This is a genomic window from Saccharopolyspora sp. NPDC049357 (assembly GCF_040677225.1).
Classification (GTDB): domain Bacteria; phylum Actinomycetota; class Actinomycetes; order Mycobacteriales; family Pseudonocardiaceae; genus Saccharopolyspora.
Genome location: NZ_JBFAQJ010000027.1, coordinates 1 through 55,896 on the forward strand (window position 1 = coordinate 1; position 55,896 = coordinate 55,896).

56 protein-coding genes and 1 pseudogene (1 of these 57 only partly in view) are annotated in these 55,896 nt (G+C 68.8%); 42 read left to right on the top strand and 15 right to left on the bottom strand.

All coding sequences use genetic code 11. The features are described from left to right. A pseudogene (locus tag AB0J91_RS21510) lies at positions 1–104 on the bottom strand (1,4-dihydroxy-2-naphthoyl-CoA synthase); the annotation flags it as partial. Between the two features lie 133 nt (positions 105–237). Here AB0J91_RS21510 and menD point away from each other — a divergent pair. Both menD and AB0J91_RS21520 read left to right on the top strand, forming a co-directional pair. Beyond that, positions 238–1,917, top strand: coding sequence for a 2-succinyl-5-enolpyruvyl-6-hydroxy-3-cyclohexene-1-carboxylic-acid synthase (gene menD / locus AB0J91_RS21515; RefSeq protein ID WP_363871633.1), 1,680 nt, complete (start codon positions 238–240; stop codon positions 1,915–1,917). Positions 1,918–2,164: 247 nt separating this feature from the next. Next, a complete protein-coding gene (locus AB0J91_RS21520; protein ID WP_363871636.1) occupies positions 2,165–3,664 on the top strand; it encodes a M1 family metallopeptidase in 1,500 nt (499 codons plus the stop codon). A 4-nt stretch (positions 3,665–3,668) separates the two neighbouring features. On the opposite strand, the gene AB0J91_RS21525 is transcribed toward AB0J91_RS21520, so the two are convergent. Then, entirely contained in the window at positions 3,669–4,958 is a 1,290-nt protein-coding gene (locus AB0J91_RS21525; RefSeq protein ID WP_363871639.1) for an isochorismate synthase, read from the bottom strand. A gap of 208 nt (positions 4,959–5,166) precedes the next feature. Here AB0J91_RS21525 and AB0J91_RS21530 point away from each other — a divergent pair, with 208 nt between their 5' ends. The 3 genes from AB0J91_RS21530 (at position 5,167) to AB0J91_RS21540 (ending at position 7,225) form a co-directional block, all read left to right on the top strand. Next, positions 5,167–5,544: a DUF3592 domain-containing protein gene (locus AB0J91_RS21530; protein WP_363871642.1), complete on the top strand. Its 378-nt coding sequence runs from the start codon at positions 5,167–5,169 to the stop codon at positions 5,542–5,544. A 106-nt stretch (positions 5,545–5,650) separates the two neighbouring features. Then, positions 5,651–6,583: a 1,2-phenylacetyl-CoA epoxidase subunit PaaC gene (gene paaC, locus AB0J91_RS21535; RefSeq protein WP_363871645.1), complete on the top strand. Its 933-nt coding sequence runs from the start codon at positions 5,651–5,653 to the stop codon at positions 6,581–6,583. 126 nt (positions 6,584–6,709) lie between these two features. Next, positions 6,710–7,225 (top strand): hypothetical protein, encoded by a 516-nt coding sequence (locus tag AB0J91_RS21540; RefSeq protein ID WP_363871648.1) that lies wholly within the window; start codon positions 6,710–6,712, stop codon positions 7,223–7,225. On the opposite strand, the gene AB0J91_RS21545 is transcribed toward AB0J91_RS21540, so the two are convergent. Beyond that, on the bottom strand, positions 7,218–8,069 hold the full coding sequence (locus AB0J91_RS21545; protein WP_363871651.1) for an inositol monophosphatase: 852 nt from the start codon (positions 8,067–8,069) through the stop codon (positions 7,218–7,220). The genes AB0J91_RS21540 and AB0J91_RS21545 overlap by 8 nt on opposite strands. 177 nt (positions 8,070–8,246) lie before the next feature. On the opposite strand from AB0J91_RS21545, the gene AB0J91_RS21550 reads away from it, so the two are divergent. Next, positions 8,247–9,371 carry a glycosyltransferase family 1 protein gene (locus AB0J91_RS21550; RefSeq protein ID WP_363871654.1) on the top strand — a complete coding sequence of 375 codons (1,125 nt, stop codon included), beginning with the start codon at positions 8,247–8,249 and terminating at the stop codon, positions 9,369–9,371. 34 nt (positions 9,372–9,405) lie between these two features. Further along, the gene (locus AB0J91_RS21555; protein WP_363871657.1) at positions 9,406–10,095 is read left to right on the top strand and encodes a demethylmenaquinone methyltransferase; all 690 of its coding nucleotides are present in this window, start codon (positions 9,406–9,408) and stop codon (positions 10,093–10,095) included. Positions 10,096–10,116: 21 nt separating this feature from the next. Here AB0J91_RS21555 and AB0J91_RS21560 read toward each other — a convergent pair whose 3' ends face one another. Further along, positions 10,117–11,034, bottom strand: coding sequence for a LysR family transcriptional regulator (locus AB0J91_RS21560; RefSeq protein ID WP_363871660.1), 918 nt, complete (start codon positions 11,032–11,034; stop codon positions 10,117–10,119). 97 nt (positions 11,035–11,131) lie between these two features. Between AB0J91_RS21560 and AB0J91_RS21565 the strand changes: the two genes are divergently transcribed. From AB0J91_RS21565 to AB0J91_RS21660, 20 genes are all read left to right on the top strand, one after another. Beyond that, entirely contained in the window at positions 11,132–12,403 is a 1,272-nt protein-coding gene (locus AB0J91_RS21565) for a citrate:proton symporter (RefSeq protein ID WP_363871663.1), read from the top strand. Next, a complete protein-coding gene (locus AB0J91_RS21570; protein WP_363871665.1) occupies positions 12,404–13,693 on the top strand; it encodes an acyclic terpene utilization AtuA family protein in 1,290 nt (429 codons plus the stop codon). Further along, positions 13,680–13,979 (top strand): hypothetical protein, encoded by a 300-nt coding sequence (locus AB0J91_RS21575; RefSeq protein ID WP_210968335.1) that lies wholly within the window; start codon positions 13,680–13,682, stop codon positions 13,977–13,979. Before AB0J91_RS21570 ends, AB0J91_RS21575 begins: the two co-directional genes overlap by 14 nt. Positions 13,980–14,233: 254 nt before the next feature. After that, on the top strand, positions 14,234–15,532 hold the full coding sequence (locus AB0J91_RS21580) for a geranylgeranyl reductase family protein (RefSeq protein ID WP_363871669.1): 1,299 nt from the start codon (positions 14,234–14,236) through the stop codon (positions 15,530–15,532). Positions 15,533–15,725: 193 nt separating this feature from the next. After that, the gene (locus tag AB0J91_RS21585) at positions 15,726–16,091 is read left to right on the top strand and encodes an NADH-quinone oxidoreductase subunit A (RefSeq protein WP_132621507.1); all 366 of its coding nucleotides are present in this window, start codon (positions 15,726–15,728) and stop codon (positions 16,089–16,091) included. 83 nt (positions 16,092–16,174) lie between these two features. Beyond that, positions 16,175–16,846 carry an NADH-quinone oxidoreductase subunit B family protein gene (locus AB0J91_RS21590; protein ID WP_363786089.1) on the top strand — a complete coding sequence of 224 codons (672 nt, stop codon included), beginning with the start codon at positions 16,175–16,177 and terminating at the stop codon, positions 16,844–16,846. Positions 16,847–16,851: 5 nt separating this feature from the next. Beyond that, positions 16,852–17,613, top strand: a complete 762-nt coding sequence (locus AB0J91_RS21595) for an NADH-quinone oxidoreductase subunit C (protein ID WP_363871672.1) — start codon at positions 16,852–16,854, stop codon at positions 17,611–17,613. Between the two features lie 19 nt (positions 17,614–17,632). Beyond that, positions 17,633–18,961 (top strand): NADH-quinone oxidoreductase subunit D, encoded by a 1,329-nt coding sequence (locus AB0J91_RS21600; protein ID WP_363871675.1) that lies wholly within the window; start codon positions 17,633–17,635, stop codon positions 18,959–18,961. Then, entirely contained in the window at positions 18,958–19,713 is a 756-nt protein-coding gene (nuoE, locus tag AB0J91_RS21605; protein WP_363871678.1) for an NADH-quinone oxidoreductase subunit NuoE, read from the top strand. The genes AB0J91_RS21600 and nuoE overlap by 4 nt, the downstream gene beginning before the upstream one ends. Positions 19,714–19,721: 8 nt before the next feature. Beyond that, on the top strand, positions 19,722–21,020 hold the full coding sequence (nuoF, locus tag AB0J91_RS21610) for an NADH-quinone oxidoreductase subunit NuoF (protein WP_363871681.1): 1,299 nt from the start codon (positions 19,722–19,724) through the stop codon (positions 21,018–21,020). Then, positions 21,017–23,545 (top strand): NADH-quinone oxidoreductase subunit G, encoded by a 2,529-nt coding sequence (locus tag AB0J91_RS21615; protein ID WP_363871684.1) that lies wholly within the window; start codon positions 21,017–21,019, stop codon positions 23,543–23,545. The genes nuoF and AB0J91_RS21615 overlap by 4 nt, the downstream gene beginning before the upstream one ends. Next, positions 23,542–24,849 (top strand): NADH-quinone oxidoreductase subunit NuoH, encoded by a 1,308-nt coding sequence (gene nuoH / locus AB0J91_RS21620; RefSeq protein WP_363871687.1) that lies wholly within the window; start codon positions 23,542–23,544, stop codon positions 24,847–24,849. The genes AB0J91_RS21615 and nuoH overlap by 4 nt, the downstream gene beginning before the upstream one ends. After that, positions 24,836–25,402 carry an NADH-quinone oxidoreductase subunit NuoI gene (gene nuoI / locus AB0J91_RS21625; RefSeq protein ID WP_363871690.1) on the top strand — a complete coding sequence of 189 codons (567 nt, stop codon included), beginning with the start codon at positions 24,836–24,838 and terminating at the stop codon, positions 25,400–25,402. The genes nuoH and nuoI overlap by 14 nt, the downstream gene beginning before the upstream one ends. Then, a complete protein-coding gene (locus tag AB0J91_RS21630; RefSeq protein WP_363871693.1) occupies positions 25,399–26,349 on the top strand; it encodes an NADH-quinone oxidoreductase subunit J in 951 nt (316 codons plus the stop codon). Before nuoI ends, AB0J91_RS21630 begins: the two co-directional genes overlap by 4 nt. Then, a complete protein-coding gene (nuoK, locus tag AB0J91_RS21635; protein ID WP_093414272.1) occupies positions 26,346–26,645 on the top strand; it encodes an NADH-quinone oxidoreductase subunit NuoK in 300 nt (99 codons plus the stop codon). The genes AB0J91_RS21630 and nuoK overlap by 4 nt, the downstream gene beginning before the upstream one ends. Before the next feature lie 23 nt (positions 26,646–26,668). After that, a complete protein-coding gene (gene nuoL, locus AB0J91_RS21640) occupies positions 26,669–28,651 on the top strand; it encodes an NADH-quinone oxidoreductase subunit L (RefSeq protein WP_363871696.1) in 1,983 nt (660 codons plus the stop codon). Positions 28,652–28,715: 64 nt separating this feature from the next. Then, entirely contained in the window at positions 28,716–30,293 is a 1,578-nt protein-coding gene (locus tag AB0J91_RS21645; RefSeq protein WP_363871698.1) for an NADH-quinone oxidoreductase subunit M, read from the top strand. Between the two features lie 26 nt (positions 30,294–30,319). Next, complete coding sequence (gene nuoN / locus AB0J91_RS21650) at positions 30,320–31,861, top strand: NADH-quinone oxidoreductase subunit NuoN (protein ID WP_363871836.1); 1,542 nt, start codon at positions 30,320–30,322, stop codon at positions 31,859–31,861. A 47-nt stretch (positions 31,862–31,908) separates the two neighbouring features. After that, positions 31,909–32,937: a polyprenyl synthetase family protein gene (locus tag AB0J91_RS21655; protein ID WP_363871700.1), complete on the top strand. Its 1,029-nt coding sequence runs from the start codon at positions 31,909–31,911 to the stop codon at positions 32,935–32,937. A gap of 146 nt (positions 32,938–33,083) precedes the next feature. Continuing rightward, complete coding sequence (locus tag AB0J91_RS21660; protein ID WP_363871703.1) at positions 33,084–34,367, top strand: hypothetical protein; 1,284 nt, start codon at positions 33,084–33,086, stop codon at positions 34,365–34,367. A 13-nt stretch (positions 34,368–34,380) separates the two neighbouring features. Here the strand turns inward: AB0J91_RS21660 and AB0J91_RS21665 are convergent, their stop codons facing one another. After that, positions 34,381–34,824: an Lrp/AsnC family transcriptional regulator gene (locus AB0J91_RS21665; RefSeq protein ID WP_363786113.1), complete on the bottom strand. Its 444-nt coding sequence runs from the start codon at positions 34,822–34,824 to the stop codon at positions 34,381–34,383. Between the two features lie 74 nt (positions 34,825–34,898). Here AB0J91_RS21665 and ddaH point away from each other — a divergent pair, with 74 nt between their 5' ends. Further along, on the top strand, positions 34,899–35,753 hold the full coding sequence (ddaH, locus tag AB0J91_RS21670; RefSeq protein WP_363871706.1) for a dimethylargininase: 855 nt from the start codon (positions 34,899–34,901) through the stop codon (positions 35,751–35,753). Positions 35,754–35,802: 49 nt separating this feature from the next. On the opposite strand, the gene AB0J91_RS21675 is transcribed toward ddaH, so the two are convergent. Then, entirely contained in the window at positions 35,803–36,711 is a 909-nt protein-coding gene (locus AB0J91_RS21675; protein WP_363871709.1) for a YceI family protein, read from the bottom strand. A 196-nt stretch (positions 36,712–36,907) separates the two neighbouring features. Here AB0J91_RS21675 and htpX point away from each other — a divergent pair, with 196 nt between their 5' ends. Beyond that, positions 36,908–37,783 (top strand): zinc metalloprotease HtpX, encoded by an 876-nt coding sequence (htpX, locus tag AB0J91_RS21680; protein ID WP_363871712.1) that lies wholly within the window; start codon positions 36,908–36,910, stop codon positions 37,781–37,783. Here htpX and rfbA read toward each other — a convergent pair. From rfbA to AB0J91_RS21695, 3 genes are all read right to left on the bottom strand, one after another. After that, positions 37,780–38,655: a glucose-1-phosphate thymidylyltransferase RfbA gene (gene rfbA / locus AB0J91_RS21685; protein WP_363871715.1), complete on the bottom strand. Its 876-nt coding sequence runs from the start codon at positions 38,653–38,655 to the stop codon at positions 37,780–37,782. The two genes, htpX and rfbA, sit on opposite strands and share 4 nt — an antisense overlap. Before the next feature lie 206 nt (positions 38,656–38,861). Beyond that, positions 38,862–39,353 (bottom strand): YajQ family cyclic di-GMP-binding protein, encoded by a 492-nt coding sequence (locus tag AB0J91_RS21690; protein ID WP_210968354.1) that lies wholly within the window; start codon positions 39,351–39,353, stop codon positions 38,862–38,864. A 47-nt stretch (positions 39,354–39,400) separates the two neighbouring features. Further along, complete coding sequence (locus AB0J91_RS21695) at positions 39,401–39,793, bottom strand: VOC family protein (protein ID WP_363871718.1); 393 nt, start codon at positions 39,791–39,793, stop codon at positions 39,401–39,403. A gap of 402 nt (positions 39,794–40,195) precedes the next feature. Between AB0J91_RS21695 and AB0J91_RS21700 the strand changes: the two genes are divergently transcribed. Continuing rightward, complete coding sequence (locus tag AB0J91_RS21700) at positions 40,196–41,422, top strand: PAS domain S-box protein (protein WP_363871721.1); 1,227 nt, start codon at positions 40,196–40,198, stop codon at positions 41,420–41,422. 85 nt (positions 41,423–41,507) lie between these two features. Here the strand turns inward: AB0J91_RS21700 and AB0J91_RS21705 are convergent, their stop codons facing one another. Next, positions 41,508–41,867, bottom strand: a complete 360-nt coding sequence (locus AB0J91_RS21705; protein WP_363871725.1) for a hypothetical protein — start codon at positions 41,865–41,867, stop codon at positions 41,508–41,510. 681 nt (positions 41,868–42,548) lie between these two features. Between AB0J91_RS21705 and AB0J91_RS21710 the strand changes: the two genes are divergently transcribed. Next, the gene (locus AB0J91_RS21710) at positions 42,549–43,028 is read left to right on the top strand and encodes a hypothetical protein (protein ID WP_363871728.1); all 480 of its coding nucleotides are present in this window, start codon (positions 42,549–42,551) and stop codon (positions 43,026–43,028) included. A gap of 81 nt (positions 43,029–43,109) precedes the next feature. On the opposite strand, the gene AB0J91_RS21715 is transcribed toward AB0J91_RS21710, so the two are convergent. Beyond that, positions 43,110–43,445 (bottom strand): hypothetical protein, encoded by a 336-nt coding sequence (locus AB0J91_RS21715; protein WP_363871731.1) that lies wholly within the window; start codon positions 43,443–43,445, stop codon positions 43,110–43,112. A 285-nt stretch (positions 43,446–43,730) separates the two neighbouring features. Here AB0J91_RS21715 and AB0J91_RS21720 point away from each other — a divergent pair, with 285 nt between their 5' ends. Then, a complete protein-coding gene (locus tag AB0J91_RS21720; RefSeq protein WP_363871734.1) occupies positions 43,731–44,531 on the top strand; it encodes a Ku protein in 801 nt (266 codons plus the stop codon). A gap of 457 nt (positions 44,532–44,988) precedes the next feature. Here AB0J91_RS21720 and AB0J91_RS21725 read toward each other — a convergent pair whose 3' ends face one another. Beyond that, on the bottom strand, positions 44,989–45,219 hold the full coding sequence (locus tag AB0J91_RS21725; protein ID WP_363871736.1) for a MerR family DNA-binding transcriptional regulator: 231 nt from the start codon (positions 45,217–45,219) through the stop codon (positions 44,989–44,991). A gap of 494 nt (positions 45,220–45,713) precedes the next feature. Between AB0J91_RS21725 and AB0J91_RS21730 the strand changes: the two genes are divergently transcribed. After that, a complete protein-coding gene (locus AB0J91_RS21730) occupies positions 45,714–46,607 on the top strand; it encodes an aminoglycoside phosphotransferase family protein (RefSeq protein WP_363871738.1) in 894 nt (297 codons plus the stop codon). Here the strand turns inward: AB0J91_RS21730 and AB0J91_RS21735 are convergent. Both AB0J91_RS21735 and AB0J91_RS21740 read right to left on the bottom strand, forming a co-directional pair. Further along, positions 46,604–48,028, bottom strand: coding sequence for a pentapeptide repeat-containing protein (locus AB0J91_RS21735; protein WP_363871741.1), 1,425 nt, complete (start codon positions 48,026–48,028; stop codon positions 46,604–46,606). The genes AB0J91_RS21730 and AB0J91_RS21735 overlap by 4 nt on opposite strands. Before the next feature lie 87 nt (positions 48,029–48,115). Next, a complete protein-coding gene (locus AB0J91_RS21740) occupies positions 48,116–49,483 on the bottom strand; it encodes a hypothetical protein (RefSeq protein WP_363871744.1) in 1,368 nt (455 codons plus the stop codon). Between the two features lie 210 nt (positions 49,484–49,693). On the opposite strand from AB0J91_RS21740, the gene AB0J91_RS21745 reads away from it, so the two are divergent. After that, positions 49,694–49,894: a hypothetical protein gene (locus AB0J91_RS21745; protein ID WP_363871747.1), complete on the top strand. Its 201-nt coding sequence runs from the start codon at positions 49,694–49,696 to the stop codon at positions 49,892–49,894. Positions 49,895–49,920: 26 nt separating this feature from the next. Here the strand turns inward: AB0J91_RS21745 and AB0J91_RS21750 are convergent, their stop codons facing one another. After that, positions 49,921–50,307, bottom strand: a complete 387-nt coding sequence (locus AB0J91_RS21750; protein ID WP_363871750.1) for a winged helix-turn-helix domain-containing protein — start codon at positions 50,305–50,307, stop codon at positions 49,921–49,923. Between the two features lie 103 nt (positions 50,308–50,410). Here AB0J91_RS21750 and AB0J91_RS21755 point away from each other — a divergent pair, with 103 nt between their 5' ends. The 8 genes from AB0J91_RS21755 to AB0J91_RS21790 all read left to right on the top strand — a co-directional run. Continuing rightward, a complete protein-coding gene (locus AB0J91_RS21755) occupies positions 50,411–50,683 on the top strand; it encodes a hypothetical protein (RefSeq protein ID WP_363871753.1) in 273 nt (90 codons plus the stop codon). Beyond that, a complete protein-coding gene (locus AB0J91_RS21760; RefSeq protein ID WP_363871756.1) occupies positions 50,680–51,222 on the top strand; it encodes a hypothetical protein in 543 nt (180 codons plus the stop codon). Before AB0J91_RS21755 ends, AB0J91_RS21760 begins: the two co-directional genes overlap by 4 nt. 122 nt (positions 51,223–51,344) lie before the next feature. Continuing rightward, positions 51,345–51,629 (top strand): hypothetical protein, encoded by a 285-nt coding sequence (locus AB0J91_RS21765; RefSeq protein ID WP_363871759.1) that lies wholly within the window; start codon positions 51,345–51,347, stop codon positions 51,627–51,629. Beyond that, positions 51,626–52,477 (top strand): ABC transporter permease, encoded by an 852-nt coding sequence (locus AB0J91_RS21770; RefSeq protein ID WP_363871762.1) that lies wholly within the window; start codon positions 51,626–51,628, stop codon positions 52,475–52,477. The genes AB0J91_RS21765 and AB0J91_RS21770 overlap by 4 nt, the downstream gene beginning before the upstream one ends. Next, positions 52,474–54,675 carry a cell division protein FtsK gene (locus AB0J91_RS21775; RefSeq protein WP_363871765.1) on the top strand — a complete coding sequence of 734 codons (2,202 nt, stop codon included), beginning with the start codon at positions 52,474–52,476 and terminating at the stop codon, positions 54,673–54,675. The genes AB0J91_RS21770 and AB0J91_RS21775 overlap by 4 nt, the downstream gene beginning before the upstream one ends. Before the next feature lie 141 nt (positions 54,676–54,816). Next, positions 54,817–55,074, top strand: a complete 258-nt coding sequence (locus tag AB0J91_RS21780; RefSeq protein WP_363871768.1) for a hypothetical protein — start codon at positions 54,817–54,819, stop codon at positions 55,072–55,074. Positions 55,075–55,115: 41 nt separating this feature from the next. After that, positions 55,116–55,658 carry a hypothetical protein gene (locus tag AB0J91_RS21785; protein WP_363871771.1) on the top strand — a complete coding sequence of 181 codons (543 nt, stop codon included), beginning with the start codon at positions 55,116–55,118 and terminating at the stop codon, positions 55,656–55,658. Further along, on the top strand, positions 55,655–55,896 hold the start of the coding sequence (locus AB0J91_RS21790; RefSeq protein WP_363871774.1) for a hypothetical protein. The gene runs 1,135 nt beyond the window's last position; 242 of the gene's 1,377 nt are visible here — the first part of the coding sequence; the start codon lies at positions 55,655–55,657; its stop codon lies off the right edge, out of view. The genes AB0J91_RS21785 and AB0J91_RS21790 overlap by 4 nt, the downstream gene beginning before the upstream one ends.

Here is a 55,896-nt window from a genome sequence, read left to right on the forward strand (position 1 = left end):
CCGTCCTCGACGCAGCGGTGATAGGTGATGTCGGTGAAGTCGAAGCCCTCGATGGGCTCCCACAACTTCGGATCGAACAGCTCAGAGACAACGGGATTCTGCACACCTGGGACAATAGGGGGCGCAAGTGCTCGGCGCGGGGTCCTCCCCGCGACCGCCCGGTGCTTGCGTGGACGTCGACGGAGGGAGCCGCGGACCCTCCGCCGTTGTCCGCCAGGCGATTTCAGAGGTGATCGGTTGAACCCGTCCACAGCCCAGGCTGAGGTCATCGTCGACGAGCTCGTCCGAAACGGGGTGCGCCACGCGGTGCTCGCCCCGGGGTCGCGCAACGCACCTCTCGCCTACGCTCTGCACCGGGCCGCGCACGCTGCGCGTTTGAGGCTGCACGTGCGGATCGACGAGCGCAGCGCCGGCTTCCTGGCCCTGGGCCTGGCCGCGCGCACCCGTCAGCCGGTTCCGGTGTTCTGCACCTCCGGCACCGCCGCGAGCAACCTGCACCCTGCGGTCAGCGAGGCTTACCACGCCGGGGTGCCGCTGTTGGTGATCACGGCCGACCGGCCGCCGGAGCTGCGCGCGGCGGGAGCGAACCAGACCATCGACCAGCACCGGCTGTACGGCAGCGAGGTGCGGTTGTTCGACGAGCTCGGCGTCGCCGAGGCTCGTTCCGGGCAGAACGCCTACTGGCGGAGTCAGGTGTGCCGCGCCTGGGCTGCTGCGGCGTGCGGCATGCGCGGCGGGCCGGTGCACCTCAACCTGCCGTTCCGGGAGCCCCTGGTGCCCGACGGCGACGCCGACTGGTTCGAGCCGCTGGAGGGACGACCGGGCGGTGAGCGGTGGACCGAGGTCGCCGACCGCGGATCGTCGCCGAGCTCGCTGGGGCGGTTGAGCTCCGGTCGCGGTCTGGTGCTGGTGGGCGACTGGGGTGCCGAGGAGGCGAGCGCCTGGGGCGAGCGCGTCGGCTGGCCCGTGCTGTCGGAGGTCGGCGGCGTCGGGGTGTCCGGCCCGGCTGCGATCAGCACCGGGATGTGGCTCCTCAGCCTGCCCGAGTTCATTCGCGAGCACCGGCCCGAGCAGGTGCTGTGCGTGGGACGCCCGACGGTGTTCCGCCAGGTCCAGCAGCTGCTCGCCGATTCCGGGGTGGAGGTGCTGCTCGCGCACGGCGGGATCGGCTGGCCCGCGCCCGCGCACGACGTGCGGGAGGTCGCCGAGACCTTCGGGACCGACTCCGAAGGTCCCGGACCCGTTGACCCCCAGTGGCTGACGGCCTGGCAGCAGGCCGACCAGAAGGCTTCCGCTGCGCTGCACGCCGCCCTCGACCTTGAGCGGTGGCCGAACGGCCCGGCGGTGGCTCGCGAGGTGGTCGACGCGCTGCCGGAGAACTCGTTGCTGGTGCTCGGGTCGTCGAACCCGAGCCGGGACGTCGCGCTCGCCGCGCGGCAACGGCCCGACGTGCTGGTGCACCGCAACCGGGGTGCGGCCGGCATCGACGGGACGGTGTCCACGGCGCTCGGCGCGGCCACCGGCCACGGCGGCCCGGCGTACGCGCTGCTGGGCGACCTGACGTTCCTGCACGACAGCAACGGTCTGATGCTCGGCCCGTACGAGCAGCGGCCGGACCTGACGATCGTGGTGTTCAACGACGACGGCGGAGGCATCTTCAGCCTGCTGGAGCAGGGCGGTCCGGAGCACAGCGACTCCTTCGACCGCGTCTTCGGCACGCCGCACGGCACCGACCTGGCGCAGCTGTGCGCGGCGCACCGGGTCGAGCACGTCCAGGTGCCGGGCCACGCCGAACTCCGCGAGGCGCTGCGGCCCAAACCCGGCCTGCGCGTCGTCGAGGTGCGTGCCAACCGGGACGAGCTGCGCGCGGTGCACCAACGGCTGCACGCGGCCGTCCGCTCCGCGCTGCTCGGCTGAGGACGCCCGCGCGAAAGTCGTTGCGGCGGAACCCGATGTGCGTCGCAGAAGCGTGAACACCCTGTTTCAGTCGCAGGTGGGTCGGGGTGCGTCCGGCCACTGTGGTCGGACGGGCGCGTTAGCCCGTTGGTGTGTATTCGCGTTTTTCCGCGTGGTGATGGGAAAAACTCGATGCGAAAAGCGCAGCCGGTGTGAACGTGTTTGCCTAGTCTCCTGATCGGACCAAGAAGTTCGAGGAGGTGGCAGGGTGATTCGACGACAGGGCCTGCGCGCGGTGATCGCGGCCTGCTGCGCGAGCGAGGTGCTCGCCGCGCCGGCGTTGGCGGGAAGCGAAGGGCCAGGCGCGCCGGGAGCGGGCGACGCTTATTTCCCCGGTTACGGCAACGGCGGCTACGACGTCTCCCACTACGACCTGCAGCTGCGCTACCAACCCGCCGACGACCACCTGCAGGGCACCGCGACGATCGTCGCGACCGCCACGCAGGACCTGACGGCGTTCAACCTGGACTTCGCCCTCACCGCGAAGTCGGTGCGGGTCAACGGCATGCCGGCGCAGTTCGCCCAGAACGGCCTGGAGCTCACCGTGACCCCGCCGGCGACCCTGCCGCAGGGTGAGATGGCGACCTTCGTCGTGGAGTACGAGGGCACGCCGTCGACCGCGGAGTTCAACGGCCTCAACCCGTGGGTGCGCACCTCCGACGGGGCGTTGGCGATCGGCCAGCCGGAGATCTCCTCCTGGTGGTTCCCCGGCAACGACCACCCGAGGGACAAGGCCACCTACGACGTGGCGGTGACCGTGCCCGACGGCACCGAGGCCATCTCCAACGGGGTGAACACCCGCAACAACAGCCTGGGCGGGTGGACCACCTGGAACTGGCGCAACACCGAGCCGACCGCCACCTACCTGGCGTTCATGACCATCGGCCAGTACGAGATCAGCAGCAAGACCGGTGCGTTCGGCCAGCCGTTCGTCACCGCCTACTCCGACAAGCTCGGCCCGCTGGCCGGACCGGCCAAGGCCAGCATCGAGCGCACCCCGGAGGTCGTGGACTTCCTGACCCAGCTGTTCGGTGAGTACCCGTTCTCCGCGCAGGGCGGCGTCGTCCCGTCCGAGGGCCTGAACTTCGCCCTGGAGAACCAGACCCGCCCGACCTACAGCCACAAGTTCTTCCAAAGCGCGGCGAACACGTCGGTGGTCGTGCACGAGAACGCCCACCAGTGGTTCGGCGACTCGGTGTCGGTGGACACCTGGCGCGACATCTGGATCAACGAGGGATTCGCGTCCTACGCGGAGTGGTTGTGGTCGGAGGCGCAGGGCACCGGCACCGCGCAGGAGCTGTTCGACCACTACTACAACTCCTACCCGGCGGATGACCCGTTCTGGCAGGTCCTTCCGGGAGACCCGGGTGCCGAGAACGTCTTCCACGACGCCGTCTACGACCGGGGCGCGATGACGCTGCACGCGCTGCGCAGCGTCGTCGGCGACGAGGCCATGCTGGACATCACCCGCACCTGGGCGGCGGAGCACCGCTTCTCGACCGGCACCATCGAGCAGTTCATCGAGTTGGCGGAGCAGAAGTCCGGCAAGCAGCTCGACGAGGTCTTCAACACCTGGCTGTTCACCAAGGGCAAGCCCGCGGTGAACCCGGCGGCAGGCGTCGCGGCCAGCGCGGCCCGGGAGAGCGTGCCCACGCCGCCGGCGGTCGCCGAGATCGACCGCGCGCACGAACACCTCCACGACCACTAGCCGGTCAGCGAACTCCTTCCAGGGCTTCGCGCACCGGGAGGAGCTTCGCCTCGACCTCGGCCACCTCCAGGTCCGGGTCGGAGTCGGGCACGATCCCGCCTCCGGCGAACAGCCGGACCCGGCCGCCACGAGCACCGCCGGAGCCCGCTTCGGCGGTGCTCTGCTGTTCGATCTGCCCGCAGCGCAGCGCGATGCCGAGTTCGCCGTTGCCCGCGCCGTCGACCCAGCCGACCGGGCCCGCGTAGCGGCCGCGGTCCATGCCTTCGAGCTCGGAGATCAGCGGCACGGCGTCCTCGGTCGGGGTGCCACCGACCGCCGCCGTGGGGTGCACCGCTTCGACGAGGTGCAGCAGCCCCGACCCGTCGGGCGTGTCGGCCAGCTTGCCTTCGACGTCGGTGGCCAGGTGCAGCACGTTGCGCAGCCGCAGCACCGACGGCGACGTCGGCACCGACAGCTCGCTGCAGAACGGGCGCAGCTTCTCGGCCAGCGACTCGGCGGCGTAGGCGTGCTCGCTGCGGTTCTTGGCGGAGTCGAGCAGTTCTGCGGCGATCTCGTCGTCGGTGCGGCCGGTGTGCGGCCAGGCCGTGCCCGCCAGCACCCGGGAGCGGACCTCGTACCCGCGCCGCTCCAGCAGCAGCTCCGGGGTGGCGCCGACCAGGCCGTCGACCGCGAAGGTCCAGCAGTTCGCGTAGCGCGCGGCCAGGTTGTGCAGCAGGAAGCGCTCGTCGAGCGGCTCGGAGGTGTTGGCGACGAGGTCGTGCGCGAGCACGACCTTGCGGAGCCCACCACGGGATTCGCGCATCAGCCGGACCGCCTCGGTCACCGCCTGCCGGTATGCCGTGGACGACAGTCGGCCATCGCTGTAGGAGACGGTTCCGGGCTGGCGCACCGGCTCGGGTTCCGGTTCGGGCGCGTCGCCGATGGTGGTGATCCAGCGGACGCCGTCCCGCTCCCCGATGATCACCTCGGGCAGCACCAGGACCGAGTCGCCGGGGCGGCCTGCGAAGGCCAGGCTGGTGAAGGCCACCGGTCCGCAGCCGGGCAGCCCCACCGCGTCATCGACGTCGATGTGCCCGCACAGCTGCCGCCACCACGCGTCGGAGTCGGTGAAGCGATCCGTGCCGGAGGTGTTCAGCCGCGCCGCGCAGCCCCATCCGACCAGGCCCTGGCCCTCGCGGACCCAGCTCAGCGACTCGCCGCCGGGGAGCAGGTCCAGCAGCGGGCGGTCGTGCCGTGGGTCGGCAGGATCGAGTCTGCGGGTGCGCGCCGTCAGCCGCCTGGATGTAGTCGCCACGCTTGGAGCGTATTCGGAGTGCGGATCCGGGTGGGCTGACCGGCCGCGTGGCCCTGGCCACGACCCCCGGCCCCTACAATCGGTCACCGTGGCAGGCGACGCGGTGACCCAGGACGCGGCCGACTCGGTGACCGGCTCAGACACGGACGGTGACCAGTCGGTGGTACAGCCCTCGCCTGGGCGGGTTCGCCGCCGAGTGGCACGAGGTGTGCTGATCACTGGCTTGTTGCTGTCGGTCATGGGACTGTCGATCATCGGTGCCTGCTTCATCAACGACCGCACGATCGTGGAATCCCGGGGCCAGGCGGTGGCCGAAGTCGTGGACACCTCGCTGACCCGGACCGTGGTGCGGTTCAACACCGAGGACGGGCGCGTCTACATCCCGCCGAACGGCGTGATCTACCCGACCGACCTGCAGGCGGGGCAGCTGGTGCGAGTCGAGTACGACTCCCGCAACCCCGACCTGGTGCGCGTCGCGGGCCGCACCGCGGTGATCTCGCTGCTGCCGGTCCTCAGCGCGCTGGCGGTCCTGTGGGCGGTGCTGCTGCCGACGTATTGGCTGCTCAGGAGATCCGACAGGGACTGAGGACCCTTCCGGGGCCTTTCGGCCGGTGCGAAACTGGGTATCCGCCGCAAGGGGGTCGGTGGTCACACGCCGAAGGGCCGACCCCGCGTCTGCGAGGTCGTTGCCCATGAACACCCCTAGAGCGTTGTCCGACTCGCCGCAGGTGCAGCAGCAGTGGGTGCTCGGTGCTCCGGTGCTGTCCACCGTCGACCGGTCGGTGCCCGCTGAGGTGGATCCCGCCGATCTGGCGCTGTACTGCACGATGCTCGGGGACGACGCCCTGGTGCTCGCCCACCGGCTGACCGAGTGGGGGATGCGCGCAGGTCTGGAGGAGTCCGCAGCGCTCGGGGAGATCGCCTACGACCTGCTCGGACAGGCGCGGATCCTGCTCGGCCGGGCCGTCGAGGTGCGCGGTGAGCATGACGAGGACCTGCTCGCCTACCAGCGGGGACCCGGCGAGTACCGGAACGTGCGGTTGGCGGAGATCGACTGCGGTCCTGGGCCGGGCGGTGACTTCTCGACCACGGTGGCCCGCCTGCTGCTGTTCACCACCTGGCGCCTCGCGGTCTTCGAGGAACTCGTCACCTGCAGGGACGCGGTGCTGGGGACGCTGGCGGCGCGGTCGCTGCACCGGCTCGCGGAACACCGGGACCACGCCGCGCAGTGGGTGATCAAGCTGGGTGATCACGGGCCCGGCGGATCGTGGCTGATGAGCGCCGGGTTGCAGCGCGTGTGGCCGCTTGCCGCGGAGCTGTTCGTCGCGCACCCGGTCGAAGCGCGGCTGGCCGACGCCGGCTGCGGCGTGGACCCCTCCCGCCTGCGCGTTGGGGTGGGTCAGGGGCTCGACGAGGTGTTCTCCATCGCTCGCCTCCAGCGCCCGGCACCCACCGAGTTCGGCGATTTCGTCCGGCCGGGCGGTCGCGACGGCGCGCACACCGAATCCATGGAGTTCCTGCTGGCCGACATGCAGTACCTGGTCAGGGCGGGGCTGGCCAGCGGTCGCTCCGCGCAGAAGCCGCAGGACGAGCGAAGTTTCAGAAATGCAATGGAAGATGAGTAGTTCCCCGCAAGCCGATGAGCACCGGCCGGGCGCACAGTGATCGAGGGGGTATCGGAGCGTCGGAAGCAGTGGCCTGGGGGTCTTCCGCGTTCCTCGGTCGGGGACTAGTGGAAGGGCGCAACGCGGATGGCCGAGATCTGGTTGCAGGTGCTCATAGGGTTGATGGCGGGATGTGCCGGTGCGGGTTTGGTGCTCGTGGTGCGCAGACGTCCCGCCGAGCAGGTCGTGGAGGATCCCGAACCCGCACCGGAGCCGCTGCCGCAGCGGGAGCCGGACGGCTGGGGGCCGTTCGTGCAGCACTGCGAGCAGGCGGTGCTGCGGGCGAGCCGGGCGGTCGAGGCGATGTCTTCGCAGCAGGCCCGCAACCGGTTGCTGACCGTCGTGCGCAGGATGGACGCCGAGCTGCCCAACCTGCGCGTGCTCGCCGAACTCGGCCGGGGTCTGGGGGCGACCTCTCGCGACGTCGAGATCGCGGGCCGGGTGCGGGACGAGCTGGCCGAGGCCGAGAAGCGCTTCGGCGCGGTCACAGGTGAGGTTCTCGAACTCGTCGAGGACCCCGATCCCGAGCGGGTGGGCGAGCTGCGCGGGCGGTTCCCGCTGCTGCGCCCGATCTCGGCGGTCCTGCCGGAGCCGGTCAGCTAGCCGGCACCTCGGCCGCCTGCGCCCACCACTCGTGGACCTCGACGGCCGCACCGGGCGCGGCGACGAGCAGCCCGTCGCGCGGCAGCGGGTTCGGCTCTCCGCGCCGGTCGAGGACCGTGGCACCGGCCTCGGTGGCCAGCGCGAGCGCCCCGGCGACGTCCCACTCCTCGTAGTCGTCGAGCACGGCGGCGATGGTGTGGCCGAGGGCGACCTGGGTGATGGCCAGCGCCGGAGAGCCCAGTAAACGCACGCCGACCTGCGCGCTGGCAGCGTTGGTGATGAACCGGTCCATGCCCGGCCACGGCCCGTTCTTGGTCAGCTCGGTGCACACGATGCCGCCGCGTATCTCGGAGCGGTCGGGCAACCGCACCGGTGTGCCGTTGGCCCGCATGCCCCGGCCTCGCGCGGCCGCGTAGATCTGGGTCCGGTACGGGTCGGCGACCACGCCGACCACCGGCCCGAAACCGTCGAGCATCGCCAGGCTGTAGGCGCACCAGGGCAGCCCGGCCACGTAGTTGGCGGTGCCGTCCACCGGGTCGACCGACCAGCGGAACTCCGAGGCGCCCTGCTGCGGTGGCACGCTCGGTTCTTCACCGAACTCCTCCCCGAACACGGGGGTGCCGGGGAACTCGTCGGCGAGGATGCGGCGGGTGTGCCGTTCCAGCGTGCGGCCGGTGTCGGTGACCCAGTCGAACGGCGACTCGCTGGGCTCGGGCCGCGCCCCTCTGCCCGCGGTCGCGATGATGACGTCGGCGGCGTCGTTGGCCAGCCGACCGGCGACCTCGAACGCCCGCGACACCAGGGCCGGTTCGATCTGGGCGGGTGGAGTAGGCAGGGCCGTCATGCGTCCCCAGCCTCCGCGCGGCGAGTGACCGCTCAGCAACGTGAAGGTGACCGGCCGTGGAGCCGCAAGCCACGTTTGCGGGCCGATGGGCGAGTTGGGGTGCTCTTCGGTTGTCGTTGGGGATCGTGTCACGTTGCCTTCGGCTGCTCGCCGGAACCGGCGGCGACCGTGTTGTCCGTGCGCATCGCGATCGTGACCGAGAGCTTCCTGCCGCAGATCAACGGAGTGACGAACTCGGTGTTGCGGGTGCTGGAGCACTTGCGTCGTCGAGGCGACCAGGCCCTGGTCATCGCCCCCGGACCCGGTCCGGACGAGTACGCGGGCTTCCCCGTCATCAGACTGCCCGCGGTGGACCTGCCGATGGTGTCGTCGCTGCCCATCGGGTTCCCGAGCCGCCGCGTGCTGCGCGGGCTCCAGGAGTTCGCGCCCGACGTGGTGCACCTGGCTTCGCCGTTCGTGGTGGGGGCGCGCGGGATGAACGCCGCACGTCGGCTGGGTGTCCCGACGGTCGCCGTCTACCAGACCGATGTGGCGGGTTTCGCCGAGTCCTACGGGCTCGGGCTGACCGCGAAGGCGGCGTGGAAGTGGATCCGCCGCCTGCACTGCCACGCCGACCGCACGCTGGCCCCCTCGACGTGGGCGGTGGAGACGCTGCGCGAGCACGGCGTTCCGCGCGTGCACCGGTGGGGTCGCGGCGTCGACACCGAGCGGTTCACGCCGCGCAAGCGCGACGAGCAGCTGCGGGCCGAGCTGGCTCCGAACGGTGAACTGCTGGTGGGATACGTCGGCCGATTGGCGCCGGAGAAGCGCATCGAGCGGCTCGCCGAGCTGGACGGCACGTCAGGCGTGCGGCTGGTCGTGGTCGGCGACGGCCCGGAGCGCGAGCGGTTGAACGCGGAACTGCCCAACGCCGCGTTCCTCGGTCAGCGCACCGGCGATGAGCTGGCCCGCATCTACGCCAGCCTCGACGTGTTCGTGCACACCGGTCCGCACGAGACGTTCTGCCAGGCGGTGCAGGAGGCGATGGCCTCCGGCGTCGCCGTCGTCGCCCCGGACGCGGGCGGGCCCCGCGACCTGGTCGAGGTGGGGCGGACCGGCTACCTGCTGCCCGCGCACGACGACGCCGAGCACGCGGCGGCCTTGCGCCGCGCCATCGCCGACCTGCGAGATCCCGCGCTGCGGGAGCGCTTCGGCACCCACGCCCGCAACGCCGTCGCGGGTCGCACCTGGCCGGCCCTGTGCCGCCAGTTGGTGGATCACTACGCGGCGGTGAGCGGGTACGTGGAGTCGGCAGCTGCCTGAACCGGCTCCGGAGCGGGCCACGTACGCTTCGGGTGTGTCTCGGGCAGGCTTGGACAAGAACCCTCGCGAAGTCGCGGCGATGTTCGACGGCGTCGCGCGTCGGTACGACCTGACCAACACCGTGCTGTCCTTCGGGCAGGACCGGCGCTGGCGGAAGGTGACCCGGCAGCTGCTCGCGCCTCAGCAGGACGAGAAGGTCCTCGACCTCGCTGCCGGGAGCGGCGTGTCGACCGTCGAGTTCGCCCGTTCCGGCGCCTACTGCGTCGCGGCCGACTTCTCGCTGGGCATGCTCTCAGTCGGCAAGGGCCGGGGTGTGCCGCTGGTGGCGGCCGACGCCCTGCACCTGCCGTTCGCCGACGACGCCTTCGACGCCGCGACGATCTCCTTCGGCCTGCGCAACCTCGCCGACACGGTCGCGGGCCTGCGCGAGATGCGCCGCGTGGTGCGGCCCGGCGGTCGCCTGGTGGTGTGCGAGTTCTCCACCCCGACGTGGCAGCCCTTCCGCGGCGTCTACATGAACTACCTGATGCGCGCGCTGCCACCGATCGCCCGCGCGGTCTCCTCCAACCCGGACGCCTACGTCTACCTCGCCGAGTCCATCCGCTCCTGGCCCGACCAGCGAGCCCTCGCCGAGCTCATCGGCGACGCCGGCTGGACCGACACCACCTGGAAGAACCTGACCAGCGGCGTGGTGACGGTTCACCACGCGAAGAACCCGTCCTGATCATCCCGGGGCGGAAGCGGCTCAGAGCCAGGTGGTTTCGGGGGTCGTGGTCCTGGTCCAGGTGAGGGCTCGGGTGAAAGCCCTGGTGGCCGGGGGCTGCGGGTGGTGGGGAGTGCGGATCACCGCGATGCGTCGGTGAGTCTCCGGTGCCGCCAGGGGGACGTGGACGAGGCCCGCGAAGGCGATCAGGGGTAGGACCATCCCGGGCATGACGGCGGTGCCGAGACCCGCTGCTACCAGTCCCGCCACCGCGGTGATGTTGCCGGATTCCAGAACGATCCGGGGGTGGGCCTCCGCGGCGGCGAAGGCGCGGTCGGCGTGCTGGCGGATGCTGGAGTTCGGCGCGAACGCGATGTGCGGTTCGGTCGCCAGCTCCGCCCAGGTCAGCGACTCGCGCGCGGCGAAGCGGTGCTGCTGCGGGAACACCGCGCACATCCGGTCGGTGGCGATGGGGTGCACGGCCAGATCGGGCAGCGGTTCGGTGACGACCGTGACGCCCAGGTCGACGGTGCCCGCGCGAACCTTGGCCAGGACCTCGTCGGACATGCCGTCCTCGATCGACAGCTCCACGTCCGGGTGCTCCGCGCGGTAGGCCGAGACGACCGGGGGCAGCAGGATCGCCGCCATCGACGGCAGCGCCGCCACCCGGACGCGGCCGCGGGTTCCTGCCAAAAAGCCTTGGAAGTGGTTGATCCCGGCGTCGAACGAGTCCACCACCCGCCGCGCGACCAGGCAGAACTCGGCGCCCTCCGGCGTGGTGACCAGGTTGCGGGTGGTGCGCTGGAACAGCGTGATGCCGAGCCTGCGCTCGACGTCGCGCACCGCGCGGCTGATCGAGGACTGCGCCAGGTGCAGCTGCTCGGCGGCGGCGGTGAACCCGCCGGTGTCGTGCACCGCGAGGACCAGCCGGAGCTGCTGCACGGTCAGATCCATGCCCATGGTGCATGAATCTATCAAGAATCAGTGCTTGACCAGCATGAGCGAGGTGGATCACAGTTCTCCCGTCCGGCCCAACGGCGGTGTTCGGAGGTTGCCCATGCTTGCCGCGAGTGGATTCCTGACGATCGGCGTGTTCCTCGCCCTGGTGCTCTCGCGCAGGGTGTCGGTGCTGTTCGCGCTCACCCTGGTGCCGATCGCGGCGGCACTGCTCAGCGGTCACGGCGCCGGGCTCGGTGAGCTCGTGGCCGATGGCCTGGTCACCGTCGCCCCGGTGGCCATCATGATCACCTTCGCGGTGCTGTACTTCAGCCTGATGATCGACGCGGGGCTGTTCGACCCCGCCGTCACCCGCATCCTGCGCTGGGCCAAGGGCGACCCGCTCAAGATCACCGTCGGCACCGCGCTGCTGACCCTGCTGGTCGCGCTGGACGGCGACGGGGCCTCCACCTTCCTGATCACCGTCTCCGCGCTGCTGCCGATCTACCAGCGGCTGGGGATGCGCCGGATCGTGCTGGCCGGCGTGGTGTGCCTCGGCGCCGGAGTCATGAACATGGTGCCGTGGGGTGGGCCGACGGCCCGCGCGATGGCCGCGCTGAAGCTCGATTCCGCGCAGCTGTTCCTGCCCGTGCTGCCCGCCATGATCGCCGGCATCTGCTGGGTGCTGGTCGCCGCCTACCTGATCGGCCGATCCGAGCGGAAGCGGCTCGGCGTGGTGAGCATCGAGGCGGGCGAGCGGGTGCGGCTGACCGGCGCGGACCGCGTTCGGTTCTGGATCAACGCGGCGCTGACCCTGACCCTGGTCGGCTGCCTGCTGTTCCAACTCGCCGACCTGGAGGTGCTGTTCCTGGTGGCCTTCCTGGTCGCGCTGCTGATCAACCGCCCGTCGTGGCAGGGCCAGCAGGAGCTGTTCGCCAAGCACGCCTACAACGTGGTGCTGGTCGTCGTGGTGATCTTCGCGGCCGGCGTGTTCACCGGCATCCTCACCGGCACCGGCATGATCAAGGCGATGGCCGAGAGCCTGGTCGCGGTCATCCCCGACGCGGGTGGTGCTCTGCTGCCGGTGGTCACGGCCATCGCCGGGATGCCGCTGAGCCTGGTCTTCACCCCCGACGCCTTCTACTACGGGGTCGTGCCGGTGCTGGCGGAGACGAGCGCGGCGTTCGGCGGCGATCCCGCCGCGATCGGGCGGGCGGCGATCCTCGGCCAGATGACCACCGGGTTCCCGCTGAGCCCGCTGACCGCCTCGACGTTCATCCTGCTCGGCATGTCCAAGGTCGATCTCGGCGACCACCAGCGGTTCATCTTCGGCTGGGCCTTCGGCACCACGCTGGTGATGACGGCGGTCGCACTGGTCACGGGGGTGCTGTAGATGCGCATCGGCAGTGGAGCCGGTTTCGCCGGCGACCGCCTCGAACCGGCGCTGGAGCTCGTGCGGGCGGGTGTGGACGACCTGGTGCTGGAGTGCCTGGCCGAGCGCACCATCGCCCTCGGGCAGCAACGCAGGTTGGGCGATCCGGATCAGGGCTACGACCCGTTGCTGCGCGCGCGGTTCGAGCGTTTGCTGCCGGTCGCGGTGCCGAACGGAGCACGGGTGATCACCAACATGGGCGCCGCCCATCCGCTGCGGGCGGGCGAGGTCACGCGGGAGGTGATGACGGCCGCTGGGCTGACCGGCCGCATCTCCGTGGTCACCGGCGACGACGTGCTGGACCGGCTCGACCCGGCCACGCCCGCGCTGGAGGACGGCATCCCGCTGGCCGAGCACGGCGAGATCGTCTCCGCCAACGCCTACCTCGGTGCCGAGGCGCTGCTGCCCGCGCTGGACGCGGACGTGGTGATCACCGGGCGGGTCGCCGACCCGTCGTTGTTCGTGGCGCCGATCGCGCAGCGGATGGGCTGGGACCTCGACGACGTATCGCGCGCCGCCGCAGCGACGCTGGTCGGCCACGTCCTGGAGTGCGCGGGGCAGGTGACCGGCGGCTACTTCGCCGACCCGGGCGTCAAGGACGTTCCCGGGCTGGCCGAGCTCGGGTTCCCGTTCGCCGACGTCGACCCCGACGGCAGCGCGACCATCGGCAAACCGGACGGGACCGGCGGGATGGTGACGGTCGGGACGGTGCGCGAGCAGCTGCTCTACGAGGTCACCGATCCGACCGCCTACCGCACGCCCGACGTGGTCCTGGACTTCCGCGAGGTCCGCGCCGAGCGGACCGGTGCGGATCGGGTGCGCATCAGCGGGGCGCGCGGGCGGGCCCGGCCGGAAGAGCTGAAGGTCAGCGTCGGCTACCGCGCGGGGCACCGCGCCGAATGCGGCATCAGCTACGCCGGACCGGGGGCGGCCGATCGGGCGAGGCTGGCCGCGGACGTGGTGACCGGGCGGCTGCGCGGCGCCGGACTGCGCGTGCGCGCCGACGTGCTGGGGGCGATGGGCGATCCGGACGGCGAGTGCCGACTGCGGGTGGCCGCCATCGCGGAGGACCGGACGGCGGCGCAGATCGTCTGCCACGAGGTCGAATCGCTCTACACCAACGGCCCTGCCGGAGGCGGTGGGGTGCGCACCGACGTGCGCGAGGTGATCGGCATCGTCTCCGCGTTGATCCCCAGATCCGATGTGACATCGCAGGTCACGTTCCTGGAGGTGAACGATGCGACTGCATGAGATCGCGCACTGCCGAGCGGGCGACAAGGGCGACACCTCGATCCTGTCGGTGTTCCCCCTCGACGACGCCGACTACGACCGCCTGCGCCGGGAGCTCACCGCGGACCGCGTCCGCGCCCACCTCGCGGGTCAGGTCCGGGGCGAGGTCACCCGCTGCGAGCTCCCCCTGCTCAAGGCGCTGCAGTTCACCTGCCACCGAGCGCTCGACGGGGGCGTGACCACGTCCCTGTCCCTGGACACCCACGGCAAGACCCTCAGCTCGCGCCTCCTCGCCCTGGATCTGTGACGCGAGGGGCTGGTGGGGCCGGTGGTCCGAACCGTCCGTGATCGATGTCCGCTTTGCCCGGTCGGTTCGGAGAAGAACCGCCCACCGGTGACCCTCGGCGAGGCGCGCTGCGTTCCACCGGACGGCGGGTTTCCTCACTCAGGTGGCCTACGCGAAAGGGTCGATCGCGCTGGTGCAGCGGCTTAGACTCGGAGTTAGTGAACTCGTTCACAAGCGGGTTTCGCACCGAGCACTGCACTAGTTCGAGGAGTGTCATGACCAGCGCCACCAGCCGCCGCCGACCGGACGATGACGCCGATGTGATCGTCGTCGGAGCGGGCCCGGCCGGCTCGACGGCTGCGACGTACCTGGCCAGGGCGGGACTGGACGTCCTGCTGCTGGAGAAGAGCGTCTTCCCGCGGGAGAAGGTCTGCGGCGACGGGATCACGCCACGGGGCGTCAAGCAGCTCATCGACCTGGGCATCGACACCAGGGAAGAAGCCGGCTGGCTGCACAACAAGGGCCTGCGGGTCGTCGGCGGCGGAGTCAGCCTGGAGCTCGACTGGCCGAGCCTGTCCGACTTCCCGCCCTACGGCGTGGTCCGCCCGCGCAACGACTTCGACGACCTGCTGGCCCGCAACGCCCAGCTGGCCGGGGCCCGCCTGTTCCAGCAGACGAGCGTCAGCGGCGCCATCACCGACGAGCGAACCGGCCGGGTCGTCGGCGTGGAGGCCAAGACCGGACCCGAGCGCAGGCCGGTGACCTACCGGGCGCCGCTGGTCGTGGCCTGCGACGGGGTGTCGGCTCGATTGGCCCTGTCGGTGGGCATCCAGAAGCGCGACGACCGGCCGATGGGCGTGGCCGTGCGCCGGTACTACACCAGCCCGCGCACCAAGGACGAGTTCCTGGAGTCGCACCTGGAGCTGTGGGACAAGTCCAACCCGGCCGACCCGACGCTGCTGCCCGGGTACGGCTGGATCTTCGGCATGGGCGACGGGTCGGTCAACGTCGGGCTGGGCATCCTGTCCACCTCGTCGGCCTACGGCAAGACCGATTACCGGCAGTTGCTGCGGTCCTGGCTGGACGGGACCCCCGAGGAGTGGGGATTCCGGGAGGACAACGCCACCGGCAAGATCGGCGGCGCCGCGCTGCCCATGGGCTTCAACCGCACCCCGCACTACCGCGACGGCCTGCTGCTGGTCGGCGACGCGGGCGGCATGGTCAACCCGTTCAACGGCGAGGGCATCGCCTACGCGATGCAGTCGGCCCGGCTGGCGGCCGAGTGCGCGGTGCACGCGATGGCGCGACCGACCGCGTTCTCCCGGGAACAAGCCCTGAGCCGGTACCCGACGGCGGTGCAGCAGGAGCTCGGCGGCTACTTCCGGCTCGGCAATATCTTCAGCAAGTTGATTGGCAATCCCACGGTCATGCGGATGGCCACCAAGCACGGTCTGCCGCGGCGGACTCTGATGCGTTTCGTGTTGAAGCTGCTGGCAAATCTCTACGACGAGAAGGGTGGGGACGTCATGGATCGTGTGATCAGCACCACTACTCGCGTCACCCCTAGCGCGTGACCCTGAGTGTCTGGTCAGATGTCCCGGTAACCGTGAGAGAAGTCATAAAGTTAGGTACGCCTCACTACGGAGCCGATTCGGGCGACCGCATAGAGTGCGCACCAGAAGCCTGAGGCGTGACCTGCGTCTCGGCGGGGACTGACGATGTGTGTCCCGGGCCACAAGACTCGGAACCGGTTGGAGGGGAGCAAAGGTGCTCGACCCGTACATCCCGTTGGTGCTGTTGTTCGCGCTGGCGCTGGGATTCGCGGTCTTCTCGGTCGCGATCGCGCCGCTCGTCGGTCCCCGCCGCTACAACAAGGCGAAGCTCGACGCTTACGAGTGCGGGATCGAGCCCTCGCCGCAGCCCGTCATCGGCGGCGGCCGGATGCCCGTCGCCTACTACCTGACCGCGATGTTGTTCATCCTCTTCGACATCGAGATGGTCTTCCTCTACCCGTTCGCGGTCTCGGCCGACGCCCTGGGGATGTTCGGCGTCGTCGAGATCGTGCTGTTCATAGCGACCGTCGGCTTCGCCTACATCTACGTCTGGCGGCGAGGCGGACTGGACTGGAACTAACCGGAGCGCTAGCGCCCGGTCCGCCGGGCGCCTGAGACGAACTACAGGGACTAGCCGCAAGGACGCGGGAAGGAGTGCCGGCGATGGGGCTTGAAGAGCAGCTGCCCAACGGCATCCTGTTGGCCAACGTGGAGAAGCTCGTCAACTGGACCCGGAAGACGTCGATGTGGCCGGCGACGTTCGGGCTGGCTTGCTGCGCCATCGAGATGATGACCGTTGGCGGTTCCCGCTACGACATCTCGCGGTTCGGCATGGAGCGCTTCTCCGCCACCCCTAGGCAGGCCGATCTGATGATCGTGGCCGGTCGGGTGACCAACAAGATGGCTCCGGTGTTGCGCCAGATCTACGACCAGATGCCCGAGCCGCGCTGGGTGCTGGCGATGGGCGTGTGCGCCTCCACCGGCGGCATGTTCAACAACTACGCGGTCGTGCAGGGCGTCGACCACGTGGTGCCGGTGGACATGTACCTGCCGGGATGCCCGCCGCGCCCGGAGATGCTGCTCGACGCGATCCTCAAGCTGCACGCCAAGATCATGGACGAGCCGATCAACGCCAAGCGCGCGCAGGAGAAGCTCGAACGCGGCGACCGCACCCCGATGATCCCGTCCTCGGTCCGGTACGCGCCGAAGAACGCCTCGCAGCGCAAGCGCGCCGAGCGGCAGCAGGCCGCGCAGCGACGCGAGATGGGCGGAACGGACGAGCTCGGCGCGTTCGAGAGCACGCCCGAGCGCCCGGAACTCAAGTCGGGTAGGTGAATTCGATGGCGGACAAGGAAACCACCCCGGCCCCGGGCGAACCCGGTTCGAGCGCCGAGCGCGCCGCGGACCTGGCGCCCACGGGAGCCGAACCGGCCCGCGCCGGAGCACCGACGGCCGGCCACGAGCGGCAGGGCATGTTCGGCGTGCGCGGCACCGGTGACACCTCGGGCTTCGGCGGGCTGCACCTGCCGGCCTACGTGCCACCGGCCGGCGAGCGCCCCTACGGCGGCTGGTTCGACGAGGTCGCCGACGCGCTCTTCGAAGCGATGCGCGCCAAGGGACTTCCGGACGACACCGTGCAGCAGGTGACCGTCGACCGCGGCGAGATCACCTTCTACCTGCGCCGCGACAACCTCGTCGAGGTCTGCCGCATCCTGCGCGACGACCCGGCGCTGCGCTTCGAGCTGTGCAGCTCGGTGTCCGGTGTGGACTACGGGCCGGACACGCCGCAGCGGCTGCACTCGGTCTACCACCTGACGTCGATGACCTACCGGCGCCGCATCCGGCTGGAGGTCGCCGTGGACGTGGAGGACCCGCACCTCCCGTCGATCGTGTCGGTCTACCCGACCGCCGACTTCCAGGAGCGCGAAGCCTGGGACATGTTCGGCCTGGTCTACGACGGGCACCCGGCGCTGACCCGGATCCTGATGCCCGACGACTGGGACGGTCACCCGCAGCGCAAGGACTACCCGCTCGGCGGAATCCCGGTGGAGTACAAGGGCGCCGAGATCCCGCCGCCGGACCAGCGCAGGGCCTACTCGTGATCGCGGAGAGGTGTGGGCAATGACCACCGAATCACTCACCGGCGCGTACCCCGCCGAGTCGAGAGACACCACCGAGGGCCGCATCTTCACCGTCACCGGCGGCGACTGGGACGAGTTCCTGGACGAAACCGGCGGCGAGGAGCGGGTTGTCATCAACCTGGGCCCGCAACACCCGTCCACGCACGGAGTTCTGCGGCTGGTGCTGGAGCTCGAAGGCGAGACGGTCACCAAGGCCCGCTCGGTCATCGGGTACCTGCACACCGGCATCGAGAAGAACACCGAGTACCGAACCTGGACCCAGGGCGTCACCTTCGTGACGCGGATGGACTACCTGGCGCCGCTGTTCACCGAGACCGCCTACTGCCTGGGCGTCGAGAAGCTGCTGGGCATCGAGGCTCCGAAGCGGGCCCAGACGTTCCGCGTGATGCTGATGGAGCTCAACCGGATCTCCTCGCACCTGGTCTTCCTGGCCACCGGTGCGATGGAGCTGGGCGCGACCACCGGCATGACCTACGGCTTCCGCGAGCGCGAAGAGGTCCTGCACCTGCTGGAGTTCCTGACCGGTCTGCGGATGAACCACGCGTTCATCCGGCCCGGTGGCGTCGCGCAGGACCTGCCGGATGGCTGGCAGGACAAGGTGCGCGAGTTCATCAAGGTCATGGACACCCGCCTGCCGGACTACGACAAGCTGTTCAGCGGTCAGCCGATCTGGAAGCAGCGGCTGAAGGACGTCGGCTACCTGCCGCTGGACGGCGCGCTGCAGCTCGGCGTGACCGGACCGCTGCTGCGGGCCGCGGGACTGCCGTGGGACCTGCGCAAGGTCGAACCGTACTGCGGTTACGAGGAATACGACTTCGAGGTGCCCACCAGCAACGACGGTGACTGCTACGCGCGGTACATGCTGCGGGTGCAGGAGATGCACGAGTCGCTGAAGATCATCCGGCAGTGCGTGGACAAGATGGAGTCCGGCCCGCACATGGTGGAGGACGCAAAGATCGCCTGGCCGGCGAAGCTGAGCATCGGCGCCGACGGCATGGGCAACTCCCTGGAGCACGTCCGCAAGATCATGGGCCAGTCCATGGAGTCGCTGATCCACCACTTCAAGCTGGTGACCGAGGGCTTCGACGTCCCGCCCGGCCAGGTGTACGCGCCGGTCGAGTCGCCGCGCGGCGAGCTGGGCGTCCACATGGTCTCCGACGGCGGCACCCGGCCGATGCGGGTGCACGTGCGCGAACCCAGTTTCGTGAATCTGCAGGCGATGCCGGCGATGGCCGAAGGCGGACTGGTGGCCGACGTGATCGCGTCCGTCGCCTCCATCGACCCGGTGATGGGCGGGGTGGATCGATGACCGAGCAGTTCGAGTTCACCACCACCGAGGAGCAGACCGGCGCGGTCGACACCTCGGTGTTCGGCGAGGACACCCGGGCCGAGGCGAAGCAGATCATCGCCCGGTACCCGGAGTCGCGATCGGCGCTGCTGCCGATGCTGCACCTCGTGCAGTCGGTGCAGGGGCACGTCAGCCCGGCGGGCATGAAGTTCTGCGCCGAGGAGCTGGCGCTGTCGGTCGCCGAGGTCAGCGCCGTGGCGACCTTCTACACCATGTACAAGCGCAAGCCGTGCGGTCAGCACCTGGTCAGCGTGTGCACCAACACGATGTGCGCGGTGCTCGGCGGCGACGCGATCTACAAGGCGCTGGGCGAGCACCTGGACGTCGGGCACGAGGGCACGGCCGGGGAACCCGGCACCGAGGGCTCGATCACCTTGGAGCACGCCGAATGCCTGGCGGCCTGCGATCTCGGGCCAGTGCTGCAGGTCAACTACGAGTACTACGACAACCAGACGCCCGAGAAGGCGCTGGAGCTGGTCGAGGCGCTGCAGCGCGGCGAGAAGCCCGCGCCGACGCGCGGACCGGCGCTGTCGGACTTCCGGGGTGCCGAGCGCCAGCTGGCCGGGTTCTTCGACGACCTCGACGAGACCGTGACCGGACCGTCGCAGGCGACCGAGACCAACCGCGGCGCCTCGCTGGCCCAGGACCGCGGATGGACCGCGCCGAGCATGCCCGATGACGCGGAACTCCCGCCGCTGCCGGAGAAGAAGTGAGGGTGGCCATGACCGAACCGAGCACCAGCCCGGTGACCCCGGTGCTGACCAAGCGGTGGCTGTCGCCGAACTCCTGGACGCTGCACACCTACGAGCAGCTGGAGGGCTACACCGCCCTGCGCAAGGCGCTGCGAGCTCACCCGGACCAGCTGATCGAGCTGGTCAAGGCGTCCGGGCTGCGCGGTCGCGGCGGCGCGGGGTTCCCGGCGGGCGTGAAGTGGAGCTTCATGCCCAAGGATCCGGTCAAGCCGCACTACCTGGTCATCAACGCCGACGAGGGCGAACCGGGGACCTGCAAGGACATCCCGCTGATGATGGCCGACCCGCACTCGCTGATCGAGGGCTGCATCATCGCCAGCTACGCGATGCGCGCCAACCACTGCATGATCTACGTGCGCGGTGAGGCCCTGCACCCGATGCGGCGGCTCCACCACGCGGTCCGCGAGGCCTACGCAGCCGGGTACCTGGGCAAGAACATCCTGGACTCCGGTTTCGACCTGGACATCGTCGTGCACGCCGGGGCGGGCGCCTACATCTGCGGTGAGGAGACCGCGCTGCTGGACTCCCTGGAGGGCAAGCGCGGTCAGCCGCGGCTCAAGCCCCCGTTCCCCGCGGCGGCCGGGCTCTACGCCTGCCCGACGACGGTGAACAACGTGGAGACCATCGCGTCGGTCCCGTTCATCGTCAACGGCGGTTCGGACTGGTTCCGCACCATGGGCAGCGAGAAGTCGCCGGGACCGAAGATCTACTCGATCTCCGGGCACGTCGAGGAGCCGGGCCAGTACGAGGCGCCGATGGGCACCACGCTGCGGCAGCTGCTGGAACTCGCGGGCGGCATGAAGGGCGGCGTCCCGCTGAAGTTCTGGACCCCGGGCGGGTCCTCGACACCGCTGTTCACCGCCGAGCACCTGGACGTCCCGCTGGACTTCGAGGGCGCGGCCGAGGCCGGATCGATGCTGGGCACCACGGCCGTCCAGGTGTTCAACGAGACCGTGTCGGTGCCGTGGGCCGTGATGAAGTGGACGCAGTTCTACGAGCACGAGTCCTGCGGCAAGTGCACCCCATGCCGGGAGGGCACCTACTGGCTCGCGCAGGTGCTGGAGCGGATGGTCGACGGGCACGGCACCGAGGAGGACATCGACACCCTCCTCGACGTCTGCGACAACATCTTCGGCCGCTCGTTCTGCGCCCTCGGCGATGGCGCGGTCAGCCCGATCACCAGCGGTATCAAGTACTTCCGCGAGGAGTTCCTCGCGTTGTGCGACACGAACAAGTCCGCCGCGGAACTGGTAGGAGCGGCCCGATGACCCTGGCACCCGAATCCGAAGCGCGCCCGGTCCCCGAGGGCTACGTCCGGCTCACCATCGACGGGATCGAGGTCGAGGCGCCCAAGGGCGAGCTGCTGATCCGGACCGCTGAGCGGATGGGCATCACCATCCCGCGGTTCTGCGACCACCCGCTGCTGGACCCCGCGGGTGCCTGCCGGCAGTGCCTGGTCGAGGTCGAGATGAACGGCCGGGCGATGCCGAAACCGCAGGCCTCCTGCACCATGACGGTCGCCGACGGGATGGTCGTCAAGACTCAGAACTCCTCGCCGGTGGCGGACAAGGCGCAGCAGGGAGTGATGGAGCTCCTGCTGATCAACCACCCGCTGGACTGCCCGGTCTGCGACAAGGGCGGCGAGTGCCCGCTGCAGAACCAGGCGCTCAAGCACGGCCGCGCGGAGTCCCGCTTCCACGACACCAAGCGGACCTTCGCCAAGCCGGTGCCGATCTCCTCGCAGGTCCTGCTGGACCGCGAGCGCTGCGTGCTCTGCCAGCGCTGCACCCGGTTCTCCAAGCAGATCGCCGGTGACCCGTTCATCGAGCTGCTGGAGCGCGGTGCGCTGCAGCAGATCGGCATCGGCGAGCAGCAGCCGTTCCAGTCCTACTTCTCCGGCAACACCATCCAGATCTGCCCGGTCGGCGCGCTGACCAGCGCCGCCTACCGGTTCCGGTCGCGGCCGTTCGACCTGGTCTCCACCCCCGGGCAGTGCGAGCACTGCGCGTCGGGCTGCGCGACCCGGACGGACTGGCGGCGCGGCAAGGTGATGCGCCGGCTGGCCGGGGACGACCCGGAGGTCAACGAGGAGTGGATCTGCGACAAGGGCCGCTTCGCGTTCCGCTACGCCAACGCCGCCGACCGCATCACCCGGCCGCAGATCCGGGAGAACGGCAAGCTGCGCGAGGCGTCCTGGACCGAGGCGCTGCAGGTCGCCGCCGAGGGCCTGACCGCCGCGCGTGACGCGGGCGGGGTCGGGGTGCTGCCCGGTGGCCGGTTGACCGTCGAGGACGCCTACGCCTACTCGAAGTTCGCGCGGGTCGCGTTGCGCACCAACGACATCGACCACCGCGCCCGGCCGCACTCCACCGAGGAGCTGCGGTTCCTGGAGTCCACCGTGGTCGGGGTGACGCCGGAGAACGGTGTCACCTACCGCGATCTGGAGTCCGCCCCGGCGGTGCTGTGCGTGGCGTTCGAGCCGGAGGAGGAGTCGCCGATCGTCTTCCTGCGGCTGCGCAAGGCCGCGCGCGCGGGCGGGACGCAGGTCTTCCACGTCGCCCCGCGCACCTCGCCGGGAGTGGAGAAGACCACGGTCATCACCCACGCCGGAGGCCCGGTGCGGACCGGTTCGCTGGTGCAGTGCGTGCCCGGTGGCGAGGCCGCCGCGCTGGAGTCGCTGCCGTCCGATGTGGACGAAGCGATCCGGCAGCAGGGCGCGGTGCTCATCGTCGGTGAACGCGCCGCCGAGGTGCCCGGCCTGCTGTCCGAGGTGCTGCGCACGGCCCAGCGCACGGGCGCCCGGGTCGCCTGGATCCCCCGCCGAGCCGGTGAACGCGGCGCCATCGAGGCCGGCGCGCTGCCGACGCTGCTGCCCGGCGCCCGTCCCGTCGTCGACGACCACGCCCGCTCCGACGTGGAGCGGACCTGGGGCATGGCGCCCGGTTCGCTGCCCGCCGCCGCGGGTCGCGACGCCACCGAGATCCTCACCGCCGCCGCTTCCGGGGAGCTCTCCGGCCTGGTGGTCGGCGGCGTCGACCCGGACGACCTGCCCGACCCGGAGCTGGCCCGCGGGGCCCTGACCGGAGCCGGTTTCGTGGTCAGCCTGGAGCTCCGCCCCAGCGCGGTGACCGAGCAGGCCGACGTGGTGCTGCCGATCGCGCCCAGCGTGGAGAAGAGCGGCAGCTACCTCAACTGGGAGGGCCGCCGCCGCGAGTTCACCACCACCATCGACGGCACCGGCGCGCTGCCGGACTGCCGGGTGCTGGACACCCTCGCGGTCGAGATGGACGCCGACCTGTTCACCCAGACCCCGGCCGCCGCGAGCGCCGAGCTCGACAGGCTCGGCACCCACACCGGCGGACGCACCGCGGACCCGGACGAGGCCGTCGCGCACGCACCGCGTCCCGGCCCCGGCCAGGCCGTGCTGGCGACCTGGCGGCAGCTGCTGGACAACGGTTCGCTGCAGGTGGAGGAGCCGAGCCTGGCGGGTACCGCCCGCAACCGGGTCGCGATCGTCTCTCCGGAGACCGCCAAGCGCGTCGAGATCAGTTCGGGACAGCGGCTGGAGGTCCGCACCGAGCAGGGCAAGATCGTGCTGCCGGTCGAGATCGCCGACATGCCCGACGGCGTCGTGTGGGTGCCCACCGACTCCGGGAAGGCCCGCGTGCACAAGGTTCTCGGCGCCGGGCACGGAGCTCTCGTCGACATCGCGCCGAGCAGCGCGAGCCCGGAGAGCAACGGGCATTCGCTGAACGGCAATTCCCCGGCCCACCACCACGGGGGGAACGCATGACCAGAACAGCCGAACTGCTCGCCGACGACCCGATCTGGCTGATCCTGCTCAAGGTCGTGGCCATCTTCGCCTTCCTGGTGCTGATGACGCTGCTGACGATCTGGGCGGAACGCCGGGTCATCGGCCGCATGCAGCACCGGCCGGGCCCGAACCGAGCGGGACCGTTCGGCATCCTCCAGTCGCTGGCGGACGGCCTGAAGCTGGCCTTCAAGGAGGACATCCGCCCGGTCATGGCCGACAAGTGGGTGTTCTTCCTGGCCCCGGTCATCTCCGCGACGCCCGCGCTGGTGTCGTTCGCGGTGATGCCGATCGGCCCCGAGGTCACCATCTTCGGCGAGCGCACCGCGCTCCAGCTGGTGGACCTGCCGGTGGGCCTGCTGGTCGTGCTGGCCTGCGCCTCGATCGGCGTCTACGGCATCGTGCTCGCCGGCTGGGCTTCCGGTTCTCCGTACCCGCTGCTGGGTTCGCTGCGGTCGGCGGCGCAGGTGATCTCCTACGAGATCGCGATGGGCCTGTCGTTCGTCGCGGTCATCATGTACGCGGGCACGTTGTCGACCTCCGGCATCGTCGCAGCGCAGGAGAACGGCTGGTTCTTCGCGCTGCTGCCGGTGAGCTTCCTGGTCTACGCGGTGTCGATGGTCGGCGAGACCAACCGCGCTCCGTTCGACCTCCCGGAGGCCGAGTCCGAGCTGGTCGGTGGTTTCCACACCGAGTACTCGTCGCTGAAGTTCGCGCTGTTCTTCCTCGCCGAGTACATCAACATGGTCACCGTCTCCGCGCTGGCGACGACGCTGTTCCTCGGCGGCTGGCACGCGCCGTGGCCGCTGTCGCTGATCGGTGACGGGGTGCTGAACACCGGCTGGTGGCCGGTGCTGTGGTTCCTCGGCAAGACGATCGCGTTCCTGTTCTTCTTCGTGTGGCTGCGCGGCACGCTGCCCCGCCTGCGCTACGACCAGTTCATGGACCTCGGCTGGAAGCTGCTGGTCCCGGTCAGCCTGGTGTGGATCGTGGCGGTGACCGTGATCCGGGCGCTGCGCAACTCCGAGACCGTCAGCACCCAGCAGTTCATGATCGGCGGCGCGATCGTGGTGGTGATCCTGGTCGCGGCCACGTTCCTCATCCCGGACCGCAAGCCCGAGAACGACCCGGACGAGGTGCCGCTCGCGGGCAGCGGGTTCCCGGTGCCGCCGATCGACCTGGAAGTCCCCAAGACCCCGCCGCGACGCACCCCGGTGCGCAGCGGCACCGGTTCCGGCGAGCTCGCGGGTCCGGAAGGCGAGGAGGCGCCCCATGGGAATGTTTGATCCGATCAAGGGATTCGGCGTCACCTTCTCGACGATGTTCAAGAAGGTCGTCACCGAGGAGTACCCCGAGGTCAAGAAGGTCGCCGCGCCCCGGTTCCACGGCCGCCACCAGCTCAACCGGCATCCGGACGGGCTGGAGAAGTGCGTGGGCTGCGAGCTGTGCGCCTGGGCGTGCCCGGCCGACGCGATCTTCGTCGAGGGCGGCGACAACACCGACGAGGCCCGCTTCTCGCCCGGTGAGCGCTACGGCATGGACTACCAGATCAACTACCTGCGCTGCATCGGCTGCGGGTTGTGCATCGAGGCGTGCCCGACGCGGGCGCTGACGATGACCAACGAGTACGAGACCGCGGACGACAACCGGCAGGACCTGATCTACACCAAGGCCGACATGCTGGCGCCGCTGCTGCCCGGCATGGAGCAGCCGCCGCACCCGATGCGCCTCGGCGAGGACGAGCAGGACTACTACGTCAACGGTCCCGAGCTCGCCAAGCAGCGAGGGGTTCCCGCGGGATCGACGGTGGAATCCGGTCCGGAGGTTGATGCGCGATGAGCACCGGAATCGTGCTGGCACAGGCCGGCGACGTGGTCGGCACCGGGGAGGCGGTGCTGTTCTGGGTCCTCGGTCCGCTCTCGCTGCTGGGCGCGCTCGGCATGGTCTTCGCCCGCAACGCGGTGCACTCCGCGCTGTGGCTGGTGCTGACGATGCTGAGCCTGGGCGTGCTCTACATGGGTCAGAGCGCGCCGTTCCTGGGCTTCACCCAGATCATCGTCTACACCGGCGCGATCATGATGCTGTTCCTGTTCGTGCTGATGATGGTCGGCCGCGACTCCTCGGACTCGGTGGTGGAAGTCCTGCGCGGACAACGCCTCTGGGCCGGGATCGGCGGCGTCGGCCTGGCTGCGCTGCTGGTCTCGGGGCTGGCCCGGTCGTTGACCTCGGTGCAGGTGGCACCGCCGCTGGACCCCTGGCTGCCCGCCGGCGGTGGAGCGGGCGGCCTCGGTCGGCTGATCTTCACCGACTACCTGTTCCCGTTCGAGCTGACCTCCGCGCTGCTGATCACCGCGGCGGTCGGCGCCATGGTGCTGGCCTACGGCGGCAAGGGCCGCGGCCCGCGCCTGAGCCAGCGGGAGCGCGCCAACGCGCGGTTCCGAGGCGAGCGCCCGTCGCCGCTGCCCGGTCCCGGCGTGTACGCCACGGCCAACTCGGTCGCGGTGCCCGCGCTGCTGCCGGACGGCTCGGTCGCGCCGGAGTCGCTGTCGGAGCTGCTGGAGAACCTGCCCGCCGAACGGCTCGACGAGGAGCGTCGCGCGGTCGCCGGTGACGAGCCCGAACCCGACGCGCACGCGCTGATCGAAGAGCCGGAGCCGCCCGAGCAGAACGGCTCCGGCAAGTCCGGTGAACCGGTCATCGACGCGGGTCCCGAGAGCCCGGCGCCGGGCGGCAACGGTCACTCGGACCAGCGGGCCGGTCACGCCACCGAGGAGGTTCACCAGTGACCCCCACGTACTACCTGCTGCTGTCCGCGCTGCTGTTCTCGATCGGCGCGGTCGGAGTCCTGGTGCGGCGCAACGCCATCGTGGTCTTCATGTGCGTCGAGCTGATGCTCAACGCGGTCAACCTGACGCTGGTCACCTTCGCCCGCATCGAGGGGACGGTGCACGGGCAGGTCATGGCGTTCTTCGTGATGGTCGTCGCGGCCGCCGAAGTGGTGGTCGGCCTGGCCATCATCATGTCGATCTTCCGGACGCGTCGCTCGGCCTCGGTCGATGACGCCAACCTGCTCAAGTACTGAGAGGGCGCGTGGTGACGGCAAAGATGCTTGAAACCGCAGCGGGGGTCGCCGAGGCGACCGGGCCAGCGCAGTCCTACGCCTGGCTGCTGGTCGCGTTCCCGCTGGTGGGTGCCGCGATCCTGCTGATCGCGGGACGCCGTGCCAACGGCTGGGGACACCTGCTGGGGTCGGCCACGGTGATCGCCTCGTTCGTCTACGGGCTGTGGCTGTTCACCTCCGTGACCGGCGTGCCGCAGAGCGAGCAGGTCCGCGAGCTGCACCTGTTCTCCTGGATCCCGGTCAACGCGCTGCAGGTCGACTTCGGGCTCCGGCTGGACCCGCTGTCCATGGTGTTCCTGCTGCTGATCACGGGTGTGGGATCGCTGATCCACCTGTACTCGATCGGCTACATGAGCCACGACCAGCAGGGGCGCACCGGTTCGGCCAACACCGAGCGCCGCCGGTTCTTCGCCTACCTGAACCTGTTCGTGGCCTCGATGCTGATCCTGGTGCTGGGCAACGGTTTCGTGACGCTCTACCTCGGCTGGGAGGGCGTCGGTCTGGCCTCCTACCTGCTGATCGGCTTCTGGCAGGGCCGTCCTTCGGCGGCCGCGGCGGCGACCAAGGCGTTCGTGATGAACCGGGTCGGCGACGTCGGCCTGGCGCTGGCGATCTTCTTGCTGTTCGCCAACCTCGGCACCACCCAGTACGCGGAGGTCTTCGCCCGCGCCGGTGAGCTCTCGCCGGGTGTGCTGCTGGCGATCACGCTGCTGCTGCTCCTCGGCGCCTGCGGCAAGTCCGGCCAGGTCCCGCTGCAGGCGTGGTTGCCGGACGCCATGGAAGGCCCGACCCCGGTTTCGGCGCTGATCCACGCCGCGACGATGGTCACCGCGGGCGTCTACCTCGTCGCCCGCTCCAACCCGCTGTTCTCGCTCTCCCCGGGCGGGCAGCTGGCCGTCACCATCGTCGGCGCGGTGACGCTGCTGGTCGGATGCGTCATCGGCTGCGCCTACGACGACATCAAGAAGGTCCTCGCGTACTCCACGGTCAGCCAGATCGGCTACATGATGCTGGCGGTCGGGCTCGGCCCGGCCGGGTACGCGCTGGGCATCATGCACCTGCTCACCCACGGCTTCTTCAAGGCCGGGCTGTTCCTCGGCGCCGGTTCGGTCATGCACGGCATGAACGACGAGGTCGACATGCGCAAGTTCGGCGGCCTCGCCCGGTACATGCCGATCACCTTCGGCACGTTCGGCCTCGGCTACCTCGCGCTGATCGGATTCCCGTTCCTGTCCGGCTTCTACTCCAAGGACGCCATCATCGAGGCGGCGTTCGGCCAGGAGGGCTGGCGCGGCTGGGTCTTCGGCGGTGCCGCGATGCTGGGCGCGGGCATCACCGCGTTCTACATGACGCGGCTGGTGCTGATGACGTTCTTCGGCGAGAAGCGCTGGAAGAACCTCAAGGCGAGCAACGGGGAGGACTTCCACCCGCACGAGTCGCCGGCGATCATGACCGCGCCGATGATCGTGCTGGCCGTCGGTTCGATCGGGGCCGGCATGTTCCTGGCGGGCGACGACCTGCTGGTGACGTTCCTGTCGCCGTCGCTGGGCGAGCTGCAGGAAGCCCACCACACCGCGATCCCGCACGCGATGATCCCCGTCCTGACGGTGGCCATCTCCGCGCTGGGAGCGGTGATCGCGTGGCTGGTCGTGGGCCGCAAGCCGGTTCCGGTCGAGCGCCCGGCGAAGGTCTCGCCGGTGGTGCGCGCGGCCCGCGCCGACCTCGGCGGCAACGCGCTCAACGACCTCGTCGCGGTGCGCCCGACCTTCGGCCTGACCAAGGGCCTGCTCGCGGTCGACCGCAAGGGCGTCGACGGCACGGTCTCCGGCATCGCCGCGCTGCTGACCTTCAGCTCGGGCCGGATGCGCCGCTGGCAGACCGGTTTCGTCCGGTCCTACGCGCTGTCCATGCTCTTCGGCGGTGTCGTGGTGATCGCCGCCCTGATGGCAGTGGGGATCCCGACATGACGACCTCGCACGGACCCGTTCTGCCCAGTCCTGTTCGGCACAGTGAGCTCCGGGAGGAGATCCGATGACCCTGCTGCTCGCCCTGGTGCTGCTGCCGATCGTCGGGTCGGTGGTGGTGGCGCTGCTGCGCGGCAACGCCGGCGCGGCGAAGTGGACCGCGCTGGGGTTCTCCCTCGCCGAGCTCGTGATCGCCGTGGCCGCGTGGTTCGCCTACGACCCGGCGGGCCCGCGGATGCAGCTGACCAGCTCGATCCCGTGGATCCCGTCGTTCGACATCAACTTCTCGCTCGGCGTGGACGGCATCGCGCTGGTGATGGTCCTGGTCATCGCCGTGCTGATGCCGCTGGTGCTGGGCTACAGCTGGGGCGAGAAGCTGCCCGAGGGCCGCACGCACGGCGGGTTCTTCTCGCTGCTGCTGCTCGAACAGGCGCTGACCGTGGCGGTCTTCGCCGCCACCGACGTGTTCCTGTTCTACGTGCTCTTCGAGGTCATGCTGATCCCGATGTACTTCCTCATCGGCGGCTACGGCGGTGAGAACCGCAGCTACGCGGCGGTGAAGTTCTTCCTGTACTCGTTCCTCGGCGGCCTGATCATGCTGGCCTCGGCCATCGGCGCGTACAGCTACAGCGCCCAGGTCACCGGCGAGGGCACCTTCGACTGGGCCAAGCTCGTCCCGATCCTGTCGGACGCCCCGCTGAACGTGCAGATCTGGCTGTTCCTGGGCTTCTTCACCGCGTTCGCGATCAAGGCCCCGCTGATCCCGTTCCACACCTGGCTGCCGGACGCCGCGCAGCAGGCGCCGATCGGCGTCGCGGTGATCGTGGTCGGCGTGCTGGACAAGGTCGGCACCTTCGGGTTCCTGCGCTACAGCCTGCCGCTGACCCCGCAGGCGTCGCAGCAGCTGGCGCCGCTGGTGCTGGTGCTCGCGGTGATCGGGGTGCTCTACGGCTCGCTGCAGGCGTTCGGGCAGACCGACCTCAAGCGCTTCATCGCCTACGTCTCGATCGCGCACTTCGGGTTCATCGCGCTCGGCATCTTCGCCTTCACCTCGCAGGCGCACGTCGGCGCGGTGTCGTACATGATCAACCACAGCATCGCCACGGGCATGCTGATCCTGGTCATCGGCATGATCATCGTGCGCGGCGGTTCGACCCGGATCGCCGACTACGGCGGCATGGCGAAGGTGACCCCGCTGCTGGCGGGCACGCTGCTGATCGCGGGGCTGAGCACCCTGTCGCTGCCGGGCACCAACTCCTTCGTCAGCGAATTCCTCGTGCTGGTCGGGTCTTTCCCGACCCGGCCGGTGTACACGACGCTGGCCACGATCGGCATGGTGCTGGCCGCGGTCTACGTGCTGTGGCTGTACCAGCGCACGATGCAGGGCCCGGTGCGCGGCGACGCGCTGCTGGGCACCGCGACCGGGCCGGGGGCGGTGACCGACCCGAACCGCGAAGGCGCGCACCGGCTCCGGCTGGCCGACCTGGGCCCCCGGGAGATCGCCGTGCTGGCCCCGCTGATCGTGCTGATCATCGGGCTCGGCGTGTACCCGCAGCCGGTGCTGGACGTGATCAACCCGTCGGTCGCGGCAACCATGAGCGAGGTCGGCGTCACCGACCCCGTGACCTCGCAGGGAGGTAACTGACAGTGGTCAAGGGATTCCCGAGCCAGCTGGGTTCCGTCGAGATTCCGCCGATCGACTACGCGGCGATCGCGCCGGTGCTGGTGATCCTCGGTGCCGCCTGCCTGGCGATCCTGGTCGAGGCGTTCCTGCCCCGCCACCAGCGCTGGTCGGTGCAGGTCGGGCTCAGCCTGGCGTCGATCGTCATCGCCGGTGTCGCGCTGGCCGCGTTCGCGCGGTCCGCCGGGACCGGGGTGACCACGCTGTCCGACTCGCTGGCCGTCGACCCGCCGACGCTGTTCCTGTGGGGCACGCTGCTGGCGCTCGGACTGGGTTCGGTGCTGCTGATCGCGGACCGCTCGGTGGAGCCGGGCGGCGCGTTCGTGGCGGAGAAGATCCCGGCCGAGGGCCCGGGAACGATGAGCCGCGCCGCCGCGTCGGCGTCCGGGATGCGCACCGAGGTCTTCCCGCTGGCCCTGTTCTCGCTGGGCGGGATGATGGTGTTCTGCGCGGCCAACGACCTGCTGACGATGTTCATCGCGCTGGAAGTGCTGAGCCTGCCGCTGTACCTGATGTGCGGGCTGGCCAAGCGCCGCCGGTTGCTGTCGCAGGAAGCGGCCGTGAAGTACTTCCTGCTGGGCGCGTTCGCCTCGGCGTTCTTCCTCTACGGCCTCGCGCTGCTCTACGGCTACGCGGGCTCGGTGAAGCTGCAGGCGATCGCCGACGCCACAGCCGGTTCGGAGCGCTCCGACACGCTGCTGTTCGCCGGTCTGGGCCTGCTGCTGGTGGGCCTGCTGTTCAAGGCGTCGGTGGGTCCGTTCCACACCTGGACCCCGGACGTCTACCAGGGAGCCCCGACCGCGGTCACCGGTTTCATGGCCGCCTGCACGAAGGTCGCGGCCTTCGGCGGCATCCTGCGCGTGCTGCAGGTCGCCTTCGAGGCGTCCAGCTGGGAGTGGCGCGGCGTGGTCTGGACGATCGCCGTGGTCTCGATGGTGATCGGCGTGGTGCTGGGTCTGACCCAGCGCGACATCAAGCGCATGATCGCCTACTCCTCGGTGGCCCACGCCGGGTTCATGCTGCTGGGCGCGCTCGCGCTGTCCGACCGCGGTCTGGCGGCGACGCTGTTCTACCTGCTCGCCTACGGGTTCACCACGATCGCCCTGTTCGGTGTGATCAGCCTCGTACGCCGGGCTGACGGTGAGGCAACTCACCTTTCGGACTGGGCGGGTCTGGCCAAGCGTTCACCCCTCGTCGCCTGGGTGTTCACCTTCCTGCTGCTCGCTCTTGCCGGCATCCCGATGACCAGCGGTTTCGTCGGAAAGTTCGTGGTCTTCGAGGCCGCCCTGACCGATGGCATGGCACCGTTGGTGGTGGTGGCCCTGGTGGCGAGTGCGGTTGCGGCCTTCTTCTACCTTCGTGTCATCGTGCTGATGCACTTCCAAGAACCGGCTGCTGACGGCCCCACCGTGAGCGTGCCGGGTGCGTTCACGACGGCGGCGATCACGCTGGGCGTGGTCGTGACGTTGTTGCTGGGCGTGCTGCCGACGTTGGTTCTGGACTGGGCGAACGTCGGGGGATTCGTGTCGTAGAGTGCTCGCCCGTAGGGCGATCGTGGGGGAGCGAAGGCGACGGTGACGTGAGCAGGCCAGCGGATGACCCGATCAGTGAACTGAGCGCAGCCGGGTTGGGTGGTTTCCAGATCACCGACACCGAGCTGGCCGACTCGGTCAAGCAGGGCATGGCTCGCGTCGAGCAGCTGCTGCACCACGAGGTGCAGAGCGACCTCGACTTCGCCACGCGCACTTCGCTGCACCTGGTGGATGCGGGCGGGAAGCGCTTCCGCCCGCTGTTCGTCCTGCTCGCCGCTCAGTTCGGCGACCCCACGAGCGACGAGGTCGTCAAGTCCGGCGCTGTGGTGGAGATGATCCACCTCGCGACCCTCTACCACGACGACGTGATGGACGAGGCCACCATGCGGCGGGGCGCGACCAGCGCCAACGCCCGCTGGGACAACTCCGTCGCGATCCTCACCGGCGACTTCCTGTTCGCCAAGGCCTCCCAGCTGATCGCCGACCTCGGCGCCGAGGCGGTCCGCCGGATGGCGGCCACCTTCGAGGCCCTGGTCACCGGGCAGATGCGGGAGACCGAGGGGGTCGGCGAGGACGATGACGCCGTCGACTTCTACCTCAGGGTGATCTACGAGAAGACCGGTTCGCTGATCGCGACCGCCGGCCGGTTCGGCGCCTGGTTCTCCGGGGCGGACGAGGCGACCATCGAGTCGCTGGAGCGCATCGGCAAGCTGATCGGCACCGGGTTCCAGATCTCCGACGACATCATCGACATCGCCTCGCCGTCGAGGGAATCCGGCAAGACCCCCGGCACCGACCTGCGCGAGGGCGTCAAGACGCTGCCGATGCTCTACGCGCTGGCCGACGAGAGCTGCCCGTCCCGGTTGCGCGAGCTGCTGGGGCGTCCGCTGTCCACCGACGCCGAGGTCGCCGAGGCCCTGGGGCTGCTGCGCGAATCGCGCGGTCTGGAGCGGACTCGCGGCACGCTGCAGGAGTTCGCCGACGACGCCCGCAAGGAACTCGCCTCCCTGCCCGACGTGCCGGCCAGGGAGGCGCTGTCCTCCCTCGTCGACTACGTGGTCGCCCGCACCTGGTGATGTGCTGCTGTCAACGCGCGGTCTGTCTTGAACCCGCCGTCTGAGTCACGAGCGGGTCAAGGAGGTACCGGGTTGGCTCGCACGCGTGGTAGGAACCCGGGTGTGACCGGCGGAGCTGCTGGAGCCCCGGAGGAGGGACATCTCTCGTGATCACCTGGCTGTTCACCCAGGTGTGGCTGTGGAGCCTCGCCGCTTTCCTGTTCGGCGCGCTCGTCACCTGGGCGTTGTTCGTCAGGCCGTTGCGGCGCAGGCTCAAGGCTGAGCTGGCCAGGCCGCGCTACGCCGAACCCGTCTACGACGAGCCGATCTACGACGAGACGGTCTACGAGACCTACGAGGACGAGCCGGTCACCGAGCACCGGTCGCTGGACCTGCTGGAGCAGCGCTCGCCTCAGTGGGAGGCGCCGGAGGAACAGCGCTCGCCCCAGTGGGAAGCCCCGGAGGAACAGCGCTCGCCCCAGTGGGAGGCCCCGGAGGAGCAGCGCTCGCCCCAGTGGGAGGCGCCCGAGGAGCAGCGCGCGCCTCAGTGGGAAGCCCCCGAGGAGCAGGAGCTCGATGAGTGGGACCGCCGGCCGCGCCCGTGGGTCGCGACGGAGACGACGACCCGCTCCGCTCCGGTGGAGACGCAGCGCCTGCCGGAACCGGAGCCGGAACCCGAGCCGGAGGCGCCGTCCGGGGACAACACCTGGTTCCGCAACCCGGAGGTGGAGGAGCCCAGGACCGAGTCGCGCCCGTCGCAGTTCCCGCCGGGAGCCGACGCCGAGGAGGCCGATCAGCTCTCGGGCCAGCTCCGCTCGCTGTTCGAGCCGGAGTCCAGCGGTGACGCCGGGGTGCCCTACACGCCACCGATCGGCGCCGACGCCACGCAGGTCATCCCGTCCGTTCCCGGCGAGCAGCCGCAGGCGAGCGGCAGCCTGAACGGCGACGGTACCGAGGCCAAGCCGCTGCCGAAGCGCACTCCGCAGCCGCGCTCCGACTCGGTCGTGCAGGCCGACCCGCCGAACATCCCGGACTCTCTGCGGCAGCGCGTCGAGAGCGGTGAACCGCTCTCGCGCGGTGATGAGGGCGCGGAGCCCCCGGAGATCAACCTGGTCGACAACCCCGACGACTCCGCTCCGCTTCCCCGCCGGACCCCGGGCGCAGGCCCGCACCCGGGCCGCGACGCCAAGTGGGAGAAGCCGTCGGAGACCTCACAGGCGCAAGAACCCGTCCCGGACCGCCCGGAACCCCGCCGGGCCGGGGCCGAGGCTCCTCGCCCCGCGCCCGCTCAGGCCCCCGCCTCAGCAGGCCCGATGATCAAGGGGCATTCGGCGTCCCGCACGTACCACACCCCGGACTCCCCGCAGTACGACCAGATCAGCGCGGACGTCTGGTTCCGCACGCCCTCCGACGCCGAGATCGCCGGCTTCGAGTCCTGGAACCGCTCCTGAGCCCACCCGCGGTTCAGTCGGTCTGGGGCTGGCGTTCGAGCAGGCGCGAGAGGACGACGGTGGAGACCGTGCGGGAGATGAAGTCGACCTCGCGGAGCCGTTCCATCGCCTCCTCCAGGTGGTGGATGTCGGCCGCGCGCAGGTGCACGATGGCGTCCGCCTGCCCGGAGACCGTGTAGGCGGCGACGACCTCCGGCAGCGGTTCCAGCCCGGTCCGGATCCGGTGCGCGGGGACGTTGCCGTGGCAGTGGACCTCCACGAACGCCTCCGTTCCCCAGCCCAGCGCCTCGGGATCGACCACCGCGGTGAACCCCTGCAGAACGCCCTGGTCGAGCAGCTTGTCGACCCGTCGCTTCACCGCGGGCGCGGACAGTCCCACGTCCGAACCGATCTCCGCGTAGCTCGCGCGAGCGTCGGAAACCAGGTGCGAAATGATTCGTTGGTCCAAGGCGTCCATGCGCAACATTCTGCCGCAAATGACGAACGGAGCGGCGTTGATGGTAGGTATCCGTAGCGCTTAGATTTCGATTCATGACGGCAACTGCGGCGCGACCCGCCGAAACGCTCGCGGCCAAGCAGGCCACCACCCGCCACTTCCTGATGTGCCCGCCCGCGTACTTCACCGTCGAGTACGTGATCAACCCGTGGATGAACCCGGACGAACCGGTGGACGCGGCGCTGGCGATGGCGCAGTGGGAAGAGCTGAAGGACACCTACGTGCGGCTCGGTCACACCGTGGACACCATCGAGCCGCAGCCCGGCCTGCCCGACATGGTCTTCGCCGCGAATTCCGGCACGGTGATCGAGGGCCGCGTGCTCGGCTCGAAGTTCCGGGCTCCCGAGCGCGCCGCGGAGGCCGAGCACTTCCGCCGCTGGTTCGTCACCCGCGGCCACCGCGACCTGGTGATGCCGACCCGGATCAACGAGGCGGAGGGTGACTTCGCCTGGACCGGTGAGGTGCTGCTGGCCGGGACCGGGTTCCGCACCGACCCGGCAGCGCACGCCGAGGCGCAGGAGGCCCTGGGCGTTCCGGTCGTCTCGCTCAGCCTGGTCGACGAGCGCTACTACCACCTGGACACGGCACTGTTCGTGCTGGACAAGGGGCCGAACGCGCAGATCGCCTACTACCCCGGCGCCTTCTCCGAGGGCTCGCGCCGGGTGCTGGCGCGGATGTTCCCGGACGCGGTGATCGCCGACGAGGCCGACGCCTCCTGCCTGGGCCTCAACGGGGTCTCCGACGGCCACCACGTGGTGCTGCCGTTCGAGGCGACGGGCCTGGCCGGGCAGTTGGAGGAACGCGGGTACGAGGTGATCGGGCTCGACATCTCCGAGCTCCGCAAGTCCGGTGGCGGCCCCAAGTGCTGCACCATGGAACTGCACGCCTGAACCGGGAGAACGGCTGCGCGAGGTGCTCGTGCAGCCGTTCTCCGCGCAGTCACACCATGACTGCCTGAACGCCCAGCTCGATGCTGACCGTCGGGCCGACCACCGCGATGCCCTTGGCGAGCGTGGCCTGCCAGTTCACCGAGTAGTCCTCGCGGCGCAGGGTCGCCGTGGCGTCGCAGGCGACCCGCAGGTCGCCGTCGAACCCAGGACCCTGGAACGTGCGTTGCCCCAGGTAGACCGTGGACAGTTCCACCGGGCTCGTGGTACCGCGCAGGGTGAGGGAGCCGCTGACCTTCCAGCGGTCCGCGCGCACGTGGGTGAGCCGGTCGCTGCGGAAGTGGAGCTGCGGGTGCGACTCGACGTCGAGGAAGTCCGCCGACCGGAGGTGGTCGTCGCGCATCTTCACCCCGGTGTCGATGGAGGCGGCCTCCATGACGACCTCGATCCGGGAGTCCTCGAACCGCGGCGCCACGTCGATCACGCCGTCGAACCGCCGGAACTCCCCGTGGATCTTGGACAGCCCGATGTGCTGCGCGACGAACCGGATCTCGGTGTGGTACGGGTCGAACCGGTAGCGGCCGGGCTGCGGCAGCTGCAGCGAGTCGTCCGGCTCCACTCCGATGCTGCCGAGCGGGGAGTGCTGGTTGACCTGCACCTGAATCCGGGTGCTGTGGCGGCGGAAGCCGCCGGAGGTGAGCGACAACCGGTGGGTGCCGGGGGCGACGGCGAGGGCGAAGCCGCCGTAGGAGTCGGTCTTGGTCTCACCGATGACCTGGTTGAGACGGTCGACGATGGTGACGTTCACGTCGGGGAGGAGTGAGCCGCGATCGTCGTGCACCTGCCCGCTCACCAGACCGCTGTCCAGTGGCGTGGGGTGCAGGGAGAATCCGCCGCGGGGGGAGCGCGCCGGGGTGCCGGGGCTGGCCGACAACCGTCGGCGCAGCTTGGCGAGGACCATTGAGATTCCCTTCTGAGCATCCTCCGGGAGGGGGAAGCGGAGGAACGATTTCGGTTTCAATCACTGGGCATTTCAGCCTAGATCGACCATCGAGTTCACCCGATCGGAGGGCGTAGTTGCATTCCGCACATTCGTTGAGCGGAACCAGCCGTCGACGCCAAGCGTTTTCCAGTTGAATCACGGGCGGAGGCATGAGGTGCACAGTCATTTCAACGGTCTGAAGACCGCGGTGCTGCTCGGCGGGATGAGCGCGCTGGTGCTGCTGGTCGGTGCGATCTTCGGTCGGGCCGGACTGGTCATCGCGCTGGTCGTGGCGCTGGGCATGAACGGGTTCGCCTACTTCAACTCGGCGAAGCTGGCCTTGCGGTCGATGCACGCCAGGCCGGTCTCGGAAGCCGAGCAGCCGGCCGTGTACCGGATCGTGCGCGAGCTGGCGACCTCGGCGCGGCAGCCTATGCCCGCGCTGTACATCAGCCCGACCCGCGCCCCGAACGCGTTCGCGACCGGCCGCAACCCGCGCAACGCCGCGGTGTGCTGCACGACCGGGATCCTGGAGCTGCTCGACGAGCGCGAGCTGCGCGCCGTGCTCGGCCACGAGCTCTCGCACGTCTACAACCGCGACATCCTGATCTCCAGCGTGGCCGGAGCGCTGGCCAGCGTCGTGACGTTCCTGGCGAACTTCGGACTGCTCTTCGGCATGTTCGGCGGCAGCGACGAGGACCGCCCGAACCCGTTCGCGATGCTGCTGGTGGCCCTGCTGGGGCCGATCGCAGCGGCGGTGGTGCAGATGGCGGTCAGCCGGTCCCGGGAGTACCAGGCCGACGCGTCGGGCGCTCAGCTCACCGGCGATCCGCTGGCCCTGGCCTCGGCCCTGCGCAAGCTGCAGCTGGGGACGCAGGCGGCGCCGCTGGCCCCGGAACCGCAGCTGGTGTCGCAGTCGCACCTGATGATCGCCAACCCGTTCCGCCCGGGCGAGCGCTTGACCAGGTTCTTCTCGACGCACCCGCCGATGGACGAGCGCATCGCGCGGCTGGAGGGCATGGCGGGCAGGCAGCTACCCCCGATCCACTAGGCACCGGCCTTGCGGGCGACCTCCATCACGTACTCGCCGTACCCGGACTTGACCTGCTTGGCGCCGAGCTCGTAGCAGGCCTCGGCGGAGATGAAGCCCATCTTCAGCGCGATCTCCTCCAAGCAGGCGATCCGCACGCCGGTGCGGTGTTCGAGCACCTGCACGAACTGCCCGGCCTCCAGCAGCGAGTCGTGCGTCCCGGTGTCCAGCCAGGCGAAGCCGCGGCCGAGCTCGGTCAGGTGCGCGCTGCCTTCTCGCAGGTAGGCGAGGTTGACGTCGGTGATCTCCAGCTCGCCTCGCGGCGACGGGGAGAGTCCCTTGGCGATGTCGACGACGGCGTTGTCGTAGAAGTACAGCCCGGTGATCGCCATGTTCGACCTGGGTTCGGTGGGCTTCTCCACGATCGACAGCAGCTTGCCGTCCGCGTCGACCTCGCCGACCCCGTACCGCTGCGGATCCCGCACGGGATACCCGAACAGGGTGCATCCGCGCAGGTCACGAACGCAGTCGCGGAGGATTCCGGAGAAGCCCTGGCCGTAGAAGATGTTGTCGCCGAGCACCAGCGCGACGGATTCGTCGGAGACGAAGTCGGCCCCGATGACGAAGGCTTCCGCCAGCCCGTTGGGCTGCGGCTGCTCGGCGTAGGAGATCTCCAGCCCGAACTGCGATCCGTCGCCCAGTAAACGCCGGAAGAGCGGCAGGTCGGACGGGGTGGAGATCAGCAGGACCTCCCGGATGCCCGCGAGCATCAGCACCGAGATCGGGTAGTAGATCATCGGCTTGTCGTAGACCGGGAGAAGCTGCTTCGACACGGCCTGGGTGAGCGGGTGCAACCGAGTCCCGCTGCCTCCGGCCAGCACGATCCCCTTCACACAGCACCTTCCCGATCAGCCGGCGCGGCGTCCCCGCCCCGAACCCGACGACGAGCGTATCCGGGCGAGGCCGGGAGGGGACATCCGCGCAGCTCCGAGGCGGGTTCCCGCCAGGGCTGGGTGGGCGCCGGGCGGTTTTGGTCCGAACTGACCGGGCAAAAGGGACATCGATCATGGACGGTTCGGACCAAAACCGCCCCGAGGGTCTACCGGTAGTTCTCGAACTGCAGGGCGACGTCGAAGTCGGAGGACTTCAGCAGCGAGATGACGGCCTGCAGGTCGTCCTTCTTCTTGCCGGACACGCGCAGCGCGTCGCCCTGGATCTGAGCCTGGACGCCCTTCGGGGCCTCGTCGCGGACCTTCTTGGAGATCTTCTTCGCGATCTCCTGCGAGATGCCCTGCACGATCTTGCCGGTGACCTTGTAGATCTGGCCGGAACTCGCCGGTTCGCCCATGTCCAGGGCCTTCAGCGAGATGTTCCGCTTGATCAGCTTCTCCTTGAAGACCTCGATCGCGGCCTTGCAACGCTCCTCGGTCTCCGATTCCAGGACGACGGCGTCCTCACCGGACCAGGAGATCTTGGTTCCTGTGCCGCGGAAGTCGAACCGGTTGGCGAGCTCCTTGGCCGCCTGGTTCAGCGCGTTGTCCACCTCCTGGTGATCCACCTTGCTGACCACGTCGAAGGACGGGTTTGCCACCTTGACTACCTCCCGGTTGAGCCGCTGTTCAGGTCTGCCTGAACACGCTACCGGGATCCGAGGAGATCCCACTTGTTACCCGCGACGTCGCGGAAAACGACCACCCGGCCGTAGGGCTCGGTCCGGGGTTCGCCCAGGAACTCCACCCCGGCCTCGACCATCCGCCGGTACTGCGCGTCGAAGTCGTCGACCTGCAGGAAGAAGCCCACTCGGCCGCCCGTCTGGTTCCCCACGGCCGCCGCCTGCCGCTCCCCGTCCGCCTTCGCCAGCAGGACGCCCGTTCCCGCCTCCGGCGGCCGCACCACGACCCACCGCTTCTCCCGCCCGTCGTTGGTCAGCGAAGGTGAGTCCTCCACCAGCTCGAACCCCAGCACGTCCACGAAGAAAGCGATCGCCCGGTCGTAGTCGTCCACCACGAGAGAAACCAAAGAGATCCGCATCAACCCATCCTCCACCCAGCCAACACCCGGTGGAACCGGATCAGCCCGAGCCCACCCCTCCCCCAGGACGTACCGGATTACCCCGGTAATCAGGAGGCGGATTACCGCCGTAATCAGGTCCCCGAACACGGCCGTAATCCGGGGGCGGAGCCCGCCGTCATCGTGAAACTTGCACGAGGTCGACATCAGCGACCGTCTCCTGCTGCGCCTCAGCACCGGCTGAAGACCGGCTGGGGTGAGCAGGCCCCATCCGGACAGCGCGAATCGAGCGCAGCTCGTCGAAAAGTCGTCATGCCGAGCCGGTTTGATCCGGACAACGCGAAGGCCATGCCCGCTGCGTGGCAAGTCACTCACAGGGGTGAACCGCCTCGACATGCGGGCGAGGCCGCCTACCGTCGGCCTATGCCCTTACCGGGTGATGAGGATCGGATTCCGTGGCGGGTCGTGTGCGACCAGGCCGCATCCGCGATGACGGTGCTCGACCTGGAGGGGCGCTTCCTCTACGTCAACCAGGCTCTGTGCCGTCTCCTCGGCTACGAGCGGGACGAGATCGTCGAGAACCACCGCCACCACTACATCCACCCTGACGACACGGTGGGGCTCGACATGATCGGCGACGTGCTCGCGGAGCCCTCGGGCGAGGTCTCCCACGAGTTCCGCTGCGTGTGCGCCGACGGGCGGGTCATCTGGTTGCTCCTGTCCGCCTCGGTCATCCGGGACGACGAAGATCGTCCGCTGTTCATCGTGACCCACGCGCAGGACATCACCGACCGGCACGAATCCAACGACCGATGGCAGGGGACGTTCGCCAACGCTCCCATCGGGATGGCTCTGCTGGACGCGCACGGGGTTTGGACAGAGGTCAACGCCGCCTTGTGCGAGTTGCTCGGTTACAGCCACGACGAGCTGGTGGACCTGGATCCCACCGACCTCACCTACCCGGACGAGGAGGCGAGCGCGGCGTTCGCCGATGTCTTCGAGGGGCGCATAGACCGGGTGAGCGTCGAAACCCGCTACCGGCACAAGGCCGGGTACCCGGTCTGGCTGCTCATCCGGGTCAGCGCGGTACCAGGCCCGGAGGGCGCGCCGGTGTGCGTGGTCGGCCAGTACGAGGAGATCGGTGATCGGCGCATGTCGGACGAGCACCTCGCGCACTTGGCCCTGCACGATCCGCTGACCGGGCTGGCCAACCGCGCCCTGTTGGCCGATCGGCTGGATCACGCACTAGCGGAACTACCACGCGACGGGGGCGTGCTGGCCGTGATGCTGGTGGACCTCGACAAGCTGAAGGAGACCAACGACCGCCACGGGCACGCCGTCGGCGATCAGCTCCTGATCTCGGCGGGTGATGCGCTGCTGCACGCCGCGCGGACCGGTGACACCGTGGCCCGCGTCGGGGGAGACGAGTTCGTGGTGGTCAGCCGCGTGCCCGATCTCGCGGCGGCGGAGGTGCTTCGCGACTGCGTGGAGAAATACCTCAAGACCGACGTCGTCGTGTCGGGCTGCCGGGTTTCCCTGCAGGCGAGCGTCGGGCTTGCCACCACGACCTTCCCGGCGCTCTCCCGCGTGGAGCTGCTGGACGCCGCCGACCGCGACATGTACGTCCGCAAAGCTCGGAGCCGAAGCTAGAGGGCCTGAACTTTGTGCCGCGCATTTGGCGCGGCTCGTCGTACATGGCCGGACTGCAAAGCTTCTCGGCTGGTCGGCTGTCGGCTCAGCGTTGGTAGCTGTAGCGGTAGCTGCCGTACGGCGTGGTGCAGGTGGTGGTGTCGCCCTTCTGCACGCAGCTGGTGCCCGGAGCCCGGTAGCTGAAGGAGCCCTCGTCACGCGGGGTCTTCGAATTGGGTTTCTGCGTCGTGGACTTGTTCGTCTTCTTGGAGATCACGGGCTGCTCGGAGATCACCTCGCCGTCGCGGGTGATGACCAACTCCTTGGAGTTGATGGTGTAGACGTGGCCATCGTTCTCCTCGGTCTCGTACGTCCCGGCGGAGATGCGATCGGCAGGAAGGGTGATCGACCCGGCCGCGCTGGAGCCGCGGTAGTAGACCTGCCCGGAGATTTTGCACAGCTGCACGCGCGACTGCTTGGTCCGATACGTCGCAAAGCAGTTGTCCCGCTTCTCCTGAACTGCCGAGCTCTGCGACTGGGCAGGCTGAATCGAGGGGTCAGCTGCAGCGGCCGTAGTCCCGAGGCACAGGAATGAGCCCGCCAGGGTTAGGGCGACGAGAGATTTGCGCATCGGTAATCACCTCAAGGCCAGACTCGGCAAAGTGCGTCGGCGGGTGAAGAGCCGAAGGGCCTCGGGAGGGCTGGCCAGCCGGGCGCAGGCTTGCGCTGTGAAAACGCTGTGATCAGCTTCGGACTTGTCCAAGCCGCATTGGGTGTGTCCAGACATTGTCCAGAAGCTCTCGTACTGAGCCGCCGGGAGTCGTACACAGCCGGACAACGCGAAACGGCCCCCTGACCGCTTCAAAGCTGGTCAGGGGGCCGTTTTCGGTGGGTGCCGGGTGGAGGATTCGAACCTCCGAAGGCAATGCCGGCTGATTTACAGGCTCTCTGCTGAATGTGTGCTGACCAGGAACTTTTCATCCTGGTTCGTCGCTTTGACCGTGTATTTGCCGTACCCGTTTCGTGCGCCGTGCGCCGCCGACGGTGTGGCCACCGGGATGTCACCGCGCCTCCGCTGCTGCAGCGGGTCACCCGGGTACGACGGCAACCACCACGGAGTGTCACCTATTGCGGTTACCCTCCGCCTATGGATCTTGGAATCAGGCGCGACGTGCGCACCGACCTGACACAGCTGATTGACCTGGCCAGCTTGTTGGTCTGGTCCGATGACGACAACAAGTGCGGCGTGCGGCACCACACCGAGGACCAAGAGAAGGTCTTGGATGCCTCCGAGGAACGCCTCGCGCTACACGGGCTGGGACAGCACATCGCCGGCGCTGGCGAATGGCTGGAGGAGCCCATTGTGAACAGCGATGCCTTCGCCGACGCGATGGACCTGCCGCTCATCGCCTTCAACGTCGCCGCCGGCTGCAGCGAGCCCGTCCGGTCGGTGCTGGGCGAGATCATCGCGCGCGAGTCCGTGGTGGGCCTGTGGAACGAGCACACCAGCACCTCGCCGCTGCAGGTGTTCGATGCCTGGGCAGAACAAGTCCGGGCCGTGTCCATCCGCCTCGCCGCTGCTTTCCGGCATCGCTACAACACCTCCGCCAAGCCCTGGTCTCCGTGACCTCCTGACCCGGCGAGCGCTTTGCCTCTGCACCGACCGGTGCGGAGGTGAGCGTAGCTCGCCGGCGGAATCGGCTGCGGGTCAGCGCTGCGGCGGGTCCTGGATCTCGGGTTCGTACTCGACCGAGATGACGACCTCTTCGTCGTGCGGGCAGTGGCCGACCGCGCGGTGCTGTTTCGGCATTCCCAGGTCGCAGAAGGCCGCCCATGCCCGCAGGGTCGCGTGCGGGGCGGGGTCGACGTCCGGCACGCGACCAGCCAGTGCGCGGGACAAGCCCGACGAGATGGTCCAGGTCAGGGGCGGCAGTCCCAACCGGTCGGCCTCGGCCAGCATTTCCGCAAGCGCACTGGTGGTTTGGCGCTGCGCGGCCCGGTCGAGTGCGGCGCGCTCGGTGTCGATCAGGTTCGTTGAGCTCATGCAGCGATCTTCTCGCGCCACTGCCACCGGAGGGCTGTTCATCGGGGGACGTGTCGCCCCGGATCAAGCGGCGGCCTTCGGGTTCCCCAGCCCCGGTGAGCTTTCGTTGCTGTTGAATGGCCCTGCCTGGGGGCGGGTCATCGTCGATGTCAGTGGACTGGCGGGCGGCAAGCGGCCGTCCTTCCGCCCGCGCAGGCAGGTGGGGTTCAGTGTCGGCGGGCGGTGCCGAGTGTGAAGGGCCGAACGGCCTTGGATGGGCTCGCTGGCTGGGCGCAGGCTTGCGCTGTGAGGACGCTGTGGAACGGTGTGATCAGTTTCGGGCTGGTGGCGATCCCGGTCGGGTTGGCGGCGGCGACGGAGTCGCGCTCGATCAGCTTCCGGCAGGTGCACCGAACCGACGGGGCACGGGTGCGCCATGAGCGGGTCTGCACTGCGGAGGACCGTCGGGTGCCGTGGGAGGAGATCGCCAAGGGCTACGAGCTGCCCGACGGCCGGATGGTCGTGATGACTGAGGACGAGCTGGCGGAGTTGCCGCTGCCCAGTGCGCACACCGTCGAAGTGGCCGAGTTCGTCCCGGCCGGCGCGGTGGATCCAATCCTGTTCGACCGCTCGTACTTCCTGCAGCCGCACCAGGTCGCACTCAATGCATACAGCCTGCTGCGCGACGCCATGACCGACACCGGTCACGTGGGGCTGGGGCGGGTGGCGATCCGGACTCGGGAGCGGTTGGCGCTGCTGCGGCTCTATGGGCCGGGGATCAGTCTGGTCACGTTGTTGTGGCCGGATGAGGTGCGGGAACCGGATTTCGGATGGCTCACCGACCGGGCTCCGCAGCCCCGCGAGCAGGAGCAGCGGATGGCCGAACAGCTGGTGCTGTCGCTGTCGAGCACGACCTTCGATCCCACGACCTATCGGGACCACTCACGCGAGGCGCTGCAGGCGCTGATCGATGCCAAGCTCGCCCACCGCCAGATCGCCGTACCGGCGCCTCGCTCGCAGGAAGCTGCGGATCTGGAAGAGGCGCTGCGAGTCAGCCTCGACCAGGCCCGCCAGGCGCGCAGCGCTGGGCAGCGTGAGACCGGCTGAAGGAGTAGGGGCGAGCGGACGACGAAGCGCCCCGCGGCGCCTTGGTCAGGTGTCGCGGGGCGCTGTCGTGTCCACCGTCGGCACTTCCCCTACCTCGGTGAACGGGTGTGCTGTCGAGGCACACATCGGCAATACTAGACCACATGTTCGAACGCGTCCAAGCGCATCCGCCCTCACTTCCGGGTGACGATCGGGAGCGACGCCCACCGGTCCCGGTCCGCGTGGACCTCTCGGTCGTGTTCGCCATCCGGCCTGCAGAGCCCGGCTCAGAGTTGCCCGACGGATGGGACATGACGGCGACCGTGGACGGCGAGCTGGTCGCCTGGCGGCGAGACACTGGCGGTCGCTGGTGGGGTGAGGTCCGCATTCGTCTGCAGCGAGGCGTGGCACCTGGAGCTGGCGGGGTTCGGCACCTGTGGTGGGTGCCAGCGCACGCGGTGAACCCCTGCTCGCGCGGTTAGTTCTCGCTTTGCTGGGCTCTCAGCTGTTCGAGCACGTCTTCCCAGGTCCAGCGGTGGTGCCCACTCGGCAGGGTCAACGACGGCTTGAGCTTCCCCTCACGGACATAGCGGGCGAGCGTACTCGGGTTGATTCCGAGACGCTTCGCGACCTGACCTGACGTCAGTAGCTCGTCCGCCACGAATCGGACCGTATGCGTCCCTTCGAGTGAACGCTCATCGTCTGCCATGTATGCAGTGATCAAGCTCTATACTCGCGTTCACCACGATTGCCACGGTTGTCCGATTTGGGGTGGGCGAGGTGGAGCTAGACGTTGTACTGATCGACAATCGGGAGTGGTACGTCTGCCCGGTTAGAGGGCATCGCTGCGGTCGCGTTTTGGTGGACCTTGGCGCGATGGGTCTGGATGCGCTCGACTGGCACGTTCGTAGCGCTCACCGGCTGGCCCTCTCGATTCGCCCAGACTCCACCAACGCGAGGAGTGCCAAGCAGGTGACTCAAGCGCCGCGTGATGAAGAGGCGGGCTAGGCCGGATGATTGCGGACGTGCGGCCCAATCCCTAGGAAAGGGCCGTTCAGGCCGTCTATGGAGCTCTCAGCTGTCCATGAGAGCGCCTGTGGCGGCACTGCCGCTTCCTGGCATGTGGAAGGACCGTATGTCGCCTAGGCAGCCGCGCGGTCGGGCCGTAGCCTGCTGGAGCGAGCCGAGGAGGAGCAGCGCTTGATGGAGAACGCGACGTTCACGCCGCAGACCACCCGCCAAGTTCTGGAGACCGCTTGCGAGTGCGCCGGCGTCGACCCCCGTGGTGCAGAGCTAGTGCGCATGGGCGAGAACGCGATGTTCCGCCTCGCCTCCGCCCCGATCATTGCCCGCGTGGGGCGGTCGATCACGGCCGGCCGCAAAGAGGCCCGCATCGCTACATGGCTCGCCTCACACCAGTTCCCGGCAGCACAGCTTGCCCCAACCGACCGCGAGTTCGTGACGGTCGGGGATCTCGTGGTGACCTTCTGGGAGTTCATCGAAGAGAGCGATGAACCGGTCAGCTCCGGCGAGCTGGGCGAGGTGCTGCGGCGCTTGCACTCCATCCCGGAGCCTTCCGACCTTGCATTGCCGTTCTTCGAGCCCATGCCGAAGATTGGAAGCCGCCTCAAGGCAATCGGCGGCGCTCTCTCCGAAGAAGAGCGGGACTTCCTCGGTACCCGGAAGGACGAGCTCGACGAGCAGTTCGCCGGCCTGAACTTCCGACTCGGATTCGGGCCAGTGCACGGCGACTTCCACAAGGCCAACCTGATGCGCGACCGAAACGGCACCGTCAAGGTCATCGACTTCGAGGACTTCTGCTGGGGGCCGCGCGAATGGGACGCTTGCGTGGAAGCCGTCCGGTACCAAGCTCTTGGCTGGCTCAGTGACGACGAGTACGCCGCCTACGTCAAGGCCTACGGCTTCGACCCGCTGAAATGGGACGGTTTCCCCGTGATCAGGGCGATCCGGGAGCTTAATATGACCACCTGGCTTGCCCAGCAGATCGGACAGTCACCGGAGATCGACGACGAAGTGCACAAACGGATCGCCGATCTCCGTGACACTGAACGTCCACGTCATTGGCGGACCTTCTAGCCTTCAGGCTCACTGTCTAGTGCGCTATCGTTGGTAACTAATATTCCCCATCGGCCCCCGTGCTCGTCTAAGAGATCAATGTCCTGGGTAAACCAGCCCCTTGGCCACGTCCATTCTGTGTCGCTGTCCAAATCAAGCCGAGCCAAAGAGCTGTAGAAGGACGGTTCTTCGTCGAAGCATGCTCCGGTGAAATCGGCACCCTCGTGGAATCGCGCCTCACTGAAAAGGGCCCGTTCCCAGAACCGCGCGTTGCTGAACCTAGCGAACTCATAAAAATTGACAGAGGGAAACCATCCGAGCCAGAAATGGGCCCCTTCAAATTCGACGGAGCTATGGAACTGCGCTTCCCCGAACATCGCAACGTTGCACTTTGATCCCCGGAACATTGCGTGGCCATGAAACTGTGCTTCTGTGAAATTAGCAGAATTCACCTCGCACCCCGTGAAGCTCCACCAGTGCAGGTTGGCGCCAGACAGGTCGATGCTCCTGTCGGCCCAGAAGCTGGTGTTCGAAGGGTTGCCGTTTTCGTCGCGCTGTGGTTGCAGATGGCGGGTGAGTATGCGCTGGGCTGTAAGGCGTACTTGACGTTCTTGCTGTTGCTGTAAATGCAGATCTGGCGACAGTGCTGTCAGGGCGGCAAGGGGAGCAGGGGCGAGGTCAACCACTAACGCTTGGGGTGAACCGTCGGGTTTGTGGTCGTTCTGCCCGTCTTTTGCGGGCGCCACGGAATTTGCGATGCTGACGTCTGGCATGCGTAGGTAAGCGCAAAGCAGGTTCACAATTGTCTGACGAAGGTCTTCATTGGCATCACCCAAACGCGAGAGAGCGTACATTCCGGCCATGCGAACTGGCGCCTTGTCTGAAGCCAGTTGTTCAGCGGCAGCGGTATACAGCTCGGTCGCGCGGCGTTCGTTAGCGTCGTGGCGATTGTCGTCTGCGACGCGATCCCTCTGAAGCAAGTCCAACTCGCTCACCCGCTGTCGCCGGGCTGCTAGCAACAACGCTGCTACTCCACCCGTCCCGACGACAACGCTTCCCGCAAGCCTAATGGATTCAAGCTTGATCCGGTTCTGTTCAATTGCCGTCGGGTCTCCGCTTCCGTACCTGGTGACAAGCCACCATGTCGCGAGCAAGCCGACCGCGACGAGGCCGGTCATACTGACCCAGATTGCCCAGCCAGGAATTTCCCGCAAGAGGGGTTTCTTTACATCATTGCCTTGACCCGGTTCGTTGCTCGGTCGCCTGCGCGTGGCCACAGCGGAACCGGCGAGCACAGTCAGGCCGATGATGCCGAGAGCGGTCAACAGCGTTCGCCAGTTAACCGGTAGGTAGCCACTGACAGCGGCGTATACGGGCCGTGGAATCCAGACGAGGACGGTGGCGAGTACAAGGGCAGCGCCTAGCCACCAACGCCAGCCCACTCGGTGTTGTCTACTTTCATGAGAGCCAAGCACAACAGAATGATCACACTTGGCGGCCCGTGTGTGCGTGCGATTACGTGAAGCGCACTAGTCCTGGGTAGCGGCGTACGACTCGAACTCCTCGACCACTGGCGAGTCAGAATGCTGTCGTAGGCGCTGGCGGAACTCGTCTAGGTAGGAGTTGACGCGGTAGGACTTCAGGCCGGCGGCCGTGTCGACGACTTCGCGGGCGACGGTGACGGCCTGCTCTACCTCGTTGGCCTGGAGATATGACGTGGCGAGCACGGTGCGGCAGAAGGACAAGCTGCGGACGTACAGGCTTTCAGAGACCTCAATGGACTTGGCCGCGTGTTCGGTCGCGAGGTCGGGTTTGTCGAGGTCGCGGAAGCAGTGAGCAAACTCGGCGTTGAGCTCGGCGAGGTCGAAGTACCGGATCCACTCCGGGTCATCGTCGGGGTTGCTGGAGCTGAGCCACTTCTCGGCTTCCAGCATCGCAGCGGTTGCTTCTTGCTCGTTGCCCTGCGAAGAGAGCGCGCGAGCCTCCATCGAATGGAAGAGCGCCATCGCAGTAGGGGTGGCCTGCCCGCGGGCGCCCTGAGCTGCACCGCGGGCGAGGTGCACTGCCTGTTCGTAGTAGCCGAGGAAGTTGGCCTGGTGGCTCATGCCCGCGAGAATGCGGCCGGCCAAAGCGCGGTCGCCGGCTGCCTTGGCCAGACGGAACGCCTGGTGAAGGTACCGCTGCGCAAGAGCGTGCTGACCAGTGTCGTAACAGGTCCAGCCCGCCAACCGCGTAAGCGCTGCGACCTCCTGGAAGTACCGTCGTCCCAGCTCAGTGTCCGGTTGCACGTGTGGCAGCAACGGGAGAACTTCGCTTTCCAGGTATTGCGCGACCAGGGGCTTGGGGCGACCACCGCCGTAGCGGTAGTCGTAGTTGGCGAACATCGAGGTGGCGTCCTTCACCGCCTGGACGTCGAACTCGCTGATAGGCCGTGGTTCCACCGGCTTCGACTTCTCGCCATCGCTGCCGAACATCCACTTGACCAGGAGATTGCTCCACGCTGCGGGGACAACGAGCAGCTTGTCCGCCTGTCCGTTCGGCCGGAGGTCGAACTCTGCGAGGCGCGTCAGCGTCGTCACCGAATCGGACAGGGTCTCGGGGTATTCGAGGGTGTCGTCGACGTTTTCGGCCGGCACTTCGCCGTACCCGACGTCATCGACAGTGACAGGCCGTCCGAGCGCGTTGGAGAGCACTCGAACCAACACATGGCAGGTGCGGGCCTTCGGGCGCCGTGTCTCCCCGCGCAGCCACTTGTCGACGTTGGTGTGCGTAGGCGCGATGGGATCGCCGCCATCGATGTTGCTGAGGTCGGTCATGCGCTTGGCGAGGCCCTTGTTGGTCAGGCCGGCCTCGCGCATCAGCGCAGCTAGTCGACGGTTCGGTTCCTTCGCAGCCATGATCGTGCCCCTCCTCCAGGTAGTAAAACACGTGTACTGGCCGGGAGGGGGCACACGAGGCACACGGCATGTGCCCCCTGTGCGCCAATGCGCCCTGTTTTGTGCACTGATGTGTTAGCGCTGCGGCGGCGATTCTTGAGTCATGACAACGGAAACGGCGGCGGGAACAGTCCGAGTTCCCTGAAAGCCGGTTCCACGAAGGAGGAAGTCATGGCTAAGCAGACGATCCCCGGAGTTCAGACCGGTGGCGGCATCATGCCCAAGCTCATCGGTGCAGCCATCACGTTCGCGGTTCTCGTCCTCATCGTGAAGCACCCCGCCGAATCGGCGGTTTGGGCCAAGGGAGCGTTTGAGCTCTTCCTGGCCCTGGTCAGCGGCTTCGCGCAGTTCTTTCAGGGGCTGATGGCGTGACTGGGCAGCCCGGGGACCGGCGGCCGCTACGAGGACTCGTCCAGCTGATTCGTGATCTCAGCCAGGCGAGTTTCGAGGGACCTGATCGTCGAACCCATTTCCTTCGCGGTCTCGTCGAGGGTCGCCAGCTGGGCACGTGCCCGCTTGAGCTCCGCAACTACGTCGAGCTGTTCCGACGGTTCCGGGACGTAGGCGCCGGCATTGGGCCGAATCTTCACGATGCCGGCGTCGCGGAGGAGCTTCACCGCATTGATGGCCGTGCCCAGGGCGACGCTGTATTCCGCCGCCAGGGTTCGGTAAGGCGGAAGTTGGTCCTTCGGGGCGAATTCGCCGGCGTCGATCCGCCCCTGTAGGGCGTCGGCGACGCGCTGGCTAGCACGGCGTTTGTCCTCGCGAGCGTCGTTGGCAGCCATGCGATCAGCGTACTCGATGTTCTGACACATCCGGTTGACAGCGGAACGCGCAGCCCTTACGTTACAGAACATCAAGAAAGTTCTAGAACATCTGGAGGTAGAGATGAACGACGCGGACAGGGTCTCGGTGGGTGCCGAGCTCGCGTTTTGCGAGGCCGAGCTCGACGAGTTCGAGCAGGAGGCGGTGCAGGACTACTGGTCGCAGGTCATCGCCGACGAGCTGGGCGAGCTGCCGGTGGCGCCGTTCGTGTGGTCGGAGCTGGGTGCGGGGGAGCGCACGCGGCTTCGGCGCTACGAGCGTCGCGAGGCCGGTGCGGTGCTGCGGCTGGTCACGACCGAGGTGGACGCGGGTTCGGATTCCGGGGAGGCGGCGTGAACGGGTTGCTGAGCTGGCTGTTGTCCGGGCGGCGGGTGCCGCGGTTTTCGACCGAGGACGGATCTAGGGGTGCTAGGCGGCGGCGTGAGCTGACCTGCCCGGAGCACAAGCCCAGCAGTGGTGAGCAGGTCAGCGAGGTGTCGGTGCGGTGGACCTGTGACTGCGGTGCGTACCGCTTCGAGATCGACGCGCCTCCGCCGCACGTCGATGAGGTCCCCACGGCGGCGTATCTGGAGATGGAGCGCAAAGGCCTTCGGGGCAAGAAGGGGCCGTGGCGTTCCCAGATCACCGGCAAGCCCTTGCTGGTCGAGCGCACCGAACCGGCCGCCGAACCGGCGGTCGAGGCGTGCGCCTCGGAGCGGGCGGAGCGCGAGCTGCGCTGCGACCGGAAGGCCCGGGAGTACGTCAAGCGGTACGGGCCGAATGCGGCGCGGGATGAGGCCTACTGGGCTGATCAGAACAACGACGCCTGGATGGCTGAGGCCCTGTTCCGGGCTGCCGATCGCGTCGACGGCGGCGAGACCACCTGGCCTTTTTGATGCCCCCGACCCAGCAGCCAAGTCGCCAAACCAACCTGCTGGGCCGGGTCTCCCACCGATCACCAAACCGCTAGGAGATCTCTGATGCTACGGATCGCCACTCGCCCCTACGGGGGTGTGCGATGAAGTCCCTGATCATCGGGCTGTTGAGCCTGGTTCTGCACCTGGCCGTGACCGTCGTTTTGCCGCTGACGCTTCTGTTGGTGGCCGGGTTGCTGCGGGTCACCGTGGTGACCGTCCTTCCCCTGGTCGTGCTGTTGGCACTGGCGGTGACCTCCGGGATCGCCCGCACCGTCGGCCTCGGTCTCTTCGGCCTGGGCGTGGTCCTACGGGTGGTCATGGCCATCGTCGACGCGGCGGGCGCTCGGGTGCCTGCTCCGCGGCTTCCAGTGGGGGTGAGCCGATGACCACCGCGAAAAGCTCTTACCCAGTGCCGGTCGCTGACCTGCTGCCGCAGGCCCGCCACCTGGTCACGCAGTTGGGGCGTACGCCGAGCCGGAACCAGTTGATGGCTGAGCTGCGGATCGGGGCACCGAAGGCCCGCGAGATCCTGGACCGCCTGGCCGACGAGCAGCCGGTCCAGGCTTCCAACCCGGCCGGGCTGCACGTGGTCACCGACCCCGCCCCGGCCGAGACCGAACCCACCGAGACCCACGAGGACGAGTCCGCCGAACCCGAGCACGAGGCCGCCGAGACAGAGCAGCCGAGCGAGTCTGCCCCGACTCCGGCTGAGAAGTCGGAGCCGGTTGGCGAGGTGGGGTCTGAGCCGATCACGGTTGGCGCAGACCCGGCCAAACCCACCGACAAGCAGGCGGTGAGGCCGGTGGCGGTGTGGCCGGTGATGTTGCTGGCTTTGCCCGCGTTCGTGGCCATCTGGTCCGGGTGGGTCGGGCTCGGCCAGTTGACCGGGTTCGGGATCGTGCACCCGCTTCCGGGGATCGCGGATGGGTTCGCGATCAATACCGCGATCACGCTGCCGATCGGGGTGGAGACCTACGCGGCCTATGCCCTGCGGGTCTGGCTCTCCGGCCAAGTCCCGGCCCGTGCCCGGCGGTTCGCGAAGTACTCCGCGCTGGGCTCACTCGCCCTCGGGGCGTTGGGGCAGATCGCTTTCCACCTGATGAAGGCCGCCGGGATGACCTCGGCGCCCTGGCTCATCACCGCCGCAGTCGCGTGCCTGCCTGTCGCCGTGCTCGGCATGGGCGCGGGCCTGGCCCACCTGATCAAAGACACCCACCGGGAGGTGCAGCAATGACCGAACAGCCTCAGACCCCCAAGCCCGAGGACGACGAGCACCAGGCGGCCGAGGAACAGGCGCGCGTGCTGCGCTTCCCCTCCGAACGCCTCAACCACGACCAAGCCCAGGCCGAGGCCGAACCCGGTGCTGAGGCGCAGGTGATCGACGGCGAGCTGGTCGACGACCAGGACCAGCAGGTCGACCAGCCGCAGGCCGAGGCGGGTTCGAGCCTGGTCCGCGGTGAGAAGCGCGAGCCCGTTCTTCCCCAGTGGGCGAGCAGCGTTGAGGAGTTCCGGGAGACCGCGAAGTGGGCGGCCGGCTACGCCGGTCACACCCTGGCGTTCCACGCGGTGCGCTGCCCGGTCTACATCGCCCGCATCCTCATCCGCGTTCCACAAGGCACCCTGCGGCTGCTCCGCGGTTTCCTGCGGTGGGTGACCGACGCCGAAGGCCGGCCGGTTCGCCACGCTGCCGCTGACCGCGCCGATGCCGCCGAGTACCTGCGGCTATCTGGTCAGCGTGACAGCCGCGTGCGAGGCCGCATCTACACGACCGTCGGGTTGGGCGTGGCCGCCCTGGCGGCGTTCTTCTTGGGCCGCGAGCTGCTGCCCGAGATCGTGCAGTACGCGATCATGGCCGGCGCCATTGGTGCCGTGGGTTGGTTGGGTGCTCCGGCGGATCAGCCGATCGCTTCCCGTGCGGTGGAGGCGACGAAGGTTCCGAAGCTGACCAGCAACGCCGTCGAAATCGCCCTGTCCGCCCTGGGCATCTCCGGCATCAACCAGGCCATGGGCAAGGGCGGCGAAGGCATCGGGTTCCCCAAGCCCATCTCCCGCGACGGCAAGGGATGGCGGGCCGACATCGACCTCCCGCACGGTGTCACCCCAGGCGACATCATGGACCGCCGCGAAAAACTCGCGAGTGGTCTCCGCCGACCCCTCGGGTGCGTGTGGCCTGAAGCCGACAACGGCGAGCACGCGGGCCGGTTGATCCTGTGGGTGGGGGATCAGGACATGCGCAAGGCCAAGCAACCCGCCTGGGCACTGCGCAAGGGCGTCAAGGTCGATCTCTTCCAGTCCCAGCCCTTCGGCACCGACCAACGCGGCCGGTGGGTCGACCTGCGGTTGATGTTCACCTCGGTGGCGATCGGGGCGATCCCCCGGATGGGCAAGACCTTCGCCCTACGCGAGCTCCTGCTCATCGCCGCACTCGACCCGCGCGCCGAGTTGCACACCTACGACCTCAAGGGCACCGGCGACCTCGACCCCCTGGAAAAGGTCACCCACGCCCACGGCGTCGGAGACGACGACGAGGAGATCGAAAAGGCTATTAGTGACCTGCGCAAACTCCGCGACGAGCTCCGCCGCCGCGCCAAGCTCATCCGGGACCTGGCCAAGCAGGGTCTCGCGCCGGAGAACAAGGTCACCCCGGACCTCGCGGGCAAGAAGTCGCTGGGTCTGCACCCGATTGTCATCGGGGTGGATGAGTGCCAGGTGTGGTTCGAGCACCCCGACTACGGCGAGGAATTCGAAGCCATATGCACCGACCTCGTCAAACGCGGACCGGCGCTCGGGATCATCATCATGCTGGCCACCCAGCGCCCCGACGCGAAGAGCCTGCCCACGGGCATCTCGGCGAACGTGTCCACTCGGTTCTGCCTGAAGGTCCAAGGGCAGACGGAGAACGACATGGTCCTGGGGACCTCGAAGTACAAGCAGGGCGTGCGGGCCACGACGTTCGCCTGGGCGGACAAGGGCATCGGCTACCTGGTCGGTGAAGGCTCCGACGCCCAAATCGTGCGCACCGTTGCTGGTCTGGACGGTCCGGCCTCGGAGAAGGTGGCCGCCTACGCCCGCACCTTGCGCGAGAAGGCTGGAACGCTGACCGGCCACGCCATCGGCGAGGCCCCGGACGTCGACGAGTCGGTGTCCAAGAAGGACACGTTGCTCGAAGACATCCTGGCCGTGGTCGGCGAGACCGAGAAGAAGGTCTGGAACGAACGCGTCATCGCCCGCCTCTACGAGCTACGGCCGGAGGTCTACGGCACCTACACCGAGTCGGCCGACCTCACCGCGGCTTTGAAGCGCCACGGCATCCGCACCGCCCAGGTGTGGGGCACCACCGACGACAACAAGGGCGCCAGCCGCATCGGCATCACCCGCGCCGACATCGCCCACGAAGTCGCGGAACGTAACCGCCGCGAGGGGTCCGGCTAGCCCTCGCTGGGTCTCTAGACCTAGACGACCACGCCTCTAGGTCTAGAGACCCCGCTAGACCCCCATCCCGTTCCTCACCAGCGCCCTAGTCCCTAGAGGTGCGTGGGCCAGTGCGCCCAAAAACAGCCCAGGAGGCCACCTGTGACCCCCGTCGACTCCGCTAGCACCGTCCTGTTCCTCGCACTCCTGTTGGTCACGTTCGGTTACGGCGTGACGTGCTGGTTCTGGCCCTTCAAGCCCTGCCGCACCTGCCGAGGCGGCGGAAAGCTCCGCTCCCCGTTCGGCCGCGCGATCCGCCTCTGCCGCCGCTGCACCGGCACCGGGCTCCGGCTGCGCCCCGGCCGCCGGGTCATCAACGCCGCTCGCCGCATCCACCGCGCCCACCACCACCGCCACTGACGAAGCCCGCCATGACCAACTCGACCGAAAGGAGGCCGATGGTGACGAACCTGGAGAAGCCGTATGGCGAGACGGAGTTCGACCCGGTGCGGGCGTTCCTGGGCTGCCTTATGGCCTGCTCCGCCGAGCGTGCCAGGGAGCTGTTGGCCGGGATGCGCCCATCCGATGCCGACCCCGGTGTGCGCGGGGTCGTGTTCGACCTGGCCGTGCGGGTCACCGGGGCCGGTGTCTCGCCGGACCCGCAGGTGCTGGTCGCCGAAGCCCGCCGCCGTGGCCTGCTGGCCACTCGGGACCAGGCTCACGGCCTGGCGATGTGGGTCTTCGAGACCTACCAGCGGGCTCCGTGGCCGGAGGCCGGATGGGTGCTGCGCACGCACGTCCTCGAAACCGCCTACCGCCGTGCCGTTGCCGAGCACGCCCAGCGCCTGGCACAGGCTGCCGAGACCGCCGCGACCGAACAGCTGCCGGCCCTGCTGGAGCCGAGCGATGAGCTGGTGGACCTGGGACAGCGCCTGGCCACCGACCTCGCCCGGTGGCAGCGCGACATCGGTCCGGACGTGATCGAGCACCGGAGGGCCGCATGACACACGCAGAACACCTCGACGACGGAGCCTCGGGTGAGGGTGGCCGGGTCGTGCCGTTCCCGACCCCGGCGGGGGCGGACGAGACCCCGTTGCCGGTGGTGGGGTTTCCGAACCTCAGCCCGGCGGCGTTGCAGGGCACCGCGGGCCGGATCGTCCGCGAGGTCGCGCCGACGACCGAGGCGCACCCGGCCGCGCTGCTGGCGATCCTGCTGTCCACCTTCGGCGCCTGGATCGGCAC

Bases quoted from the DNA above. Each gene is read 5' to 3' on its own strand.
- AB0J91_RS21770 (WP_363871762.1), top strand. From the start codon at position 51,626: ATGACCACCGCGAAAAGCTCTTACCCAGTGCCGGTCGCTGACCTGCTG.
- AB0J91_RS21615 (WP_363871684.1), top strand. From the start codon at position 21,017: ATGACCCTGGCACCCGAATCCGAAGCGCGCCCGGTCCCCGAGGGCTAC.
- AB0J91_RS21600 (WP_363871675.1), top strand. From the start codon at position 17,633: ATGACCACCGAATCACTCACCGGCGCGTACCCCGCCGAGTCGAGAGAC.
- nuoE (WP_363871678.1), top strand. From the start codon at position 18,958: ATGACCGAGCAGTTCGAGTTCACCACCACCGAGGAGCAGACCGGCGCG.
- AB0J91_RS21540 (WP_363871648.1), top strand. From the start codon at position 6,710: ATGGCCGAGATCTGGTTGCAGGTGCTCATAGGGTTGATGGCGGGATGT.
- AB0J91_RS21775 (WP_363871765.1), top strand. From the start codon at position 52,474: ATGACCGAACAGCCTCAGACCCCCAAGCCCGAGGACGACGAGCACCAG.
- AB0J91_RS21740 (WP_363871744.1), bottom strand. From the start codon at position 49,483: ATGGCTGCGAAGGAACCGAACCGTCGACTAGCTGCGCTGATGCGCGAG.
- nuoF (WP_363871681.1), top strand. From the start codon at position 19,722: ATGACCGAACCGAGCACCAGCCCGGTGACCCCGGTGCTGACCAAGCGG.
- nuoI (WP_363871690.1), top strand. From the start codon at position 24,836: ATGGGAATGTTTGATCCGATCAAGGGATTCGGCGTCACCTTCTCGACG.
- AB0J91_RS21590 (WP_363786089.1), top strand. From the start codon at position 16,175: ATGGGGCTTGAAGAGCAGCTGCCCAACGGCATCCTGTTGGCCAACGTG.
- AB0J91_RS21700 (WP_363871721.1), top strand. From the start codon at position 40,196: ATGCCCTTACCGGGTGATGAGGATCGGATTCCGTGGCGGGTCGTGTGC.
- AB0J91_RS21765 (WP_363871759.1), top strand. From the start codon at position 51,345: ATGAAGTCCCTGATCATCGGGCTGTTGAGCCTGGTTCTGCACCTGGCC.
- ddaH (WP_363871706.1), top strand. From the start codon at position 34,899: ATGACGGCAACTGCGGCGCGACCCGCCGAAACGCTCGCGGCCAAGCAG.
- AB0J91_RS21570 (WP_363871665.1), top strand. From the start codon at position 12,404: ATGCGCATCGGCAGTGGAGCCGGTTTCGCCGGCGACCGCCTCGAACCG.
- AB0J91_RS21645 (WP_363871698.1), top strand. From the start codon at position 28,716: ATGACCCTGCTGCTCGCCCTGGTGCTGCTGCCGATCGTCGGGTCGGTG.
- AB0J91_RS21755 (WP_363871753.1), top strand. From the start codon at position 50,411: ATGAACGACGCGGACAGGGTCTCGGTGGGTGCCGAGCTCGCGTTTTGC.
- AB0J91_RS21665 (WP_363786113.1), bottom strand. From the start codon at position 34,824: ATGGACGCCTTGGACCAACGAATCATTTCGCACCTGGTTTCCGACGCT.
- AB0J91_RS21725 (WP_363871736.1), bottom strand. From the start codon at position 45,219: ATGGCAGACGATGAGCGTTCACTCGAAGGGACGCATACGGTCCGATTC.
- AB0J91_RS21710 (WP_363871728.1), top strand. From the start codon at position 42,549: ATGGATCTTGGAATCAGGCGCGACGTGCGCACCGACCTGACACAGCTG.
- AB0J91_RS21595 (WP_363871672.1), top strand. From the start codon at position 16,852: ATGGCGGACAAGGAAACCACCCCGGCCCCGGGCGAACCCGGTTCGAGC.
- AB0J91_RS21580 (WP_363871669.1), top strand. From the start codon at position 14,234: ATGACCAGCGCCACCAGCCGCCGCCGACCGGACGATGACGCCGATGTG.
- nuoH (WP_363871687.1), top strand. From the start codon at position 23,542: ATGACCAGAACAGCCGAACTGCTCGCCGACGACCCGATCTGGCTGATC.
- AB0J91_RS21745 (WP_363871747.1), top strand. From the start codon at position 49,694: ATGGCTAAGCAGACGATCCCCGGAGTTCAGACCGGTGGCGGCATCATG.
- AB0J91_RS21565 (WP_363871663.1), top strand. From the start codon at position 11,132: ATGCTTGCCGCGAGTGGATTCCTGACGATCGGCGTGTTCCTCGCCCTG.
- AB0J91_RS21675 (WP_363871709.1), bottom strand. From the start codon at position 36,711: ATGGTCCTCGCCAAGCTGCGCCGACGGTTGTCGGCCAGCCCCGGCACC.
- AB0J91_RS21575 (WP_210968335.1), top strand. From the start codon at position 13,680: ATGCGACTGCATGAGATCGCGCACTGCCGAGCGGGCGACAAGGGCGAC.
- AB0J91_RS21630 (WP_363871693.1), top strand. From the start codon at position 25,399: ATGAGCACCGGAATCGTGCTGGCACAGGCCGGCGACGTGGTCGGCACC.
- paaC (WP_363871645.1), top strand. From the start codon at position 5,651: ATGAACACCCCTAGAGCGTTGTCCGACTCGCCGCAGGTGCAGCAGCAG.
- AB0J91_RS21695 (WP_363871718.1), bottom strand. From the start codon at position 39,793: ATGCGGATCTCTTTGGTTTCTCTCGTGGTGGACGACTACGACCGGGCG.
- nuoL (WP_363871696.1), top strand. From the start codon at position 26,669: ATGCTTGAAACCGCAGCGGGGGTCGCCGAGGCGACCGGGCCAGCGCAG.
- AB0J91_RS21730 (WP_363871738.1), top strand. From the start codon at position 45,714: ATGGAGAACGCGACGTTCACGCCGCAGACCACCCGCCAAGTTCTGGAG.
- AB0J91_RS21715 (WP_363871731.1), bottom strand. From the start codon at position 43,445: ATGAGCTCAACGAACCTGATCGACACCGAGCGCGCCGCACTCGACCGG.
- AB0J91_RS21545 (WP_363871651.1), bottom strand. From the start codon at position 8,069: ATGACGGCCCTGCCTACTCCACCCGCCCAGATCGAACCGGCCCTGGTG.
- AB0J91_RS21560 (WP_363871660.1), bottom strand. From the start codon at position 11,034: ATGGGCATGGATCTGACCGTGCAGCAGCTCCGGCTGGTCCTCGCGGTG.
- AB0J91_RS21750 (WP_363871750.1), bottom strand. From the start codon at position 50,307: ATGGCTGCCAACGACGCTCGCGAGGACAAACGCCGTGCTAGCCAGCGC.